General features: G+C 72.1%; 42 protein-coding genes and 2 pseudogenes. 21 read left to right on the top strand and 23 right to left on the bottom strand.

The annotated features are described in order from the left end of the window. Nucleotides 1–35: 35 nt before the first annotated feature. Entirely contained in the window at nucleotides 36–869 is an 834-nt protein-coding gene (locus ACWCO3_RS02625; protein WP_145779149.1) for a patatin-like phospholipase family protein, read from the bottom strand. A 164-nt stretch (nucleotides 870–1,033) separates the two neighbouring features. Here ACWCO3_RS02625 and ACWCO3_RS02620 point away from each other — a divergent pair, with 164 nt between their 5' ends. Continuing rightward, nucleotides 1,034–2,455, top strand: a complete 1,422-nt coding sequence (locus ACWCO3_RS02620; protein ID WP_357930031.1) for a serine/threonine-protein kinase — start codon at nucleotides 1,034–1,036, stop codon at nucleotides 2,453–2,455. A 10-nt stretch (nucleotides 2,456–2,465) separates the two neighbouring features. Here ACWCO3_RS02620 and ACWCO3_RS02615 read toward each other — a convergent pair whose 3' ends face one another. The 9 genes from ACWCO3_RS02615 to ACWCO3_RS02575 all read right to left on the bottom strand — a co-directional run bounded on the left by ACWCO3_RS02615 (nucleotide 2,466) and on the right by ACWCO3_RS02575 (nucleotide 11,893). Beyond that, complete coding sequence (locus ACWCO3_RS02615; RefSeq protein ID WP_450008121.1) at nucleotides 2,466–3,521, bottom strand: glycosyltransferase family 4 protein; 1,056 nt, start codon at nucleotides 3,519–3,521, stop codon at nucleotides 2,466–2,468. A 158-nt stretch (nucleotides 3,522–3,679) separates the two neighbouring features. Next, nucleotides 3,680–4,348, bottom strand: a complete 669-nt coding sequence (locus ACWCO3_RS02610; protein ID WP_423468435.1) for a BON domain-containing protein — start codon at nucleotides 4,346–4,348, stop codon at nucleotides 3,680–3,682. Nucleotides 4,349–4,530: 182 nt separating this feature from the next. Continuing rightward, complete coding sequence (locus tag ACWCO3_RS02605) at nucleotides 4,531–6,117, bottom strand: trypsin-like peptidase domain-containing protein (RefSeq protein ID WP_145779146.1); 1,587 nt, start codon at nucleotides 6,115–6,117, stop codon at nucleotides 4,531–4,533. Nucleotides 6,118–6,179: 62 nt separating this feature from the next. After that, the gene (locus tag ACWCO3_RS02600) at nucleotides 6,180–7,766 is read right to left on the bottom strand and encodes a sensor histidine kinase (RefSeq protein WP_450008116.1); all 1,587 of its coding nucleotides are present in this window, start codon (nucleotides 7,764–7,766) and stop codon (nucleotides 6,180–6,182) included. Further along, entirely contained in the window at nucleotides 7,763–8,464 is a 702-nt protein-coding gene (locus ACWCO3_RS02595) for a response regulator transcription factor (protein ID WP_030336721.1), read from the bottom strand. The genes ACWCO3_RS02600 and ACWCO3_RS02595 overlap by 4 nt, the downstream gene beginning before the upstream one ends. An 85-nt stretch (nucleotides 8,465–8,549) precedes the next feature. Then, entirely contained in the window at nucleotides 8,550–9,161 is a 612-nt protein-coding gene (locus tag ACWCO3_RS02590; RefSeq protein WP_358077291.1) for a PadR family transcriptional regulator, read from the bottom strand. Then, on the bottom strand, nucleotides 9,158–9,985 hold the full coding sequence (locus tag ACWCO3_RS02585) for a DUF4097 family beta strand repeat-containing protein (protein WP_357839940.1): 828 nt from the start codon (nucleotides 9,983–9,985) through the stop codon (nucleotides 9,158–9,160). Before ACWCO3_RS02585 ends, ACWCO3_RS02590 begins: the two co-directional genes overlap by 4 nt. A gap of 196 nt (nucleotides 9,986–10,181) precedes the next feature. Then, the gene (locus tag ACWCO3_RS02580; RefSeq protein WP_450008113.1) at nucleotides 10,182–11,120 is read right to left on the bottom strand and encodes a lysophospholipid acyltransferase family protein; all 939 of its coding nucleotides are present in this window, start codon (nucleotides 11,118–11,120) and stop codon (nucleotides 10,182–10,184) included. Further along, nucleotides 11,117–11,893, bottom strand: a complete 777-nt coding sequence (locus ACWCO3_RS02575) for a GNAT family N-acetyltransferase (protein ID WP_145779141.1) — start codon at nucleotides 11,891–11,893, stop codon at nucleotides 11,117–11,119. Before ACWCO3_RS02575 ends, ACWCO3_RS02580 begins: the two co-directional genes overlap by 4 nt. A 157-nt stretch (nucleotides 11,894–12,050) precedes the next feature. Here ACWCO3_RS02575 and ACWCO3_RS02570 point away from each other — a divergent pair. The 3 genes and pseudogenes from ACWCO3_RS02570 to ACWCO3_RS02560 all read left to right on the top strand — a co-directional run. Then, nucleotides 12,051–12,440, top strand: a pseudogene (locus ACWCO3_RS02570) (hypothetical protein); the annotation flags it as partial. Nucleotide 12,441: 1 nt separating this feature from the next. After that, nucleotides 12,442–13,413 (top strand): annotated as a pseudogene (locus tag ACWCO3_RS02565) (glycoside hydrolase family 15 protein); the annotation flags it as partial. 259 nt (nucleotides 13,414–13,672) lie between these two features. Next, a complete protein-coding gene (locus tag ACWCO3_RS02560; protein ID WP_450008110.1) occupies nucleotides 13,673–15,040 on the top strand; it encodes a pectate lyase in 1,368 nt (455 codons plus the stop codon). A 42-nt stretch (nucleotides 15,041–15,082) separates the two neighbouring features. Here the strand turns inward: ACWCO3_RS02560 and ACWCO3_RS02555 are convergent, their stop codons facing one another. Both ACWCO3_RS02555 and ACWCO3_RS02550 read right to left on the bottom strand, forming a co-directional pair. Beyond that, nucleotides 15,083–16,273: a threonine synthase gene (locus ACWCO3_RS02555; RefSeq protein WP_145785284.1), complete on the bottom strand. Its 1,191-nt coding sequence runs from the start codon at nucleotides 16,271–16,273 to the stop codon at nucleotides 15,083–15,085. 14 nt (nucleotides 16,274–16,287) lie between these two features. Beyond that, complete coding sequence (locus ACWCO3_RS02550) at nucleotides 16,288–17,337, bottom strand: DNA polymerase ligase N-terminal domain-containing protein (protein ID WP_450008108.1); 1,050 nt, start codon at nucleotides 17,335–17,337, stop codon at nucleotides 16,288–16,290. 94 nt (nucleotides 17,338–17,431) lie between these two features. Between ACWCO3_RS02550 and ACWCO3_RS02545 the strand changes: the two genes are divergently transcribed. The 4 genes from ACWCO3_RS02545 to ACWCO3_RS02530 all read left to right on the top strand — a co-directional run bounded on the left by ACWCO3_RS02545 (nucleotide 17,432) and on the right by ACWCO3_RS02530 (nucleotide 20,141). Further along, the gene (locus ACWCO3_RS02545) at nucleotides 17,432–18,220 is read left to right on the top strand and encodes an aldo/keto reductase (RefSeq protein WP_145785282.1); all 789 of its coding nucleotides are present in this window, start codon (nucleotides 17,432–17,434) and stop codon (nucleotides 18,218–18,220) included. A 126-nt stretch (nucleotides 18,221–18,346) separates the two neighbouring features. Then, nucleotides 18,347–18,499 (top strand): hypothetical protein, encoded by a 153-nt coding sequence (locus ACWCO3_RS02540; protein ID WP_167524917.1) that lies wholly within the window; start codon nucleotides 18,347–18,349, stop codon nucleotides 18,497–18,499. Next, entirely contained in the window at nucleotides 18,499–19,464 is a 966-nt protein-coding gene (locus ACWCO3_RS02535) for a golvesin C-terminal-like domain-containing protein (protein WP_145785281.1), read from the top strand. Before ACWCO3_RS02540 ends, ACWCO3_RS02535 begins: the two co-directional genes overlap by 1 nt. A gap of 83 nt (nucleotides 19,465–19,547) precedes the next feature. After that, the gene (locus ACWCO3_RS02530) at nucleotides 19,548–20,141 is read left to right on the top strand and encodes a hypothetical protein (RefSeq protein WP_145785280.1); all 594 of its coding nucleotides are present in this window, start codon (nucleotides 19,548–19,550) and stop codon (nucleotides 20,139–20,141) included. Between the two features lie 74 nt (nucleotides 20,142–20,215). On the opposite strand, the gene ACWCO3_RS02525 is transcribed toward ACWCO3_RS02530, so the two are convergent. After that, nucleotides 20,216–21,340 (bottom strand): GH12 family glycosyl hydrolase domain-containing protein, encoded by a 1,125-nt coding sequence (locus ACWCO3_RS02525; RefSeq protein WP_450008104.1) that lies wholly within the window; start codon nucleotides 21,338–21,340, stop codon nucleotides 20,216–20,218. A gap of 301 nt (nucleotides 21,341–21,641) precedes the next feature. On the opposite strand from ACWCO3_RS02525, the gene ACWCO3_RS02520 reads away from it, so the two are divergent. Together ACWCO3_RS02520 and ctaD are read left to right on the top strand one after the other, a co-directional pair. Beyond that, nucleotides 21,642–22,748, top strand: a complete 1,107-nt coding sequence (locus ACWCO3_RS02520; protein ID WP_145785278.1) for an FAD-dependent monooxygenase — start codon at nucleotides 21,642–21,644, stop codon at nucleotides 22,746–22,748. A 130-nt stretch (nucleotides 22,749–22,878) separates the two neighbouring features. Then, nucleotides 22,879–24,639 (top strand): aa3-type cytochrome oxidase subunit I, encoded by a 1,761-nt coding sequence (gene ctaD / locus ACWCO3_RS02515; RefSeq protein ID WP_145785277.1) that lies wholly within the window; start codon nucleotides 22,879–22,881, stop codon nucleotides 24,637–24,639. A 319-nt stretch (nucleotides 24,640–24,958) separates the two neighbouring features. Here the strand turns inward: ctaD and ACWCO3_RS02510 are convergent, their stop codons facing one another. Genes ACWCO3_RS02510 through ACWCO3_RS02495 form a run of 4 tightly spaced genes read right to left on the bottom strand, consistent with a single transcriptional unit; the run spans nucleotide 24,959 to nucleotide 30,845 of the window. Then, the gene (locus ACWCO3_RS02510) at nucleotides 24,959–26,206 is read right to left on the bottom strand and encodes an MFS transporter (protein ID WP_145785276.1); all 1,248 of its coding nucleotides are present in this window, start codon (nucleotides 26,204–26,206) and stop codon (nucleotides 24,959–24,961) included. Nucleotides 26,207–26,246: 40 nt separating this feature from the next. Further along, on the bottom strand, nucleotides 26,247–26,828 hold the full coding sequence (locus ACWCO3_RS02505) for an isochorismatase family protein (RefSeq protein WP_145785275.1): 582 nt from the start codon (nucleotides 26,826–26,828) through the stop codon (nucleotides 26,247–26,249). A gap of 35 nt (nucleotides 26,829–26,863) precedes the next feature. Further along, nucleotides 26,864–28,150 carry a nicotinate phosphoribosyltransferase gene (locus ACWCO3_RS02500; RefSeq protein ID WP_450008101.1) on the bottom strand — a complete coding sequence of 429 codons (1,287 nt, stop codon included), beginning with the start codon at nucleotides 28,148–28,150 and terminating at the stop codon, nucleotides 26,864–26,866. A gap of 16 nt (nucleotides 28,151–28,166) precedes the next feature. After that, nucleotides 28,167–30,845, bottom strand: a complete 2,679-nt coding sequence (locus ACWCO3_RS02495; RefSeq protein WP_145785273.1) for a LuxR C-terminal-related transcriptional regulator — start codon at nucleotides 30,843–30,845, stop codon at nucleotides 28,167–28,169. 196 nt (nucleotides 30,846–31,041) lie between these two features. On the opposite strand from ACWCO3_RS02495, the gene ACWCO3_RS02490 reads away from it, so the two are divergent. The 11 genes from ACWCO3_RS02490 (at nucleotide 31,042) to rdgB (ending at nucleotide 40,284) form a co-directional block, all read left to right on the top strand. Continuing rightward, nucleotides 31,042–32,592 (top strand): hypothetical protein, encoded by a 1,551-nt coding sequence (locus ACWCO3_RS02490; protein WP_450008098.1) that lies wholly within the window; start codon nucleotides 31,042–31,044, stop codon nucleotides 32,590–32,592. Between the two features lie 148 nt (nucleotides 32,593–32,740). Next, on the top strand, nucleotides 32,741–33,031 hold the full coding sequence (gene clpS, locus ACWCO3_RS02485) for an ATP-dependent Clp protease adapter ClpS (RefSeq protein WP_030487198.1): 291 nt from the start codon (nucleotides 32,741–32,743) through the stop codon (nucleotides 33,029–33,031). Between the two features lie 2 nt (nucleotides 33,032–33,033). Continuing rightward, complete coding sequence (locus ACWCO3_RS02480; protein ID WP_197699390.1) at nucleotides 33,034–33,528, top strand: DUF2017 domain-containing protein; 495 nt, start codon at nucleotides 33,034–33,036, stop codon at nucleotides 33,526–33,528. Between the two features lie 52 nt (nucleotides 33,529–33,580). Further along, complete coding sequence (locus ACWCO3_RS02475) at nucleotides 33,581–34,069, top strand: Mov34/MPN/PAD-1 family protein (RefSeq protein WP_145785271.1); 489 nt, start codon at nucleotides 33,581–33,583, stop codon at nucleotides 34,067–34,069. A 65-nt stretch (nucleotides 34,070–34,134) separates the two neighbouring features. Continuing rightward, a complete protein-coding gene (locus ACWCO3_RS02470) occupies nucleotides 34,135–34,506 on the top strand; it encodes a MoaD family protein (protein ID WP_145785270.1) in 372 nt (123 codons plus the stop codon). An 11-nt stretch (nucleotides 34,507–34,517) separates the two neighbouring features. Further along, nucleotides 34,518–35,483 carry a PLP-dependent cysteine synthase family protein gene (locus ACWCO3_RS02465; RefSeq protein WP_145785269.1) on the top strand — a complete coding sequence of 322 codons (966 nt, stop codon included), beginning with the start codon at nucleotides 34,518–34,520 and terminating at the stop codon, nucleotides 35,481–35,483. Between the two features lie 223 nt (nucleotides 35,484–35,706). Beyond that, entirely contained in the window at nucleotides 35,707–36,450 is a 744-nt protein-coding gene (locus ACWCO3_RS02460; protein WP_088986111.1) for an MBL fold metallo-hydrolase, read from the top strand. Between the two features lie 111 nt (nucleotides 36,451–36,561). Beyond that, a complete protein-coding gene (locus ACWCO3_RS02455) occupies nucleotides 36,562–37,707 on the top strand; it encodes a glycosyltransferase family 4 protein (RefSeq protein WP_358161655.1) in 1,146 nt (381 codons plus the stop codon). Next, the gene (locus ACWCO3_RS02450; RefSeq protein WP_450008093.1) at nucleotides 37,704–38,873 is read left to right on the top strand and encodes a glycosyltransferase; all 1,170 of its coding nucleotides are present in this window, start codon (nucleotides 37,704–37,706) and stop codon (nucleotides 38,871–38,873) included. The genes ACWCO3_RS02455 and ACWCO3_RS02450 overlap by 4 nt, the downstream gene beginning before the upstream one ends. 9 nt (nucleotides 38,874–38,882) lie before the next feature. Next, nucleotides 38,883–39,614, top strand: a complete 732-nt coding sequence (gene rph / locus ACWCO3_RS02445) for a ribonuclease PH (protein ID WP_145785266.1) — start codon at nucleotides 38,883–38,885, stop codon at nucleotides 39,612–39,614. 52 nt (nucleotides 39,615–39,666) lie between these two features. Continuing rightward, on the top strand, nucleotides 39,667–40,284 hold the full coding sequence (gene rdgB / locus ACWCO3_RS02440) for an RdgB/HAM1 family non-canonical purine NTP pyrophosphatase (protein ID WP_357834844.1): 618 nt from the start codon (nucleotides 39,667–39,669) through the stop codon (nucleotides 40,282–40,284). Nucleotides 40,285–40,346: 62 nt separating this feature from the next. Here the strand turns inward: rdgB and hutH are convergent, their stop codons facing one another. The 6 genes from hutH to ACWCO3_RS02410 form a co-directional block, all read right to left on the bottom strand. Next, entirely contained in the window at nucleotides 40,347–41,885 is a 1,539-nt protein-coding gene (gene hutH / locus ACWCO3_RS02435) for a histidine ammonia-lyase (protein ID WP_358161653.1), read from the bottom strand. After that, nucleotides 41,882–43,066, bottom strand: a complete 1,185-nt coding sequence (gene hutI, locus ACWCO3_RS02430; RefSeq protein ID WP_357834847.1) for an imidazolonepropionase — start codon at nucleotides 43,064–43,066, stop codon at nucleotides 41,882–41,884. Before hutI ends, hutH begins: the two co-directional genes overlap by 4 nt. Continuing rightward, nucleotides 43,063–44,424: a formimidoylglutamate deiminase gene (locus ACWCO3_RS02425; RefSeq protein ID WP_450008089.1), complete on the bottom strand. Its 1,362-nt coding sequence runs from the start codon at nucleotides 44,422–44,424 to the stop codon at nucleotides 43,063–43,065. The genes hutI and ACWCO3_RS02425 overlap by 4 nt, the downstream gene beginning before the upstream one ends. Before the next feature lie 217 nt (nucleotides 44,425–44,641). Beyond that, a complete protein-coding gene (locus tag ACWCO3_RS02420; RefSeq protein ID WP_450008087.1) occupies nucleotides 44,642–45,844 on the bottom strand; it encodes an allantoate amidohydrolase in 1,203 nt (400 codons plus the stop codon). Then, nucleotides 45,841–47,499, bottom strand: coding sequence for a urocanate hydratase (gene hutU / locus ACWCO3_RS02415; RefSeq protein ID WP_358161650.1), 1,659 nt, complete (start codon nucleotides 47,497–47,499; stop codon nucleotides 45,841–45,843). The genes ACWCO3_RS02420 and hutU overlap by 4 nt, the downstream gene beginning before the upstream one ends. Before the next feature lie 17 nt (nucleotides 47,500–47,516). Next, complete coding sequence (locus ACWCO3_RS02410) at nucleotides 47,517–48,368, bottom strand: MurR/RpiR family transcriptional regulator (RefSeq protein ID WP_450008085.1); 852 nt, start codon at nucleotides 48,366–48,368, stop codon at nucleotides 47,517–47,519. Nucleotides 48,369–48,531: the final 163 nt, after the last annotated feature.

The raw sequence follows: 48,531 nt of genomic DNA, 5'->3' as shown, positions 1-48,531 counted from the left end.
CAGCAACCGACGCAGCCACCTGGGGGGCAGCGGCATCATCGCTCCTGGTGGGTGGCGAGGTAGCGGCGGGAGGCGGTGTACGCCCGGCTGATCCGCCGCCCCACGGCCGCCATGTCCCGGTACGCCCACGGCGTGTCGTCGCGGGGGTTGAGCCCTCCGGTCGGCAGGACGTGCACCTCGACCCCCTCGGGTAGCGCGGCCAACTCGCGGAAGAACCGGTGTCGGCGGGAGATCTCGAACGCGACCTGGGCGATCTCCCACGGCCGTCGGGGTGGCGTCAGCTCCCGTTCGATGCGGCCCACCTGGAGGACGTAGATCCGGCGCGCGCCGACGGCAACGGCCTCGCCGATCGGGATGGAGTTGACGATGCCCCCGTCCACGTAGTGCGCGCCGTTGATCTCCATGGGCGGGAGCAGGCCGGGCACCGAGGCCGACGCCAGCACCGCCGGCACCACCGGACCGCTGTCGAACCAGTGCTCGGCCGCCCGCTCGATGTGCGCGGCGCAGCAGCGGAACGGCACCCGCAGGTCGGCGAAGGTGGTGTCCACCCCCAGTTCGGTCTCCAGCAACCGGCGCAGTGGGCGAGGTGAGTGCAGATGGGTACGGGCGGCGAAGCGGCGCAACTGCCGGGCGACCGAGTCCCCGTACACCTCGCTCGCCTCCGGCGAGGCCCAGAGCCGGACCAGCCGGTCGGTCACCGCCTCCGTCGGGTCGGCGGCGACCAGCGCGCCGTTCACCGCGCCGATCGAGGTGCCGAGCACCATGTCGGGTTTGATGCCGGCGCGGAACAACGCGCGCAGCATGCCCACCTCGACCGCGCCGAGCACGCCCCCGCCGCCGAGCACGAATGCCACAGGTCCCCCCGCCATGCCCCTCATCCTGGCACGGGCGCGCAGCCGACCGGCCGGCCACCGTCGCCGGGCGGTCGGCGCACACCGGGCGCCGCCCGCCGACCGGGGTGGCGACGGCGTTGACAGGCAGGACACATTCGCGCAACCTGATACCGCTCCCACCCCTGAGGCAGGTGCGATCTGTGAAGGCAGCACTGCATCCGGGCCGGTTGCTGGCTCGCAGATACCGACTTCTCGACCAGATCGGCGCCGGCGGCATGTCGGTCATCTGGCGTGCCCGGGACGAGGTGCTGGACCGGCTGGTCGCACTCAAGGTCCTCGCTCCTTCGCTGGCCGCCGACGCGCGTTTCCGGGGCATGGTGCGCGAGGAGGCCCGGGCCGCCGCCCAGTTGGTGCACCCTCATCTGACCTCGGTGCACGACTACGGCGAGACTGTCGATCCGGACGGCTCGATCACCTCGTTCGTGGTGATGGAGCTGCTCGACGGCGAGGAGTTGGAGCTGCGCCTCACCGAGGGGCCGTTGCCGTGGGCCGAGGCGGTCCAGGTGGGCGCGCAGGTCGCGGAGGCACTGGCCGCGGCGCACCGGCTCGGCATCGTGCACCGGGACATCACCCCGGCCAACGTGATGATGACCGGGACGGGCGTCAAGGTGCTCGACTTCGGCATCGCCACCCGGATCGGCGCACCGGACGAGGACGAGGACGGCGAGACCTTCGGCACCCCCGCGTACGTCGCACCGGAACGCCTCGACGGCGCGCCGGCCCAGCCGTCCACCGACGTGTACTCACTCGGCGTGCTGCTGTACGAGGCGCTCACCGGTCGGGTTCCGTACCCGGCCGACACCTGGGAGCAGCTCAGCGCCGCACTGGTCGACGGCCCGCCACCGACGCTCGCCGAGCTGCCGGAGCTGCCTCCGCCGGTGGCCCGGATCTGCCTGCGCAGCCTCGCCCGAGATCCGGCCGACAGGCCGACCGCCCGGCAGGTCGCCACCGTGTTGCGCGGCCACCTGCTGCCGCCCGATCCCCCGGCCGCGACCGTCCGGGTGCCCACCCGGCCCCTGCCCCCGCAGCCGGTCGACCTCCCGCCGACGTCCGCTGGCGAGGCGGTCGACTCGGGTTGGTCCCGACGCCGGCTGGCGCTGCTGCTCGTCCTGGCCGTGGGTGTGGCACTGGCCGGTGTGGCCCTGCTGCCCGAGCAGCGGCCGACGCCCCGCACGCAGCCCTCGGTGGGCCCGACGACGACCTCGCCGAGCGACCCGCCGGCCCCGGCGTCGTCGGAGCCGACCACGCCCTCGCCGACGACGCCGAGCACCGGCACGCCCACGTCGCGTCCGGGGAGCCTGGTCGAGGCCGCCAGCCGGGTCGACGGGCTGATCACCGCCGGCCTGAGCGCCGGGGAGATCCGTGACGACGTGGGTCTCGACCTGCGCAACGAGCTGCGCAACCTGACCGCCGCGGTCAGCTCCGGCCGAGACGAGCTGGCGCCACCGGTGGCCCGACTGCGGGAGAAGGTCGCGGTGCGCCTCGGCGAGGGTGGCATCAGTCCGGGGTACGCGTCCCAACTCGACGCCGCCATCGCCGACCTGGGGGCCGCCCGGGTCTGATCGGGGCAGGTCAGCGGGCCGACACCCGGGCCGATTCGCGGATGTCGTACCGGTCGGCGGCGAACCGTCGATAGACCTCGACGTAGTCGTTCGCCATCCGCTCGACCGAGAAGTTCTCCGCGACGTGCGCCACGCAGTCCTCCGGGTCGAGCCGCTCGACCGCGAGCACCGCCGCGGGCAGCTCCTCCGGCCGTTCGCACACCAGCCCGGTCAACCCGGGGCGCACCAGCTCCGGCACCGCGCCCCGGTTGAGCGCCACCACAGGTGTGCCGGTCGCCATCGCTTCCAGCATCACCATGCCGAACGGCTCGTCCCACTGGATCGGCATGATCAGACAGCGGGCGTCGACGAGCATCCGTAGCGTCTCCGCGCGGTCGGCGTTGAGCACGACAGTCACGTTCTCGTCCACCAGCGGCGCGACGACCTGCTCGTAGTAGCGACGCTCGGCCGGCTCGTTGCACTTGCCGGCCAGCAGCAGGGGCAACCCGGCCTCCCGGCAGGCGCGGATGGCGACCTCCGGGCCCTTGTCCGGGCTGAACCGGGCCAGCCACAGCACCGGCCCCCGGCCGGGCTCGCTCTTACGCGGGAAGCCACGGATGTCCAGTGCGTTGTGCACGGTGCCGGCCCAGGGCAGGTCGGTGTTCAACCGACGTTGGGCGTGCGAGATCGCCACCAGGGCGACGCCCTGGTCGACGTCGCTCAGCACGTCGCCGTACTCCCCGACGGGGTTGCCGTGCACTGTCGCGACCGTCGGCACCGCCCGGCGGCCGGCGACCAGCGGGCCGATCGTGGTGTGGTCGTGGATCACGTCGAAGTCGGCCGCCGAGATCAGCCGGTTCACCCGGGCCAGGTGGGCCAGTTCCGGCAGTGACTCGCCGAGCCGCTCGTACTGGACCTCGGGAACTGTGGAGACGAAGCCGTCGGCCGCCGTGCCGTGATCGCTACCCGCACCGAACAGCGTGACCGCGTGGCCCTGCACGCTGAGGGCGTCCACCAGGGCGGCGACGACCTGTTCGAGGCCGCCGTAGCCGGGAGGCGGCACTGACAACCATGGCGGGACCACCATCGCGATGCGCAACGACCGCCCTGTCGGCCGGTCCGCGGGCGGGTGGATCAGGGCCACGAGTCCTCCCCGTTGGTCCCCGGTGCAAGCGCCACCGGCGGTCGGAACGGTCGGCGGCGAGTTCCCCGGGATGCCCCCGGTAAACCGGACAAGCCGGACGCTCAGCCGCCGACCAGGAGTTGGTCGTGCACCACCCGTACGCCCGGCGCGGACCAGGCCACCCGCTCGACCTGGTCGCGTTCCCACCAGGACCGGACCACTCCGGCCAGAACGAGCGTGTCGCCGTCCACCTCGACGGTCACCCGCTCGGCCCCGATGGTGCGCGCCAGCGCCCGCTGCACGTCCCGACGCAACAGCTCGGCCGGTGGCGCCGGCGGTCGCACCTCGATCAGGTTGGTGATCCCCCGTACGCCGTCGAGCCGGCGCACCTCCCCCTCGGCGGCACGCCGCTGCCACCCGAACTCGACCTCACCGCGGAGCATCAGCCACCCGTTGGCCACCGTCACGTCCAGCCGCTCGGCGGGCACGAAGCTGTCCCACTCCAGCGCCCGGGCGGCGGCGATGGCGACCTCGCCGTCGGTACGCCCCGGCGTGCCCGGCAGACGCACCTCGATCTCGTCGGCCACCGCCCGGACACCGCGAACCCGCTGCGCGCACCGAACCGCTGCCCAACTGCGGGCGGCACCGTCCACGAATCCGGTCAGCGTGACAACACCCTGGTCGACGCTCACACCGATCTCGTTCGGTTGCAGCTGGGCGTCCCAGGCGAGCTGCGCCAGGACGTCGCGTTGGATCCGCTGGTCGTCGCGGACATCCACCACGTCGGTCACGACACCCACCCCCGGTTCCGGTCGCCGAGACCCGTCGTCCCCGAACGTGCCGGAGAACCGGGTGACGGCGGTTCATCCGATCCGGGTGAACCGCCGTCCGGGCGGAAAAAAGCGGCGGGTGACGGAGCCGACCCCCTCGGCTCCGCCACCCGCCGCCGGAGGGAGGCAGGTTCAGATGTGTGTCACGACGTCTCGGCGAGCGTCACGGTCACCGTCTTCTCGTCGCCGTTGCGCTTGAACTGCACCTCGACCCGGTCGCCGACCTTGCCGGCCTGCACCGCGCCGACCAGGTCGTCGGAGTCGTTGACCGGCTTGTCGCCGAACCGGGTGACGACGTCGCCGCGCTGCAGGCCGGCCTTCTCGGCCGGGCTGCCCGGGGTGACCGACGCGACGAGCGCGCCGCCGCCCTCGGCCTGGTTGACGCCGACCCCGAGCGACGGGTGGCTGACCTTCTCGCCGCGCTGGAGCTTGCCGGCGACGTCCTTGGCCTTGTTGCTGGGGATGGCGAAGCCGACGCCGATGTTGCCGGTGCTCTGGCCGGAGGTCGCGATGGCGGTGTTCACGCCGATCACCTCGCCCCGGGTGTTGACCAGCGCGCCGCCGGAGTTGCCGGGGTTGATCGGCGCGTCGGTCTGGAGCAGGCCGGAGATCGAGCTGACGGTCTGGCTCTGCTGCTGGGTCGGGTCCTGCGGCTGGCCCTCACCGGCCCGAATGGTGCGGTCGCGGGCGCTGAGGATGCCCGAGGTCACCGAACCTTGCAGGCCGAGCGGGCTGCCCAGGGCCAGCACCTGGTCACCGACCTGCATGGCGTCGCTGTCACCGAACTTGGCCGCCTTGAGGTCGCTCACGCCGTTGGCCTTGACCACGGCCAGGTCGGTCTTCGGGTCGGTGCCGATGACCTTCGCCTCGGCCTTCTTGCCGTCGGCGAAGATCACCAGCACGTTGCCACCGGCGGCGGAGGCGACCACGTGGTTGTTGGTCAGCACGTACCCGTCGGCGCTGAGCACCACTCCGGAACCCTCACCGCTGTCGGTGGTGATCGAGACGACGCTGTCCTGCACGGACGCGGCGATCTTCGGCAGGTCCGCGCCGTTGATCACCGGTGCCGCCGAGTAGGTGCGGGTGATGCCGCCGCCGTCACCGTCGAGGGCCAGGGCGAGCGCGCCGCCGGCGACGCCCGACCCGAGCATCAGGGCGAACACCGCGACGCCGGCCCCGGCGAACTTGGCGATCCGACCCGGCCGCGGGCCGCTGCCGGGCGGCGCGACCTGCGGGCCCCACGGCGGAACCGGCTGGCCCGGGTGCTGGGGGTGCTGCCCGGGGTGCTGGGCGTGCTGCTGGTGCTGACCCGGGTACGCCATGCCCGGCTGGCCCCCGCCGGCCCAGCCGGACTGCTGACCCGGGTACCAGGGAGCGCCGGGGTACTGACCGGCGGTCTGCTGCGGGTAGCCGGACTGGCCGTGCGCCGGGTAGCCGGAGACCGGGTACGGCGGCGCGGACGGGGTGGCGGCCGAGGGCTGGTAGGCGGTCGGCGGCTCGTACCCGGTCGGCTGGTGGGTGGGCGCGGAGGGGCCGGCGGGCGCGGGCGACGCGGCCGGGGTCACGGCGCTCGTCGGCGTGTCGTCACCGGTGGTGGAGACGACCTCGATGGGAGTGGTCGGGGAGTCGGACTGCGCGCGCTCGTCGCGCGGCAGCTCGGCGGTGGGGTGCGACGGCTCGGCGTCGGTGGGGGCCGGCCGGCGCTGCGGGTCGGACTCGAACTCGGTCATGGCACTACCTTCTCCCCCAGCACTGCGATCAAGCTGGAACCGTCCTGGAAGTTGGCTGAAAGTCACTCGCCGGCGTCGTCGAGGTGTGGCAGCAGCGGGAGCCGGACCCGGAAGGTCGCCCCGCCACCGGGCGTCTCGGCCACCTCGACCGAACCGTGGTGAGCCGCGACCAACGCCGCCACGATGGCCAGGCCGAGGCCGGTGCCGGTGTTGCCGTCAGCCCGCCTGGTCCGTGCCGCGTCCGCCCGGTAGAACCGCTCGAAGACCCGTTCGGCCTGCTCAGAGGTGAGGCCCGGGCCGGTGTCGGCCACCTCCACCACGGCGAAGCCGCCCGCTTCGCTATGCAACAGCACGCGGATCTCGGCGTCGGTCGGGGTGTGGGTCAACGCGTTGGTGACCAGGTTGCCGATCACCTGGCGCAGCCGCGCGTCGTCGGCGGAGACCACGAGCGGGCCCGCGTCGGGCGCGATCTCCAGCTCGATCCGCCGATCCGGGGCGATCGCCCGGGCCGCGTGCACCGCGTCGGAGGCGAGCACCGGCAGCTCCACCGGAGTCAGCGAGAGCGGCCGTTCCCGGTCCAGCCGGGCGAGCAGCAGGAGGTCCTCCACCAGCAGTCCCATCCGCGCCGCCTCGTCCTCGATCCGGCGCAACAGGCCAGCGGTCTGCTCCGGCGCGCGGGAAGCGCCCTGCCGGTACAGCTCGGCGAAACCACGGATGGTGGTCAGCGGGGTCCTCAGCTCGTGCGAGGCGTCCGCGACGAACTGCCGCATCCGCTCCTCCGAGCGCCGGGCCCGCGCCTCGGACGCCTGAGCGGAGGCCGCCGCGTCCCGGGCGGCGCTCTCCGCCCACCTCGCCGCGGTCTCCGAGGCGGCGCGGGCGGTGAACGCCACCTCGATCTGGGTGAGCATCGCGTTGAGCGCGCGGGAGAGCCGCCCCAGCTCGGAGGTGGGATGCTCCTGCCCCTGCTCCGGATCGGGCACCCGGCGGGTCAGGTCACCCCCGGCGATGGCGGCGGCGGTGCGTTCGATCTCCACCAGCGGTTTGAGGCTGGTGCGGACGATCGCCGCGCCGACCGAGGCCAGCATGATCAGCACTGCGCCGCCGACCAGCAGATCGATCCAGGCGAGTCGTTTGACGGCCTGGTCGACGTCGGTCAGGTGCTGGCCGATCACGGCCATCTGGCCGTTGGGCAGCTCGGTGTAGAGCATCCGCCAGCGCACCGAGCTGTCCCGGGCCCGAACGGTGAACGGATTACCCCCGCGGGCCTCGTCCTGCGCCTGGAAGCCGCTTGCGTCACTCGGCCACGGCGGCAGATCGTCCACCCCGAAGCGGGACGAGTCGTACAGGGGCAGCTGCACCCTGCCGGTCCGCACGTCGGTCAGCACGACCACGTAGTCGCTGGGCAGCGAAACGGTGTTCGTCGACGGCGTGATCGACTGGATTCCCTTGGCCGTGATGGACTGGATGCCCTTGGCGGAGCTACGCAGCTCCAGGTCGATCTGGTCGACCAGGTAGTTGTGCAGGAAGTACGCGGTCGAGACGCTGATCACCAGCAGCGCGACGGCGACCAGCGCCAGCACCGAGGTGACCAGCTTGATCCGCAGTGGAACGCCGCGTACCCGTCCCTTCGCGTGCTGGACCGGGTTCACGCCGCCGGCTTGCGAAGGACGTACCCGACGCCACGGAGGGTGTGGATCAGCCGAGGCTGGGTGGTGTCGACCTTGCGCCGCAGGTACGAGATGTAGGACTCGACGATGTTGTCGTCACCACGGAAGTCGTAGTTCCAGACGTGGTCGAGGATCTGCGCCTTGGACAGCACCCGGTTGGCGTTGAGCATCAGGTACCGCAGCAGCTTGAACTCCGTCGGCGAGAGCTGCACGCGTTGCCCGGCCCGGTGCACCTCGTGGGTCTCCTCGTCCAACTCCAGGTCGGCGAAGGTGAGCCGGGAGGGTGCCTGCTCGCCGGTCGTGGTGCGACGCAGCACGGCGCGGATCCGGGCGGTCAACTCCTCCAGGCTGAACGGCTTGGTGACGTAGTCGTCGCCGCCCAGGGTGAGGCCACGGATCTTGTCGTCGGTGGCGTCCCGGGCGGTCAGGAAGACCACCGGGGTACGCGTGCCGCCCTCGCGGAGCATCCGGATGACCTCGAACCCGTCCAGGTCCGGCAGCATCACGTCGAGCACCACCAGGTCGGGCCGGTGGTCCTTGGCGGCGTTGAGCGCCGCGCTCCCACTGGTCGCGGTGGCCACGTCGAAGCCCGCGAACCGCAGGCTCGCGGAGAGCAGTTCGAGGATGTTGGGGTCGTCCTCGACCACGAGGAGTCGCGCCTCGGTCTGGGTAGCGGGCATGGGCCCATCATCGGTGACGTCACTGCGTCGGCGCTGGACGGTTCCTGGAAAAACCCTGTGAGTCGCGGCCGACTGATTTTCCGACTCAGCGCAACAGGCGGCGCAGCCCGTCCAGGGCGCCGTCGAGCAACCTGATCGCGGTGCGGAGTTGCGTTTCGCTGAACCGTCGGGCGCGCACGAGTTGACCCACCTCGGAAGTGAACGCGGCCAGCCGCGTGTCGAACTCATCGAGCAGCGCGGCGTGCGGCCCGGCGGCCGACGCCGGCCGGGGCGGCGGTGCGGGCGTCTCCCACCGGGTACGCCGAGTTTGCCGGGTGGCCTCGCTCAGCTCCCGTTTGAGGTCGCGCACTGACCCGCGTACCTCGCTGCGGATCTCGCCGGCCAGGCTGGAGAGGTCGGCCACCGAGGCCGCGATGTCCGCTTCCAGCTCGGTCAACTCGCCGGCCCGCTGGTGCAGCTCGGCACGACCGGCGTCGGTGATGTCGTACGTCTTACGGCCGCCGGCTGCGGTGTGGCTGACCAGGCCCTCGACCTCCAACCGTTGGAGGCGGGGATAGATGGTGCCGGCGCTGGGCGCGTAGAGCCCGAGGAACCGGTCTTCCAGCAGGCGGATCAGCTCGTACCCGTGCTTCGGGCCGTCGTCGAGGAGCTTGAGCAGGTAGAGCCGGAGCCGACCGTGGCTGAACACGGCGGTCACGGCAGCTCCTCGGAATCGTCGTCGACGGCTCGGGCGAGCAGGGCGATGCTCCCCGAGGTCGCGGAAGCCCAGAGCTTACCTTCGCCCGCGCCGAGCACTCCCTCGCTGCTGCGCAGCGGGAACGTCGAGGTACGGATCTGCGGGAACCCGCTGGTGATCCGGCCCGAGGCGGTCTGCAGCTGGACGGCGAGGTCGCTGTCCTCGCGGACCCGGACGGTGATGCCGCCCGAGATGGTGGTCAGCCGGATCTCGCTTCGTCGAGGGTTCTCCACGAGGTCGCAGGTGATCGCGCCGGAGACGGTCTGCGCCCGCACCCGGTCGGCGGCGCTGTCGGCGAGGATCACCTCGCCGGAGACCGTCTCCATCGAGAGGTCGCCACGGATGCCGAGCGCCTCCACCGGCCCGGACGTGATCGTCGCGGAGGTGTTGCCCCGCAGGCCCATCAGGGTGATCTGGCCGGAGACGACGTGCACTGTTGTCTGCCGACGCAGGCCGGAGGCGACCAGCGAGCCCGCGACCAGGCCCAGATCGGCGAGGACGTCGGCGGGCACGGCGACGGAGACGTCCACCCGCGGGTAGCGGTGGATCATCCGAAACCACCGCAGGACGTCCGACCAGCTCCGACCGCGCTCCTGGCGGATGCTGAGCCGACCGTCGGCGTGGTCGATCAGGACCGGCCGGCGACCGACCTGGGTGACGTCGATCCGGGTGGGGCCGTCGGTGGCGACCACGTTGAGCCGTCCGCTCACCAGCCGGACGTCCAGCCGGGTGACCGGACCGTCCACGGTGAGCCGCTGCGGGCTCTCGACCGTCCATCCGGTCATTGCGTCCCCCTCTCGACGATGCGGCGCGCCGACACGCGCCGCACACTGAGACACTAACGCGATACATCGCGACACCACAAGATAGGTCGCGAGCTGTCAGGCCACCGCGCCTCAAGATCCGCACAACTTCCCGGATGTTGCTGCCTCAGGCGCGCCGGAGGCAGCAACTTCCCCGATGTTGCGCGGATCTTGGTTCTCAGGCCGCCAGGTCCAGCTCGCGACCTGCTACCGGCGTCGGAACGGGGGCCGCCGGGGTCACTGTGGGAACCGCACGCAGCCGGGTCCGCGTCGCCGCGTCCGAGGCGGGCAACAGGTGTACGGCCGACTCGGCGGCCCGGGCCAGCAACCGCCGGTCGGCGTCACGGGCGGGGTGCAGCGCGGCGGCGATCGTCACCGAGACCACGATCTCCCGGGCCGCGACAACCCGGGCCACCGACCGCAGCAGGGTGTCCGCGCCGAGGAAGGCGGTCGCCGTGGTCCCGGAGCCGGTCGCGTCACAGCGGTAGGCGAGCCGCAGCGGCACCACCGGGCTGCCCGCGTCGATCGCCGCCTGGAACGTCGCGGGTCGGAAACCCCCACCGGGGCGGCAGTCGGCGGCACCGTCACCAGCACACCAGGTCGTACCCTCCGGGAAGACCGCCACCGACCGGCCGGCGCGCAACGCGTCAGCGACCCGGCCGACGGTGTTCGGCAGCGCCATCGGGCGGGACCGGTCCACGAAGACCGTGCCCGCCGCCGCTGCCAGCAGGCCGACCACCGGCCAGGAACGGATCTCGCGTTTGGCGACCATCCGGGTGGGCGCGACGGCCAGCACCGCGAGGATGTCCAGCCACGAGACATGGTTGGCGACCAGCAGCGCCCGCCGTCGGGGCAGCCGGCCCCGGATCACCAGCCGGACGCCGAAGGCGCGAGTGGTGGCCCGGGCCCAGCCGCGTACCGCCGCCTGCCGTTCCCGGGTCGGAAGCACCGGCAGCAGCAGCACCAGGCCGACCCCGGCCACCAGCATGCCGGCCGCCGCGACCAACCGCAGCACCCGACGGGCCACCGGCACCGTGGGCACCTCGCCGGCCGCCGGCAGGCAGGCGTCGTCGCAGCCCGAGGAGGGCCGCCACAGGTCGTGCGCCACGGCGGTCACCGCTGCTCCCCGCCCAGGAAGTGTCGCAGGTACCGCGGGTTCATCCGGTCCAGCGAGAAGAGCACGTAGAAGTCCGCGCACCCGAAGTCGCTGTCGTACGCGGGCTCGCCGCAGATCCACGCGCCGAGCCGGAGGTAGCCCCGCAGCAGCGGCGGCACCACGACGCGCCCGGCCGGCTCGGCGGTGGTCACCGGCGCAGCGGCGGCCGGCTCGGCGAACCAGGGTCGCAGCGGGCGGACCCGCAGCGGCGGCGGCGACAGGTGCCGCGCCTGAGCCTGGGCCCAGACCTCGGTGACCGTCCGCCCACCGTCGTCCACCGGCACCGAGGCGCAGCCGCCGAGCCAGCGGGAACCGCGCAGGTGCAGGTAGCGCGTGAGGCCGGCCCACATCAGGTTGATCACCGCGCCGGAGCGGTGGTCCGGATGCACACAGGACCGGCCCGTCTCCACCAGGTCGTCGCGGAGGGAGTCGAGCGCGGTGAGGTCGAACTCGTCCTCGGCGTACCGGCGGGAGGTCCGGCCGGGCGGCAGCAGCCGGTAGGTGCCGACCACCGCGCCGGTGCTGTCCTCACGGACGATCAGATGGTCGCAGTACGCGTCGAAGGGATCCACGTCCAACCCGGCCTGGCCGGGCAGGAGGGTGGCGCCGAGCTCGGTGGCGAACACCTCGTGGCGCAGGCGTTGCGCGGCCGCGACCTGGGTGGGGTCGTCGGCGATCAGCAGGGTGTATCCGCTGGTCTTCAGGGGTGCGCCAGCGGCATGCAGAACGGCCATGGGATCTGTGTAGGTGCCCGGGTTGCCATTCACGGGGACCACCGGTGTCGATCGGATGAACGCCGGCAGGCGAGACCGCGAGCACCACCAGGTTCCGCCCGTGCGAGGCTGCCGGGACGGCCGGCAAGGACGCTGGTACGCCACCTGGAGGTCGACGATGCGCATCGAGTCCCGCTACAACGGGCCCACCGGCTCCGGTAACGGCGGATGGAGCGCGGGGATGTTCGCCGCCGAGGCGGGCGGCACCGGGCCGGTCGAGGTGACGCTGCGCCGGCCACCGCCACTGGAGACCGAGCTGAGCCTGGTCGACGGCGAGGTCCGGGACCCGGCCGGGGAACTGGTGGCCGAGGTACGCCCGGTCGACGCGGTCGATGCCGTCGTACCCCCGGTCGACCTGGAGACCGCGGTGGCCGCCGCGACCCGCTACCCGGGGCTGGTCGAGCATCCGTTCCCCGGCTGTTACGTCTGCGGACCGCAGCGGGCCGACGGGCTGCGGATCTTCCCCGGCCGGTTGCCGGACGGACGGACCGCCGCGCCGTTCCGGGCCCTCGTGGCTGCGGGACTTCTCGTTGACGATGCGCGCGCTCTGGGTGGCGGCCTGTCCCGACGAGACGACGCGGCTGTTCGCCTGGGCGACCCGCTCGATCGGCCGGTTCGGCGACGAACCCGTGCCGGTGCTCTTCGGGTTGGAGGGTGAGCGGGACATCTCCGAGCACCACTGCGACCACCTGCGCGGATACCGCGACAGTCGGCCGGTCCGGGTCGGCAACGACGCCTGGCGGCAGCGGCAGCTCGACGTGCCCGGGGAGGTGATGTCGGCGGTGTGGCGGCTGCGCGACTACCTCGGCGCGAGGTTCGAGGGCGAGTTGCAGGAGATGGTGCTCGGGTTGGCCGAGCAGGTGGCCGCGACCTGGCGTCTGCCGGACCGGGGCATCTGGGAGACCCGGGACGAGGAGCGGCACTACGTCTCGTCCAAGGTGTCCTGCTGGCTGGCGCTGGACCGGGCGGTGGGGCTCGCCGACCGGCTCGGCGACCGGGCCGACCCGCGCCGCTGGGCAGCGGTACGCGACGAGATCCGGGACACCGTGCTGCGCGAGGGGTGGAACGAGCGGATCGGGGCCTTCACCGGGGCGTTCGGGTCGCCGGAGCTGGACGCCTCGGTGCTCGCCATGCCGGTGGCGCGCTTTCTGCCGGCCACCGACCCGCGGATGCGCTCGACCATCGAGATGGTCGAGCGGGACCTGGGTACCGAGAGCGGGTTGCTGCGTCGGTGGACGACCGACCCGGCCGGCTTCCTGCTGTGCTCGTTCTGGCTGGTGGAGTGCCTGGTGATGGCGGGGGAGCCGAAGCGGGCCGAGGCGCTGTTCGAGCGGGTGATCGGGTTCTCCAACGACGTGGGACTGTTCAGCGAGCAGATCGACCTGACCACCGGGGCGCAGCTCGGCAACACCCCGCAGGCGCTCTCGCACATCGGGCTGATCAACGCGGCCTGGCGGTTGACCGAGCCGGACAGTTTCTGACCGGTCGGGGGACTTCTCCCGGTCGAAATCCTGCAACAGACCTGCAAGCGCCAGGCATTGACGGTGATGCTTGCGCAGTCCTAGCCTCGACACAGCGGGAAAGCCCTTTCCCAAGGTCTTTTCTCCCGCTTCACCCCGCTTCGGATCCGGGCATCCGACCCGGGGCACGCACCGATCCCAGACGAAGGCACCGCCGTGTCGACACGTCCCCAGGCGGGCCGTCGAGGGATCGCCACCACATGCGTCAAGGAGGACAACTGTGCAGAAGAGACGATCCCCCGGCCGACGACCACTCATGCTGGCGGTGGGCGCCGGCGTGACAGTGGCAGCCCTCGCCGCCGGCATGACCTCGGCCTTCGCGGCCACCGTCTTCAACGACGACTTCAACGACGGCAACACGTCCGGCTGGTCCAAGTCCGGCGGCACCTGGACTGTCGACGGCTCTGGCGTGCTCAACCAGTCCAACGCCGGCAGCGAACTGGCCCGGCAGTTCGCCGGCCAGACCAGTTGGACCGACTACTCCGTACAGGCCCGGGTCCGGCCGGCGAGCTTCGGCTCGTCCAGCGCCCTGGTCGGGTTGGCCGCGCGGTCTACCAGCAGCACCAAGATGTACCGGCTGGCCCTGCTCGGCTCCGGTCGCGCCGAGCTGCAGGCGGTCAACGGCAGCTCCGTCACCGCGATCGGGTCCGCGTCGCTGGGCGTCGGCACCGGCACCTGGTACACAGTGCGCATCGAGGCCAGCGGCAGCACCATCCGTGGCTTCGTCAACGGCACGCAGATCGCCTCCGGCAGCAACAGCCTGACCGGCGCGGGCCGGATCGGCCTGGTCACCGCGTACGCCAGTGGCGGCTTCGACGACGTGCTGGTCGACTCCTCCGGTGGTGGCACCCCGACCACGCCGCCGCCCACCACCACGCCACCACCCACCACCACGCCACCGCCGACCACTCCGCCTCCCGCAGGCTGGCCGACGCCCACGGGCAGCCAGAAGGTGGACGCCACGATCCCCGTGTCCGGCAGCTTCGACGGCGGGCTCAAGCGCTACTACGGCATCGGTGACGGCGGGCAGAGCGAGAGCCAGGACCCGATGTTCGAACTGGCCGCCGGCGCCACCCTCCGCAACGTGGTCATCGGTGCGCCGGCCGGCGACGGCGTGCACTGCGAGGGCAACTGCACCCTGATCAACGTCTGGTGGGAGGACGTCGGCGAGGACGCCGCCACCTTCCGGGGCGGCACCACGTACACCGTCGACGGCGGCGGCGCCCGCTCGGCCAGCGACAAGGTCTTCCAGCACAACGGCTCGGGCACCGTCTACATCAAGAACTTCCGGGTGGAGAACGCCGGCAAGCTCTACCGCGCCTGCGGCAACTGTTCGACGTCGTACCAGCGGCACGTGGTGATCGACAACGTGACCGTCCGGAACACCGACGCGATCGCCGGCATCAACACCAACTGGGGCGACACCGCCCGGTTCAGCCGGATCACCATCGTCGGCGACCCGGACCGGGAGACGTCGATCTGCGTCAAGTACAAGGGCGTACCGAAGGGCAGCGAGCCGACCGAGATCGGCGAGGGCGCGGACGGCGTCAACTGCCTCTACTCACCCTCCGACATCACCTACCAGTAGGCACCGCACGCCGGCACCCCGCGGCCCGCGGGGTGCCGGCTCTCACGCCAGCACGGGTACGCCGGACACGTCGACAGTGTCCGGATATTTCAGTCCCGCTCCGGTGTTGAGGACCACCACCCGTTCGCCGGCGCGGATCCACCCGCCGGCGCGCAGTTGCCGCGCCGCCGTCAGACAGGCCGCGCCCTCGGGGCAGAGCAGCAAACCCTCCCGGCCCGCGAACTCCCGAAGGTCGGCCAGCAGGTCCGCGTCGTCGACAGCCACGGCGGTGCCGGACGACTCCCGCAACGCCGCCAGGATCAGCTCGTCGCCCAGCGGGGCCGGCACGGTGATGCCGAACGCCACAGTGTGCGCGTCCTCCCACGGCTCCGCCCGGTCCGCCCCGGCGGCGAATGCCCGCACGATCGGCGCGCAGCCGGTCGACTGCACGGCCACCAGTCGGGGCAGCTTGTCACCGACCCAGCCCAGCTCGCGCAGCTCGTGCATCGCCTTGTGGATGCCGATCAGGCCGACACCGCCCCCCGTCGGGTAGATGATCACGTCGGGGACCTGCCAGCCGAGCTGCTCGACGATCTCGTACCCCATCGTCTTCTTGCCCTCGAGCCGGTAGGGCTCGCGCAGCGTACCGGCGTCGAAGATCGTTCCGTTCGACTCCGCGATCAGCTCGGCCACCCGCCGGCCGGCGTCGCTGATCAGCCCGTCGACCAGGCGCAGATCCGCGCCGGCGGCGACGCACTCGCGTCGGCAGATGCCCGGCGCCTCCAGCGGCATGACGATTGTCGCGCCCATCCCGGCCCGCGCGGCGTACGTGGCCCAGGCCGACCCGGCGTTGCCGTTGGTGGGCATGGCGATCCGCTCGACGCCCAGCTCACGGGCCCGGCTCACCCCGACCGCCGCGCCCCGTGCCTTGAACGAGCCGGTCGGGATCAACCCCTCGTCCTTGATCATCAGGTCCGTGATGCCGATCTCGGCGCCGTACGCGGGGGCGCGCAGCAGCGGCGTCCAGCCCTCACCGAGCGTCGTGACGTGCCGTGGATCGCCGACCGGCAGCAGCTCCCGGTAGCGCCACAGGTCGGCCGGGCGCAGCGGGAAGCGTTCCGGGGTGACCGCCTTCGCCACCGCCGGCAGGTCGTAGCGGGCCAGCAGTGGCGAGCCGCACTCGCAGAGGTTCTGCAACTGGTCGGAGGCGTGCTCGCGCCCGCAGCGCGGGCAGTCCAGGTGGGTCAGGTACACGTCGCTCCTCGCCGTCAGACCGCGTCGACGCTCAGCCAGTGCCGACTGCGCAGCCCCGGCTCGTAGACCGAGTCCAGCCGCTTGGCGACCACGCCCGGCAGGCCTTGCTCCTGCCCGGCGCGCAGGGCCTCGTCGCCCGCGCCGGGGAACCACGGCGGAGTCTGCCAGTGCGTACCCGCCAAGGCCAGCCCATCGAGCAGCTCCCGGCGTTGCGCGTACGGCACGTCGACGCTGCTCACGCCCTCCAGCCAGAGCAGGTCGACGACCAGGTACTGGGCGCCGGCGGGAACCCGGCTGCCGGTGGCCGGGCGGACCGGGCGCACCCGGCCGGCGCTGTCGATGCGCACCAGCACACCGTCGAGCACCGCCTCGGTGGGCGCGAGCGCCTCGGCCATGGCCCGCAGCCACTGATACCCGCCGGTGATCTCCTCGTCGGTCTCGGAGAGCAGCCGCAGCCGCCCACCGGAGACGTACGCCATCGCCCGGACCCCGTCCCACCGCAGCTCGTACCCCCAGGCGGCCCGGTCGCGGGGGAGCCTGGCGGCCGACGTGGCGTGCATCGGGCGGACCAGATCGGGCATCGGCGTCCATCCGGGCGGCGGCGGGTCGGTGCGCCGGACCATCCAGTCCCGGCCGCCGGTGGCGAAGAGGACGTAACGGCCGGCGGTGCGGTCACCGGAGAGCGTCACGATCACCTCGTCGTCACGCCACTTCTCGCACCGGTAGGTGCCCCGGTCGTGGATCAGCATCCGGCCGCCGCCGTACTCGCCCGCGGGGATCTCGCCGGCGAAGTCGAGGTACTCCATCGGGTGGTCCTCGGTGTGCACGGCGAGGTGGTTGCGGCCCGGGTCGCGGGGGAGGCCACGCGGCACCGCCCAGGACGCGAGCACCCCGTCGTGTTCCAGGCGCAGGTCCCAGTGCAGGCTGCGGGCGTGGTGCTGCTGGATGACGAAGCGGGCCGTGTCGCCGTCCGGGCCGGCGGCCGCGGGTCTCCGCTCCGGCACGGGCTCCGGTGTCCGGGCCGCGTCCCGTCGTCGCCGGTACTCCTCCAACCGGTCCGTCACACCCGCATTCTCCGGCAAACCGGACCGTCGCGCTGGACGCCGGAGTGTCCGGTTCGCTCGGCGGCAGAGGGCTCGGCGGGGTAGAACGGACCTCATGGACCTCACCGACCAGCCCGCCGCCCTGCTCCCCGGTGACGTGCGGATGCCCCTGCTCGGCTTCGGCACCTGGCAGGCCACCGGCCAGGCCGGCTACGACGCCGTGCTGGCCGCGCTCGACACCGGCTACCGGCACATCGACACCGCCACCGTGTACGGCAACGAGCGGGAGGTCGGCCGGGCGGTGCAGGAGAGCGGGCTGCGCCGCGAGGACATCTTCATCACCACCAAGCTCCCGCCGAACCGGGTGGGCCAGGAGCGCGCGACGTTGGAGGCCAGCCTGGAGGCGCTCGGTGTCGACCACCTGGACCTCTGGTTGATCCACTGGCCGCCGTCGTCGCCGACGGACAGCATCCCGCTGTGGCGCGAGCTGCTGGCCGCCCGCGACGAGAACCTGACCCGGGCGATCGGCGTCAGCAACTACAGCACCGGGCAGATCGACGAGTTGATCCAGTCGACCGAGGAGAACCCGGCGGTCAACCAGATCGAGTGGAGTCCGGCGCTGTACGACCGGCAGCGGCACGCCGAGCACCGGGACCGGGGAGTGGTGCTGGAGGGGTACAGCCCGTTCAAGACCAGTGACCTCAGCGACCCGGTGCTGACCAGGATCGCGGCGGCGCACGACGTCTCCCCGGCGCAGGTGGTGCTGCGCTGGCACATCGACCACGAGATCGTGGCGATCCCGAAGTCGGTGACGCCGGAGCGGATCACCGCCAACTTCGACGTCTTCCACTTCTCGCTGACGGCGGAGGAGATGCGCGACATCGACGCGCTCGGCGACGCCTGACACGGTGGTTTCCTTCAGTCATCGCCTTGGCGATGAAGGGTATCGACATCGACGTTCGTGACGGTATAGCGTGCCCGTCATCACGATCGTCGATCCGTTCGTGCCCGCCGTCGCTGGAGGATCGCCATGACCCGATCACCATCCATCCGTCTACGCCGCCGCGGGGTGCTCGGCATCCCCGCCCTGGTGGTCGCCGCGTTGACAGTCGCCGCCCGCCCCCGGCCGGCGAACGCCGCACCGCAGGCCGAGTGCCTCGCCGACCTGCTCCAGGACGCCTGATGGCGACCATTCCCTGGCTCGTCGACGTGCTGCGCGGCGCCGGGGTCCAGGTCGTCGTCGAGGGCGACTGGCTCAACCGGATGCGACCCGGCTCCTTCGACCCGATCGGTGTGCTCTGGCACCACACCGCCTCCACCAGTAGCGCCAGCAACCCGCACCCGGCGCTCGGCATCTGCATCAACGGCCGGTCCGACCTGCCCGGGCCGCTGTGTCAGGCGCTCGTCGACTACAACGGTGTCTTCCACGTCATCTCCGCCGGCCGCTGCAACCACGCCGGGGTCAGTGGTGGCAGCGGGCCGATTCCGTCCGGGGACGGCAACACCCTGATGATCGGGTGGGAGATCGACTACAACGGCGTCAACCAGGAGATGACCGCCGCGCAGTACAACGCGTCGATCGCCGCCACCGCCGCCGTGCTCACCCGCCTCGGCCGCGACAGCAGCTACGCCCGCGGGCACCGGGAGACCAGCACCACCGGCAAGATCGACCCCTCCTTCATCGACCTCAACGTGATGAGGGCCGACGTCGCGGCGAAGATGGCCGGCAGCGGCACGGCGTGGTCCTCCACGGTGGACAACACCACCGCCGGCCGGTTCACCGCCAGCGCCAGCTGGGGTGTCTCGACCTACTCCAGCCAGCGGTACGGCGCTGACTACCGGTACGCCGACCCGGTCGCCGCCAGCGACCCCGCCTGGTACCGGTTCAACGTGCCGGCGGCCGGCAACTACCGGGTCGAGGCATGGTGGCCGACGAACAGCGGCTACAACAGCGCCACCCCGTACATCGTCGCCACCAGTTCCGGCAACCGGACCGTCTACGTCGACCAGCGGGCGACCGGCGGGCAGTGGCGGGTCCTCGGCACGTTCGCGCTGCCGGCCGGTGACGCCAACCGGGTGGCGGTGAGCCGGTGGAGCAACGCCACCGGTCTGGTCATCGCCGACGCCGTACGCCTCACCCGGGTCTGACCGCATCCGCCGCCCGACAGAATCGGGCAGCGGATGTCGGATCGTTGATCTAAGGTCATCGCTCCGCCTCAGTAAGGAGCAACGTGATCCGCTTCCGCACCATCCTGGCGACCGGCATGACCGTCGCCGCGACGGTCACTCTGTTTGCCGGCCCGGCGCAGGCCGCCGACAGCGTCAGCCGCCACGCACACGCCCACTTCGACGGCGACGGCAGCATGTTCGTCGACGTGAGCCGGCCTGCGGTCGGCGACACCGTCGTCGACGTCGAGTGGCAGAAGAGCACGTGTGGCGTCACCGACGGCGTGTACGGCTGTGACAGCGTCTCCCGCCGCGCGTACGACGTGCCGGTCACCCGTTTCTCGTTCTCGTTGACGGGCGCGAAGCTCACCGCGACGGTGCCCTACCAGGAGTCTCGGCAGCACTGCGACGTCGTCGACGGCGACGAGATCTGCGGCGAGCGGCAGGAGAGCACGGGCAGCACCACTCTCAAGGTCACCTGGGTGGCCAACGACGAGCCGCTCCAGCGCGAGCGGTGGACGGGGGAGGACGGCACCGTCCACATCACCACGTCCGCCTGGACGACCGTCTCGGGCAGCGGCTTCGGCAGCACGTACGACGATCCGGCGACCAGCTTCGGCAAGCTGTCCCGGACGCGGAGCATCCCGCCGGCCGTCTGAGCAGACCGGGACCGACACCGGGGCCGTGCGGTGGTGACCACCTGATCGCCACCGCACGGCCCCGGCCGTGTCGCTCAGTTGCGTGAGCAGGTCGCCCCGTTGAGCGAGAAGCTGCTCGGCGACGAGTACGACCCGTTCAGGGTCCCCTGGTAGCCGAAGCTGGCCGTGCCACCGGGCGCGATGGACCCGTTGTGACCGACGTTGCGGGCGGTTACCGCGGAGCCGCTCTGGCTGACCGTGGCGTTCCACGCGTTGGTGACGGTCTGCCCGCTGGGCAGCGAGTAGTTCAGCGTCCAGCCGTTGATCGCGCTGGACCCGGTGTTGGTCACCTGCACGTCGGCCGTGAAGCCGTTGTTCCACGAGTTCGCCGTGTACTTCACCGCGCAGCTCGCGCCACCGCTCGGCGGCGGCGTGGTCGGCGGCGGGTTGGTGGGGTTGCCACCGCCGTTGACGTTGGCCGAGAACGAGGTCACCGCGAGGCCGACGCCACCCTGCCACGGCTCGAAGCCGGCCTGGATGCTGGTCAGGTACCAGGAGTTGGTGATCGCGCCACGGTTGCGGGTGTCGTTGATGAAGTCCAGCACGCTGAAGTTCAGGCTGGAGATCGCGGACGACGCGACGTAGGAGATGACGTTGTTGGAGCCGTTGCTGCCCCGCCAGACCTCCCAGGTGCGGCCGGCCAGGTTGACGCTGCCGACCACCGAGCCGATGGGCTGGATCGGGCCCTGCCGGTTGAGCCAGATCATGATCTCCATCTGGTTCACGCCGTCCCGCTTGGGCGACGGGTCCAACCAGATGTCGTACGACGCGTTGTAGGTGGCGCCGCTGACGTACCGGTAGGAGATGCTGCTGGTGGCGCTGCTGATCTGACTCACCTGGATCGGCAGGTTCGTGCCGGGGGAGCAGTTGGTGTAGTGACAACCGAAGAACACCGAGGGGTACGCCGTGGGCGCCCCGTTGGTGGGGCTGCTGCCGTTCAGCGTGGTGATCTCGAAGCCGTTGTTGGTGACGTTGATGCACTGCTGGGCTGTGGTGCCCCAGCGGTTGTTCTGCACCACGTAGCGACCCTGGATGGTGGTCGAGCCGTACTGCTCACAGATCAGGGTGTCGGCGGAGGCGGTGCCGCCGAGGGCCACGGCCACCAGTGAGCTGGTGAGGAGGAGCCCGGCGGCGGCCAGGGCCCGAAGTTGACGTTTCATGACGCTCCTTGACTCGGCGCGTGCCGGGCGCCGGATGTGGTGGGGTGGTGCGGGAGCGCTCCCACGCTCAACGACACATTTACATGCTTGAAACTAAGGCGCAACTGCATGCGTCAAACTGGCGAATTGTGAGGATTGCCACGCCCCCGCTGGACGGCTGTCAGCCGACAGCCAGCTAAGCGACGCGAACCGCCGACGAGCCCTGTCGAGACGGCCGATTGGGGCCTGGTGTGGGGCAATAGCTCCGAGTAGCGTGTTGCCTCCAACGCGTTCCGCTCCCCCTCCGGAGGCGTACACCACCATGGGTGGCTCCCCCCTGCGCATCCTCGTCGTCGGCGCGGGCATCGCTGGCCTCGCCGTGGCCCGGGCGCTGCGCCTGGCGGGCTTCCGGCCGGACGTCACCGACAAGCTGCCGCCGGGAGAGTCCACCGAAACCGGCCTCTACCTGCCCGGCAACGCCGCCCGCGCGCTGCACCGGCTCGACCTGCACGACCCGGTCCGTCCGCTCGGGCAGGTGATCCACCGGCAGCACTTCTTCGACGCCGCCGGCGCGCACCTCTGCGAGGTGGACCTCGACACCCTCTGGGCGGGTGTCGGCGAGTGTCGTGCGTTGCCCCGGGCCGACCTGCACCGGGTGCTGCTCAGCGGCGCCGGCGGGGCCGTCCGGCACGGCGCCGAGGTCCGCACCCTGGAGCTGCTGCCCGGCGCGGTCGGCGTCACCTTCACCGACGGCACCACCACCGAGTACGACCTGGTCATCGGCGCCGACGGACCGCGCTCCTCGGTGCGGGCGCTGGCCGCGCTCGGAGGGCCGCCCCGGCCGGTCGGGCAGGTGGTCTACCGGGCCGTGCTGCGGGACGGCCCACCGGTCACCGAGTGGACCGCCCTGCTCGGCCAGCGCTCCGGCTTCCTGATGGTGCCGATCGGCGCCGGGCGACTGCACCTGTACGCCGACGAGGCCGGCACCGAGGAGCCCGCCGAGCCCCTCGCACGGTTGCGTGAACTCTTCGCCGACTACCGGGGCCCGGTGCCCGAGGTGCTCGCTGCCCTCGACGAGGTGCACGTCGGGATCACCGACGAGGTGGAGCTGGGCCGCTGGCACCGGGGACGGGTGCTGCTGGTCGGCGACGCCGCGCACGCCACCGCGCCGACGCTCTCCCAGGGTGCGGCAATGGCACTGGAGGATGCGGTGGTGCTGGCCGAGTCGCTGCGCGCCGCCAACAGTGTCGACGCGGCCCTGGTCGCGTACGAGAGTCGTCGCCGTCCGCGTACCCGATGGGTGCGGGACCGGACCCGAGACCGCAACCGGACCAGGGACGTGCCGCCGGCGCTGCGCGACCCCCTGCTGCGCGGACGCGGCGGCCGGATCTTCGGGGAGCACTACCGGTTGCTGCTCGGCCCGCTGTAGACCCGTTGTAGATCGTGTCACGCCACCCCACGCGGCGCTGCGACCTGCCGGGGACTATCCTCCTTGCGGATGACGGCCCGCCGATAACCAGCGTGTGCCGAGCGGGACAACCGAGAACCGGAGGCCACTCGTGACCACCGTCGCACCCAAGCCGGTCGTGACCCGGCCCTGGCCGGTCCGGGAGCCGGTCAAGGGGTCGGCCTTCGCGCGGCTGCTGCGAACCACGGACGCGAAGCAAATCGGGATCATGTACATGATCACCGCGTTCGTGTTCTTCATGATCGGTGGCCTGATGGCCCTGATCATGCGGGCTGAGCTGGCCCGACCCGGGCTGCAGTTCCTCTCGCCCGAGCAGTACAACCAGCTCTTCACGATGCACGGCACGATCATGTTGCTGTTCTTCGCGACGCCGATCGTGTTCGCCTTCGCGAACTACATCGTGCCGATCCAGATCGGCGCGCCTGACGTCTCCTTCCCCCGGCTGAACAGCTTCGCCTACTGGCTGTACCTGTTCGGCGGCACGATGGCGACCGCCGGGTTCATCACCCCGGGCGGGGCCGCCGACTTCGGCTGGTTCGCGTACGCGCCGCTGAGCAGCGTCGAGCACTCGCCGGGCGTCGGCGCCAACATGTGGATCATGGGTCTGGCCATCTCCGGTCTGGGCACCATCCTCGGCGCGGTGAACATGATCACCACGGTGCTGACCCTGCGCGCGCCCGGCATGACCATGTTCCGGATGCCGATCTTCACGTGGAACATCCTCGTCACCAGCCTCCTGGTGATCCTGGTCTTCCCGCTGCTGGCCGCCGCGCTGTTCGCGCTGGCCGCGGACCGTATCCTCGGCGCCCACGTGTACGACCCGGCAACCGGCGGGCCGATGCTCTGGCAGCACCTGTTCTGGTTCTTCGGGCACCCCGAGGTGTACATCGTCGCGCTGCCGTTCTTCGGCATCATCAGCGAGGTCATCCCGGTCTTCTCCCGTAAGCCGATCTTCGGTTACAAGGGTCTGGTCGCCGCGACCGTGGCGATCGCCGCGCTCTCGATGAGCGTCTGGGCGCACCACATGTTCGCCACCGGCCAGGTGCTGCTGCCGTTCTTCAGCTTCCTGAGCTACCTGATCGCCGTGCCGACCGGTATGAAGTTCTTCAACTGGATCGGCACCATGTGGCGGGGCCAGATCAGCTTCGAGACGCCCATGCTCTGGGCGGTCGGCTTCCTGGTCACCTTCCTCTTCGGTGGTCTGACCGGTGTGCTGCTGGCCAGCCCGCCGATCGACTTCCACGTGTCGGACTCGTACTTCGTGGTGGCGCACTTCCACTACGTGCTCTTCGGCACGATCGTGTTCGCGGTGTTCGCCGGCATCTACTTCTGGTTCCCGAAGATGTTCGGCCGGATGCTCGACGAGCGGCTGGGCAAGGTGCACTTCTGGCTCACCATGATCGGCTTCCACACCACCTTCCTGGTGCAGCACTGGCTCGGCAACGAGGGCATGCCCCGTCGGTACGCCGACTACCTGCCCGGTGACGGCTTCACCACGCTGAACATGATCTCCACGATCGGCGCGTTCATCACCGGTATCTCCACGCTGCCGTTCATCTACAACTGCTGGAAGTCGTACAAGACCGGCCCGGTGGTCGAGGTGAACGACCCCTGGGGTCACGGCAACTCGCTGGAGTGGGCGACCAGCAGCCCGCCGCCGCTGCGCAACTTCGACAAGATGCCCCGCATCCGCTCGGAGCGGCCGGCGTTCGACGCGAAGTTCCCGGAGTTGGCCGCCGGCGGCCAGAGCCTGGCCGGCCCGCCGGAGGGCGGCTCCAAGCCGCTCACCAGCGAGTCGGACGGCGGCGCAAGCTACCGCGAGGACACCGCCAGCGACATCGACAGGCACTGACGCTCAAACTCGGCAGTACGACGGGCGCCGCCCCCGGGACCACTCCGGGAGCGGCGCCCGTCGCCGTGTGCGGGGTCGGCCTGCTCTCGTTCTACCTCGGGTGCCGTCCAGCCTGGCGGCTGCCGGGGACCATGTCCTGACGAGCGTGATTCCGCTGTGGCATCTTGATTCCGCTGTGGCATCGCGGTCCCCGGGGTGCACGCCCGTCGAACGACGGTAGGGCCACCGAACGGCAACGGTGCGACGATGGGCGATCAGCCCCGCCCCACACGACGGTCGGCGATGTCGTACCGCCGGGGGTTGGTGTGCGGGTGACCTGTCAGTGGGCAGCGGGGGTGAGGTCGGCCTCGACGGGCGAGCCGGCGGTCGCGGCCTTGCGGCGGCGGCGCAGCTCGATCGGGAGCACCACCAGGGTGACCAACGCGCCGAGTGCTCCGGTGACCACGAAACCCCAGAGCGGCGAGCTGGCGTCGATCACCGCGCCGGCGAGCGGCGCGCCGATCGCGATGCCCACGGTGACCGCCGACCCGTGCAGTCCCATCGCCTCACCGCGTACCTGGGCGGGGACCAGGCGGCTCACCGCGTCGGAGCCGGCCGCGATGGTCGGGGCGCAGAGCGCACCGGCCGGGATCAGCGCCAGGCTGAGCAGCCACCAGTGCGCACCACCCAGCCCGACCGGGATGGTGCACAGGGCCAGCGCGGCGGTCAACGCCAGCGGGGAGAACGAGCGGTGCACAGCTCCGTAGGCGAACCCGCCGGCGAGAGAGGCGACCGCCCAGATGGCCAACACCGCGCCGGTCCAGCCCACCTCGCCACTGGCCCGCAGCACCGCGACCACCGCCACGTCGGTGCCGCCGAGCACCAGGGTCGCCGCGGCGCTGAGCGCCAGCACGGCGAGCAGTCGGGGAGTCAGCCACTCCCGGCGACGTACCGGCTGTGGTGGGCCGCTCGGCTCAGCGGTGGCCTCCCGGATCGGCGGGTTGACCACCCACAGGGCGATCCCGGCGGCGACGATGCCTCCGCCGACCAGGTACATGGTGGTCTGCGCGGAGATCGCGGTGACCAGGGCGACGGCCAACGCCGGGCCGATCATGAACGACAGCTCCACCGACATGGAGTCCAGCGCGTACGCCGGACGGCGTTGGTCCTCCGGTACCAGCGCGGCGATCGACTGACGGACCACGGAGAAGATCGGCAGGGCCAGCGAGCCGGCCACGAAGGCAAGCGGCAACAGCAGGGGGTACGACAGCGACGGCGCGATCGACCAGAAGATGGCCTCGGCGACGCCGGTGAGCACCAGCACCGGGCGTAGGCCCCGCCGGTCCACCAGTCGGCCGAGGATCGGCCCGCCGATCGCCGCGCCCACTGTGACGGCCGTGCCCACCAGGCCGGCGGCTCCGTAACCTCGACCGAGGTCGAACACCACGTGGAAGGTCAGCGTCACCCCGGTCGCGGTGAGCGGGATGCGGGCGAGGACAGCCACCACCAACAGCGACCGCAGGCCGGGCAGTGCGAGCGCCTGCCGGTAAGGCTTCATGTTCACGTGGGTCCGTACCTCCGGCGACATCCTCGACGGAGGGCGCCCCGATGGCCAACCATTTACGCCCTCATGCGGCAGTGATCACAGGATCCCCGTGCAGAGTCACCCCGGCGCCCTCCATCGCGCGCAGTGCCACGTCGGTGGTCGCCGGGGCGACGGCGGCGGTCAGCTCCAGCAGCACGGTGGTGGCGAACCCCTCCCGTGCGGCGTCCAGCGCGGTCGCCCGTACGCAGTGGTCGGTGGCAATGCCGACCACGTCGACCCGGTCGACGTCGTGCCGGCGCAGCCAGTCGGCCAGGCACTCGCCGTCGGCGGCGTGCCCCTCGAACCCGGAGTACGCCGCCGCGTGCTCGCCCTTGTGGAAGATCGCCTCGACCCGGGCGGTGTCGAGTTCCGGGTGGAACTCCGAGCCGCTGGTGCCGACCACGCAGTGCCGGGGCCAGGACTCCACGAAGTCCGGCGGATCGCCGAAGTGAGCGCCCGGGTCGACGTGGTAGTCCTTGGTGGCGACGATGTGTGTCCACCGGTCCGGATCGTTGGCGAGCAGCCGGGAGATGCCCGAGGCGACCCCCGCGCCGCCCGGGACGGCCAACGAGCCGCCCTCGCAGAAGTCGTTCTGCACGTCCACGATGATCAGCGCGTTGGCCATCGGGGTTCCCTTTCCAGATCAATCGGTGGGAGGTTTCAGTCAGCGGGCACGACGGTGACCGGCACGGCGGGGTCGCCGGCCGACAGCTTCAACCCCTCCCACGGGATGGAGATCAGGCATTCGCGCAGGTGCTCCCGCGACTGGTCGAGGGTGGGCAGCGACACCGGCTCGCCGCCGACCACGTACGAGTGCTGGAGCATTCGGTCGTTCGGCTTCCGGTCCGGCACGCCCTGCGGGACGATGATCTCCTCGGTGGCGGTGCCGGTCGGCTTGTGCCGGCGGACCGCTACCTTCCGGCCGCCGATGGTGGCCTTGTGCTCGGAGCGCTTCACCACCGGCCGCCCCTCGACCTCGACGAGCTTGTAGACCAGCCCGGCGGTCGGCGCTCCGGAGCCGGTGACCACCGCCGTGCCGGCGCCGTACATGTCCACCGGTTCGGCGGCCAGCGCGGCGATCGCGTACTCGTCGAGGTCACCACTAACGATGATCTTCGTTTCGGTGGCGCCCAGCGAGTCGAGCAGCTCGCGGGACTGCTGGGCGATCACCGCCAGGTCGCCCGAGTCGATCCGTACCGCCCGCAGGTCCGGCCCGGCCACCGCTATCGCGTTGCGGATGCCCTGACTGATGTCGTACGTGTCGACCAGCAGCGTGGTGTCCCTGCCCAGCGTGGCGACCTGCGAGGCGAACGCCGCCCGCTCGTCGTCGTGCAGCAGGGTGAACGCGTGCGCCGCCGTGCCCGCCGTCGGGATGCCGTAGCGCGCACCGGCGGCGAGGTTGGACGTGAACCGGAACCCGGCCAGGTACGCGGCACGCGCCGCGGCCACCGCGGCCTCCTCGTGCGCCCGACGCGATCCCATCTCGATGAGTGTCCGGCCCCGCGCAGCGGTCACCATGCGGGCCGCCGCAGCGGCGACAGCGCTGTCGTGGTTGAGGACGGAGAGCACGAGTGTCTCCAGCACCACGCACTCGGCGAATCCGCCGGAGACGGTGAGGATCGGTGAGCCGGGGAAGAACAGTTCACCCTCGGCGTACCCGTCGATGTCGCCGGTGAAGCGGTAGTCGGTGAGCCACGCCGCGGCTGACTCGTCGACCACCCCGGTCTGGCGGAGGAAATCGACCTCGGTGGGGTCGAACCGGAAGTCACGGATCAGATCGACCAGCCGACCGGTACCGGCGACCACGCCGTACCGGCGACCACTGGGCAGTCGGCGGCTGAACACCTCGAAGACACACCGGCGGTCGGCGGTGCCGTCCCTCAGTGCCGCGCTGACCATGGTCAGCTCGTAGTGGTCGGTCAGCAGCGCGGGTCGGTGGTTGCTCACCGCCCCAGCCTAAGGTTCAGCCCGCGTCGCCGCCTTCGTGGCCCGGGATCGAGCGCAGCGCGGCCCACAGTTCGGCGCGGCCGGTCACGCCGAGCTTGGCGTAGATCCGCTGGAGGTGGTTCTCCACGGTGCGTGCCGACAGGTACAGCCGTTCGGCGATGGCCCGGCTGGGCGCGCCGTGCGCGGCGAGACGGGCCACCTGCCACTCCCGCTCGGTGAGCACCGGCGCGCCCGCGTGCAGCGCCGGCGTCCGGATCGAGTCACAACGCCCGAGCAGCCCGGCCAGGCGCTCCCGGGCGTCGTTGGCCGCCGCCGAGTGCTGCCGGCGCAACCGCTGCACGGCCTGGGAGGTGGCCTCGGCCGCGTACACGGTCAACTCCAGGGCGGCATAGTCGTCGGCGACCGCGAGCAGGTCGGTGGCGGAGTCGGTCACCGCGGCGCGGGCGTGTCGGGCCAGCAGCGGCGGAAGTACCCCGTCGACCCGTTCGGACAGCTCGGCGAGGCGCTGGGCGACCGTCCGGCGGCCACCGTCGGAGCAGGTGGGACCCACCGGCATGCTCGCCTGGTCCAGTCGCACCAGGTCGTGCAGGACGTGCACCTCGTGCCCGGCGAAACCGTCCGCGCGCAGCCGGTCCACCAGGTCCCCGAGGTGCTTGACCGCGCCCGGCAGGTCGCCCGACGCGGCGATGGCGGCCCCCCGAGCCTGCTCCAGCCACGGGTAGAGCACCGCCATGCCCGGCGCGTGGGTGCGGTCCGCCTCGGCCATCGCCGCCGTCGCCTGCGCGGCGTCACCGCGCAGCGCCGCTGCCTGGGCGCGCTCCGCCTGGGCCAGGCCGGCGTAGACCCGGCTGGTGGCCAGCACCGCGCACGCGCCCAGGGCCGTCCGCATCGCCGCGTCGCTCTGCCCACGCATCCGGGCCGCGTACGCCTGGAGGATGGCGAGGTAGCCCGTGCCGAGTCGGAAGTCACCGGCACCGGCGAGGTCGGCGAACTCGTCGGCCACGATCGCGTCGATGCCGGCCAGGTCGCCGGTGAGCATGAGCCTGGTGCCCCGGGCCAGTTCCAGTGCCAACTGGAGGTACGGCATGTCGGTGCGCCAGTTGGCGGCAGCGGAGTGCACCTGGGCGATAGCCGTACCGCTGCGGTTGAGTTGGCCCTGCGCGGCCTGCACGTACGCGATGGTGGAACGCGCCAGCTCGCGGGCGGCGACGCCGGCGGCCGGCCGGTCCAGTACGCGTTGGCTGAGCCGCACGGCGGTTGCCGTGTCCATCCCGTGCAGGCGCATGATCGCCTCGAACGCGTGCACCCGGGACCGGTCCGCGGAGTCGCTGAGTTGCTCGACGCGGCTCGCGATCTCCTCCACCGTGGACTGTCGACTCAACCCCCAGTAACTGACCATCCCGCGCACGGTCAGCCAGCGGCAGAGTCGCCGCTCGTCGCCGGGCTCGGGGGTCACCGTGTCGAGGACCCCGATCGCCTCCTCGGGCCGGTCGGCGAACATCAGGATGGTGGCCAGCAGCTCTGCCGCGTCGGAGCCGCCGTCGGCGTTGAGCGCGGCGCGTGCCAGGCGGGTGGCCAACGGCACGTCGTAGCGGGTGAACGCCTGGACCGCGGCATCGACCAGCAGCGCCGGGTCCTGTGCGGTGCCCGAGTCGAGTCGCCAGACCGCCACCCGCAGCAGGTCGTCGCGGCGGCGCTTGCCGACCTGTTCGAGCAGTTCCGCGAGGTTCGCCTGGAGGCGGCGGGTGCGGCTGACCGGGCAGCGGCGGCGCATCACCTCGCCGTAGAGCGGGTGGGCCAACCGGACGTCGGTCCGCCGGTCGTGCTGGATCACACTGATCAGGCCGCGTTCCTCGGCGGTCTCCACGTCCGCCTGGTCGGCGGCCTGTTTGAGCAGGTGCAGGCCGAGCGGTTCGCCGAAGGCCACCAGCTCGACGACCGCACGGACGCCGTCGGTGAGCTTGCCGACCCGGGTGTCGATCAGATCCGTGAGGTTGGGCGCCAACTCCAGTCGCCCGGTCCACTTCCAGATCCCGTAGGTGCGCTTCAACTCCGCGCTGCCGCTGGCGGCGTGCACCAACTCGCGGAGCAGCAGCGGGTTGCCGGCCGACAGTTCCCCGAGCCGGTCGGCGGAGCCGGAGTCCACCGGGCCACCCAGGATGGCCGCCAGCAGGCCCGCCGTCTCCTCCTGCGGCATCGGGCTCAGTTCGACGTGCTCGACCAGGTCGTCGGTCCAGAGTGCGCGGATCGGCAGCGGGATCTGCTCGCCGTCGCGCAGGGTGCCGAGCACTGTGGCGTTCTCCGCGCGGGCGACCAGGTGCACCAGCGCCGCCGAGGGCGGGTCGAGCAGGTGGGCGTCGTCGATGGCGAGCACGATGCGTCGGCCCGCCGCCTGCTGTTGCAGCACGTTGAGCGCCCAGCGCAGAATGCCGGCGGGGGAGAGGCCCTGAGGCTGCTCGGCGGGGAGGACCTGCACCAGACCGCCGAACGGCAACGCGGCGGTGGTGGCGCTGGCCGCGATGGACCAGATCGCGAACCGGTCGGTGGGCAACGCGTTGACGCCCTCGCGCAGCAGTCGGCTCTTGCCGATGCCCGCGCTGCCGCTGAAGAAGAGCCCTCGGCCGGCCTCGCCGGTCACCGCCGCCAGCAGGCGGTTCAGCTCATCTGTCCGGCCGACGAACTCCCACCGACTCATCCGCGCAGCATATCGACCGGAATCCGTCTGCGCCCGTACCGTCACCGAACGAAGTTGAGTAGTCGCACAATTACCGATGAGTATCCGATGTGTTCCGCCCGGTCGCTGGCCCGCACGTACTGTTCGGACATCCGGGGTGCGCACCGGATCTTCCACGCGACCGGGCAACCGGTCACCTGCCACGGGAGGTCACCTGATGAAGCAGGGCCCTCTCCCCTCGGTCGACTCGCCGGACGACATGGCCGGCCCAGCCGACCTGCCCACCTGCGGCCCGCTGCCCGCCCGGGTCGGCGTGACCGGCCCTGCCCCTGAAGAGCCGCTCGGCGTGGTCGCCGTCGGCCCGGCCGGCGCCGACCGGCGTGCCGTGCTCGCCACCCTGCTCGGGCTCGACCCGGTCATGCTGACCGTGCCGACCGGCAGTTGGCTGGTGGTGCGCAACGCCAAGGTGCCGACCCGGGCCGCGTTCGTGCCCGGTTACCGCCAGCCGCACTCCTACGGCGCCGACCGCAACGCGGCCGGGCCCGCGTTGGCCCGCCCGCCCCGGCGTGTCGAGCTGAGTGTGCCCGAGCCGCTGCTGCGCCACTTCACCCTGATCGACAGTCCGGACACCGCCACGCTCGGCGTGGCCGGCACCCGGGTGCTGCTCGACGCGGTGGGCCGGGCCGGCGCGCTGCTCTTCGTGATCGCCGCCGACCAGGCGTTCACCGCCGCGGAGCTGAACCTGCTCACCGAGGTTGCCCCCACCTCGGTGGAGGTCGTCTTCGCGGTGACCCCCGGTGGGGCGGGTTGGGCACCACTGGCCGACGGCGCGGCGACTACGGAGGGCGCGGGGGCGTCCGTCCCGCCGGCCGAGGGTGCGGCGACGGAGGTCGACTCGGCCTCGGTGACCGTGGCGGCACACCGCGCGGCGCTGCTGGCCGCGGTGCCCGCGCTGGCCGGCGCGCGGTGGTTCCCGGTCGGTGACGCCGACTCCGCCGCCGATCTGCGGCGCGCGCTGGTGGGTTGGTCGTCGCGGGAAGGGCTGCAAAGGGCCAGTGTCGACCCGCCGGTGTTGCCGGGCGGGCAGGGCCGCATCCCGGTGGCCGCCGACCCCGGCGACTGGTCCGAACGACTCGACCGCCACACCCGCTCGTGCGCTCAGCGGATCCGCCAGCACCTCGCTCTGGAGTTGGCGAACATCCACCTGCGGGCGGTCCAGGAGATCGTGTTCGGGGTCGGCTGCGCGGGCCTACCGGATCTACTGGACCGGGAGATGGCGGCGTTGTCGTTGTTGGCCACGGCGCAGTGCGACCAGGCGGTGCGCGGCATCATGACCGACGTCGTGGGCCGGGTGCTCGCCGCGCCTCCCACCGAAGGCGTGCGACGGCGGATCGCCACCGCCGTGCAGTACGGCCTGGTCGACGACCAGCCTGGCCACGAACTGGACAAGGTGCTGCTGATCACCAGCACAGCCGGGGTCGCGACGTTGACCGGCCCGGAGGCGATCGACGCCCTCGCCAGCTACCCGGCGGCAGCCCGCGCCGAAGTGCTCCCGCCGGTGGCGGTGGCGCTCTCCGGCGGGTGCTGGCAGCAGTGGCGTACGCCCGGCAACGACGACCACAGTGCGGCGCGGGCCTGGTCCCAGCGGGCGGTGCGGGAGGTCGAGCTGGGGCTGTCCCGGGAGATCTCCCGGCGGTTCGAGGTGATCCGCCTCTCGCTGGGCGCGGTGCTCTCCGATGCAGTCGACCACGGCATCCTGCTCGCCTGACCGCGCGGTGGCACCTCGGTCCGGGTTGGTCTCGCACCGCGCGTCAGATGGCGGGCGGGGCGACTCAGGGGTGCCCGGGGTGGGCGATCCACGACGGGCCGGCGTTCCGGTTCCTCGGTTCCGGGAAACCGGTGGCACGATGGGGGGCATGGCGGCTCCGCAGGTTGCACCGGTCGAGACGCCGGCCACTGACGAGGTGCCGGCGTCCGACCGGCAGTGGGTGACGATCGTGTGGGACGACCCGGTGAATCTGATGACGTACGTGACCTGGGTCTTCCAGAAGCTTTTCGGCTACAGCCGGGAGAGGGCCGAGCAGCTGATGCTTGACGTGCACCACAAGGGCCGTGCCGTGGTCTCCACCGGTGCCCGGGAACGGATGGAGCACGACGCGTCGCAGTTGCACGCGTACGGGCTGTGGGCGACGGTGGACAAGTCGTGAGCATGTTCCGTCGCCAGGCCGGCTGTTACGTCGCCACCTTCGCCGTGGACGAGGCGCGGGTGTTGCGCAAGGTCGCCTCCGAGGTGGTCGGCCTGCTCACCGATGGCTTCGACCACACCGACCCGGTCGTCGGTCGGCTCTTCCCGGCGGTCTACCCGCAGGACGCTTCGGGCACCGCCGAGTTCCGCCGCTACACCGAGGGCGACCTGAAGACCGCGAAGATCGACCAGGCGGGGGCGATCCTGGCCGCGCTTCCCGACGAAGCGGGCGGCGAGGTCCGGCTGGACGCCGAGGCGGCCGAGGCGTGGCTGCGGGCGCTCAACGACGCCCGGCTCGCGATGGGTGTCCGGCTGGAGATCAAGGACGGCACGGATCTGGGCGAGGAGTTGGACGACGCGGTCGCCGAGGACCCGGCGTCCAGCCGGGTGTTCCAGCTTTCGGTCTACGCGTACCTCGGATATCTGCAGGAGTCGCTGCTCAACGCCTTGATCGACTAGGCGTGACCGGCACCACTTCGGCCCGTGCTCATCAGGCGTTAGGCTGGTGCTCGTGCTGAGCATCGACCGGTCGATCATCGACGCGATCGTCGCCCACGCGCGCCGGGATCACCCCGACGAGGCGTGCGGCGTGGTCGCCGGGCCCGTCGGCAGCGACACCCCTACCCGGCACATCCCGATGGACAACGCCGCGCGCTCGATGACCTTCTACGAGTTCGACTCGATGGAGCACCTGCGGGTGTGGCGGGAGATGGACGACCGGGACGAGGAGCCCGTCGTCATCTACCACTCGCACACCGCCACCGAGGCGTACCCGTCGCGGACGGATGTCTCCTTCGCGGGCGAGCCGGGCGCGCACTACCTGCTCGTCTCGACCCGGGAGCCCGACTCGGAGGAGATCCGGTCGTTCCGGATCGTCGACGGCGTGATCACCGAGGAGCCGGTTCAGGTCGTGGAGGCCGGCGTCGACCCGCATGCCGTCCAGTCCTACATGTTCGGGCAGAGCCCGGCGACGGTCGACTACGAGTGTTCCGGCCGCTGATCCGTCAGCGTCCGACCCGTCTCGTCCCGTCACCGTAGGCACACCCGATCGAGGAGCTCGACATCATGGCCATTGAGGTTCGCATTCCCACCATCCTGCGCAGCTACACCGGCGGCGCCAAGGTCGTCGAAGGCGCCGGCGACACCCTCGCCGATCTGCTCAACGACCTGGACTCCCGGCACGGCGGCCTGCGCGGTCGGCTGATCACCGAGGCGGGCACGTTGCACCGCTTCGTCAACGTCTACGTCAACGACGAGGACGTCCGCTTCCTCGGCGCGCTGGACGCCAAGCTCTCCGACGGCGACAGCGTCACCATCCTGCCGGCCGTGGCCGGCGGCGCGTTCGGCTTCGCGGCGGCAGCGGCGATCAGCTCGCACAGCGTCAGCTCGCAGAGTGCCGTCGCCGCGGTGGCCCGCGACGCCGTCGCGGTTCGCTGAGGTCGGCCGCCATGGCGCGGTACGACAGTCTGCTCGACGCCTGCGGGGGCACGCCGCTGGTCGGCCTGCCCCGGCTCTCCCCGACGGTGCCCGACGGGGCGCCGCCGGTGCGGCTCTGGGCCAAGTTGGAGGACCGGAACCCGACCGGCAGCATCAAGGACCGCGCGGCGCTGTTCATGGTGCGGGCGGCGGAGGAGGCCGGCCGGCTGCGGCCGGGTGACACGATCCTCGAACCGACGAGTGGCAACACCGGCATCTCGTTGGCGATGGTGGCCAAGTTGCGCGGCTACCGGTTGGTCTGCGTGATGCCGGAGAACGTCTCCACCGAGCGGGTCCAGCTGCTCCGGATGTACGGGGCCGAGATCATCTTCTCGCCGGCGGCGGGCGGTTCCAACCAGGCCGTCGCCACGGCCAAGCAGATTGCGGCGGAGCACCCCGACTGGGTGATGCTCTACCAGTACGGCAACGAGGCGAACGCTCGGGCGCACTACGAGACGACCGGGCCGGAGCTGCTGCACGACCTGCCGACGATCACGCACTTCGTGGCGGGGCTGGGCACCACCGGCACGTTGATGGGCACAGGTCGCTACCTGCGGGAGAAGGTCGACGGCATCCAGGTCGTGGCCGCCGAGCCTCGGTACGGCGAGCTGGTCTACGGCCTGCGCAACATCGACGAGGGGTACGTGCCGGAGCTGTACGACGCCTCGGTGCTCTCCCGGCGGTTCTCGGTCGGCACCCGGGACGCGGTGCTGCGTACCCGGCAGCTCGTGGAGGTGGAGGGCATCTTCGCCGGCTTCTCCACCGGTGCCATCCTGCACGCCGCGCTCGCGGTGGCGCACGAGGCGGTCCGCGACGGCCGGCGGGCCGACGTGGCCTTCGTGGTCTGCGACGGCGGTTGGAAATACCTGTCCACCGGCGCGTACGGCGGCACGCTCGCCGACGCCGAGGACGCCCTGGAGGGGCAGCTCTGGGCCTGACCGGGTGGGGCTATTGGTTACGGGCCGTCGACGTGCGTCGGCGGCCCGTGCGCTGCCCGCCGCACCGTGAGCAGGTGTCACGTTCGTGACAAGTTCCGTTGGATCATTCTTGCCGCCGGGCACCCGGGCGTAGGCTGCGCAGCGTGACGCACGCGTCGGTAGAGATCATGGCTGGAGCGACGGCCGACATGAATGCTACTGACAGTGACAGCGAGACCACTCGATGCGACTGACGGTCCTTGGCTGCGCCGGCAGCTTCCCCGGCCCCGAGGCGCCCTGTTCGGCATACCTCGTCGAGGCCGATGGTTTCCGGCTCCTGGTCGACTTCGGTTCAGGGTCGCTGTCCAGCCTCCAGCGGTACGCGGGCCTGCACGCTCCGGACGCGATCCTGCTGACCCATCTGCACTGCGACCACATCCTCGACGCCGTGACCTACGTGGTGGTCCGCCGGTACGCCCCGGAGGGCCCCTACCCGGCGCTGCCCGTGTACGCGCCGTCCGGCGCACCGGACCGGCTCAGCGCCGCGTACGGCGACGACGGCACCGTCGAGGACGTGTACCAGTTCTACGCACTCCAGCCCGGCACTTTTCCGATCGGCCCGTTCACTGTCACCGTCGACCGGGTCAACCACCCGGTCGAGACGTACGGGGTGCGGCTGGAGCACGACGGCCGGTCGTTGTGTTACTCGTCGGACACCGCGCCCTGCGACGCGCTGCTGCGGCTGGCCCAGAATGCCGACGTCTTCCTCTGCGAGGCCAGCTACCTCGACGGGGTGGACAACCCACCGGACCTGCACCTGACCGGCCGGGAGGCCGGCGAGACGGCGACCAAGGCCGTGGTGGGTCGGTTGCTGCTCACCCACCTGGTCGCGGCCTGGGGCAGCGAGGCCCACACGTTGGAGTCGGCGGCCTCCGCGTACACCGGACCCATCGACGTGGTCCGTCCCGGCGCCAGTTACGACGTCTGACCCACGCCGTCCCGGTTGGGGTGGACCGGGCAGCGGTGTTGTGCCGTACTGTTCGCCGGCCGGTCAGCGGACGGTCGTCTGCCGCACCCGTCGCACCCGCACGGTGTGGGCATGCGGATCGCCATCGTGACCGAGTCGTTCCCACCGGACGTGAACGGCGTCGCGCACTCAGTGGTGCGCACGGCGGAGCACCTGCTCGACCGTGGCCACGAGCCGGTCGTCATCGCACCCGCGCCGCCCGGCGCCAGCCGACAGAACATCGACCGACTGCCGTATCCGGTGGTGCGCATCCCCAGCGTGCCGCTGCCCCGCTACCAGGGTTTCCGGTTGGGTGTGCCGACCACCACCCGGCTGACCGGGGCGTTGCTGTCGGCCGAGCCGGACGTGGTCCACCTGGCCAGTCCGTTCGTCCTCGGCGCACGGGCGGCCACCTTGGCCAGCCGACACGGGCTGCCCATGGTGGCGGTCTACCAGACCGATGTGGCCGCGTACGCGCGGGCGTACCGGGTGAGCTGGGGCGAGGCGGCGGCCTGGCGGCGGATCCGGGAGATTCACAACTCGGCGCAGCGCACCCTCGCCCCGTCCACCCGCGCCGCGGCCGACCTGATCGCCAACGGCGTGCAGCGGATCTGGCTGTGGCGTCGTGGCGTGGACGCCGTGCGTTTCGACCCGGCCAAGCGGTGTGCGGCGCTCCGGGAGCGGCTGGCACCCAACGGCGAGCTGCTGATCGGCTACGTCGGCCGGCTCGCCCCGGAGAAGCGGGTGGAGCTGCTGGCGGCGACGTCGCGGCTGCCCGGTGTGCGGGTGGTGGTGGCCGGTGACGGCCCGGCCCGCCGGCAGTTGACCCGGGAGCTGCCCGGGGTGACCTTCCTGGGCGTGCAGCACGGCGAGGACCTGGCCCGGCTCTACGCCAGCCTGGACCTGTTCGTGCACACCGGACCGCACGAGACCTTCGGCCAGACCATCCAGGAGGCGCTGGCCTCCGGGGTGCCGGTGGTGGCCCCGGCCAGCGGCGGCCCGGTCGACCTGGTCGACCAGGGCGTGACCGGGTCGCTGGTGCCGCCGAACGACGGCGACGCGCTCGCCGCTGCAGTGGCCGACCTGGCCGGCGACGCCGACCGGCGGCGGGCCCACGGGCTGGCCGCCCGCGTCGCGGTCAGTCGCCGTAGCTGGTCGGCCGTCGGCGACGAGCTGATCGGGCACTACCACGCGGTACGCGCCGTGGCCGCCACCGTCGGCCTGCCGGCCGCCTCGTGACCGGGGCTGCGGGCGGTCTGCGGATCGTGCGCCTCGCCAACTTCGTGACCGCACGCTCCGGCGGACTGCGTACCGCACTGCGACACCTCGGCGAGGGCTACCGGGCGGCGGGACACGATCCGGTGCTGGTGATCCCGGGCAAGCGTGCCGCCGACGAGTCGTACCCGTGGGGGCGGGTGATCACAGTGCCCGGCCCGGAGATGCCGGGCAGCGGCGGTTACCGGCTGCTCGCCGGCCGGCGTCGGCTGGCCCGGCTCCTCGCCGACCTCGCCCCGGACCGGTTGGAGGTCTCCGACCGGTCGTCGCTGCGCTGGACGGGCAGGTGGGCGCGCGCGCACGGGGTGCCGTCGGTGATGGTCTCGCACGAGTCGCTGACCGGGTTGCTCGGCCAGTGGGGGGTGCCCCACACGGTGCGCAGGCCGATCGCCGACCGGCTCAACCGGGCCACCAGCCAGGCGTACGACCGGATCGTCTGCACGACCCGGTGGGCGGCCGAGGAGTTCGACCGGATCGGTGCCGGCAACGTCGAGCTGGTGCCGCTCGGGGTGGACCTGGACACCTTCTCCCCGGACCGGGCCGACCCACGGCTGCGCGAGCGGTACGCAGACCCGAGCGAGTTGCTGCTGGTGCACTGCGCGCGGCTGTCCCCGGAGAAGCGGCCGGAGTTGGCCGTGCAGGCCCTCGCCGAGCTGCGTCGGGCCGGCGTACCGGCGGTGCTGGTGATGGCCGGCGACGGCCCGCTGCGCGGCGCGCTCGCCCGTCGGGCGGAAGGGCTGCCGGTCACGTTCACCGGCTTCCTGCCGGACCGTGCCGCGGTGGCCGCGTTGCTGGCGAGCGCCGACGTCGTGCTGGCCCCCGGCCCGGTGGAGACGTTCGGTCTCGCCGGGCTGGAGGCGTTGGCCTGCGGCACCCCGGTCGTCGTCAACGCGGCCAGCGCCCTGCCCGAGGTGGTCGGAGCCGCCGGCCTGGCCGCGTACGGCTCGGGGGAGTCGATGGCAGCGGCGGTGACCCGCCTGGCGGACCGGCCGGAGAAGCAGCGGCGAACTGCCGCCCGCGCACGGGCCGAGGAGTTCGGATGGCCGGCCGCCGTCGCCGGGTTCCTCCGGGTGCACGACGCGGACGCGCTCGTGGGCACCCCGAGCGAGGTGGATCCCCGCACCGCATAGGGTGCAGACATGGCGCGACCTGACGGGCGAGGGCCCTCTCAACTCCGACCGGTGACTCTGACCCGAGGCTGGAGCACCCATCCGGAGGGCTCGGTGCTCGTCGAGTTCGGCGGCACCCGGGTGCTCTGCACGGCGAGCGTCACCGAGGGGGTGCCCCGCTGGCGCAAGGGCTCCGGGCTCGGCTGGGTGACCGCCGAGTACGCGATGCTGCCCCGGGCCACCAACACCCGTTCCGACCGGGAGAGCGTCAAGGGTCGCGTCGGTGGTCGCACCCACGAGATCTCCCGGCTGATCGGCCGTAGCCTGCGGGCCAGCATCGACCTCAAGGCGCTCGGCGAGAACTCGATCGTGCTCGACTGCGACGTGCTCCAGGCCGACGGTGGCACCCGCACCGCGGCGATCACCGGCGCGTACGTCGCCCTGCACGACGCCGTGGGCTGGCTCGCCGCCCGCAAGGCGTTGGCCGGCAAGCCGGAGAAGGTGATGCACCGGTCGGTGGCCGCGGTCAGCGTCGGGATCGTCGCCGGTGAGGCCCGTCTGGACCTCTGCTACGAGGAGGACGTCGCCGCCGAGGTCGACATGAACGTGGTGTGCACCGGTGCGGGCGACTTCGTCGAGGTGCAGGGCACCGGTGAGGCGGGCGTGTTCGCCCGGGACCAGCTCGACAGTCTGCTCGACCTGGCCGTCGCGGGTTGCACCGAATTGGCCGAAGCCCAGCGGAAGGCACTTTCCTCCCCGTGAGCGCGAGGAGTGAGCTTGCGAGCCCCGCAGTCGCGAACAAAGGTGATTCAGCATGAACAAGGTCCTGCTCGCCACCCGCAACCGTAAGAAGCTGGTGGAGCTTCAGCGGATCCTGGACGGCGCGCTCGGCGCGCACCGGATCGCCCTGCTCGGCCTGGACGACGTCGAGCAGTACGCGGAGCTGCCGGAGACCGGCCTGACCTTCGGGGAGAACGCGCTGATCAAGGCGCGGGAGGGGTGCCGGCAGACGGGTCTGCCGACCATCGCCGACGACTCCGGGCTCGCTGTGGACGCGCTCAACGGGATGCCGGGGGTGTTCAGCGCCCGCTGGTCCGGTCAGCACGGCGACGACCAGGCCAACCTCCAGTTGGTGCTGGACCAGATCGCCGACGTGCCGGACGAGCAGCGGGCGGCCTCGTTCGTCTGCACTGTGGCGCTGGTGCTGCCCGGCGGCAAGGAGCACCTGGTCGACGGCCGGCAGTCCGGGCAGGTGCTGCGCGCCCCGCGCGGCGACGGCGGGTTCGGCTACGACCCGATCTTCCTGGGCGACGGGCAGGACCGGACCAACGCCGAGCTGACCCCGGCCGAGAAGGACGCGATCAGCCACCGCGGCAAGGCGCTGCGCGAGCTGGCGAAGCTGGTGGCAAAGGTGCTGCCGCCCGCCGCCTGACGGGCGCGAGGTGCTGCCGCCCGCCACCTGACCCGCGGCGGACGACAGCGACCCGGCGGAGGTCAGCCCAGCGGGCCGATCTCCCGTTCGATGGCGGCGCGCAACTCACCCCCGGCGACGACCGCGCGGGCCGCCTCCATCACGGGGGCGAGGAACACGTCCGGGCCGGGCTCGCCGGCCGCCGGACCGAGCGCGGTGACGGCGGCACGTCCGGCCGGTGACGGTTCCAGCGGCGCGCGCAGTTGCAGACCGCGTACGCCGGCCAGCAGCTCCACCGCGAGCAGGCTGGTGAGGTTGTCCAGCACGGTGCGCAGCTTCTTCGCCGCCGCCCAGCCCATCGACACGTGGTCCTCCTGCATGCCGCTGGTGGGCAGGGAGTCCACCGAGGCGGGGGCGGCCAGGCGACGGTTCTCGGCGACGATGCCCGCCGCCGTGTACTGGGCGATCATCAGCCCGGAGTTGACCCCGGCGTCGGGGGAGAGGAACGCCGGCAGTTCCCGGGAGCGGGTGACGTCGAGCAGCCGGTCCACCCGCCGCTCGGCGATCGCGCCCACCTCGGCGGCGGCGATGGCGAGGAAGTCCGCGGCGAAGCCGAGCGGTGCGCCGTGGAAGTTACCCGTCGACTCGACCCGCCCGTCCGGCAGCACCACCGGGTTGTCCACCACCGACACCAGCTCCCGCGCCGCGACGGTACGGACGAAGTCCAGGGTGTCGCGGGCCGCGCCGGCCACCTGCGGGGCGCAGCGCATCGAGTACGCGTCCTGCACGGCGTGCGCCAGATCGTCGCGGTGCGAGTCCATCACCCGGGAGTCCTGCAACAGCCGGTGGATGTTCGCCGCCGACGCGGCCTGACCGGGGTGCGGCCGGATCGCGTGCAGCTCGGGCAGGAACGGCCGCTCGGAGCCGAGCATCGCCTCGATGGCCAGCGCGGCCGTCACGTCGGCCATGGCGAACAGGTGCGCCGCGTCGTCGATCGCCAGCAGCAGCATGCCGAGCATGCCGTCGGTGCCGTTGATCAGCGCCAGCCCTTCCTTGGCGGCCAACTCGATCGGCTTGAGCCCGGCGGCGGTCAGCGCGTCGGCCGCGTCCTGCCGCTCGCCGGCCGGCCCGAGGACCCAGCCCTCACCGAGCAGCGCCAGCGCGCAGTGCGCCAGCGGCGCCAGGTCACCGGAGGCGCCCAGCGAGCCGTGCTCCGGCACCCACGGGGTGATGTCGTTGTTGAGCAGGTCGACCAGGGCCTCGGCGACCAGCGGCCGGACTCCGGAGCGGCCCAGGGCGAGGGACCGGACCCGCAGCAGCATCATGGCCCGGACCACCTCGCGCGGCATCGGGGCGCCCACCCCGGCGGCGTGCGAACGGATCAGCGCGTGTTGCAGCTCGGCCCGCCGCTCCGGGGCGATGAAGGTGTTCGCCAGCGCCCCGAACCCGGTGGACACCCCGTAGACGGGACGGCCGGACGACTCGATGCCGTCCACGATGGCCCGACTGGTCGCCATCGCGTCGATGGTGGCCGGGTCGAGGACGACCGTGGCGGTGCCGCGGGCCACCGCGAGAACGTCGTCGGCGGAGATTCCGGTGGGCTGGATGGTCACGGTCGTCATGGCGTTACTCCGTTGCGCATTACCTGGCGGATCAAGGGGACACCGGGCCGGTAGGCCAGGTGGAGGTACGACGGCGCGTCCAGGACGACGAGGTCGGCCCGCGCGCCTGGGGTCAGGACGCCGATGTCGTCGCGGCGCAGCGCCCGCGCGCCCCCGGCGGTAGCGGCCCAGACCGCCTCCGCCGGGGTCATCCGCATCTCGCGGACCGCCAGCGCCACACAGAACGGCATCGAGGAGGTGTACGACGAGCCGGGGTTGCAGTCGGTGGCGAGCGCCACTGTCACGCCGGCGTCGAGCAGCCGGCGGGCATCCGGGTACGGCGATCGGGTGGAGAACTCCGCTCCCGGCAGCAGCGTCGCCACCGTCCGGGTGCCCGACCCGTCGCCGTGGGCCGTGCCGGCCAGCGCGTCCACGTCGGCGTCGCTGAGGTGGGTGCAGTGGTCGACGCTGGCCGCGTCCAGCTCCACGCCGAGCCGCACCCCCGCTCCGGGGCCGAGCTGGTTGGCGTGGATACGGACGCCCAGCCCGGCGGCCTGACCGCAGGCCAGGATGGCCCGGGCGTGGTCGACGTCGAAGGCGCCCCGCTCGCAGAACACGTCGACCCACTTCGCGTACGGCGTGGCGGCGGCGAGCATCGGGCCGCAGACCAGGCTCACGTAGTCGTCGGGGCGGTCGGCGTACTCGGCGGGCACCACGTGCGCGCCGAGGAAGGTGGTCTCGGTGCTGCTCTCGGCGGCGATCCGCAGCGAGCGGGCCTCGTCGGCGACGGTCAGCCCGTACCCACTCTTGATCTCCATGGTCGTGGTGCCCTGGCGCAGCGCCTCCCCGCGCAGCCGGCGCACCGTGGCCCGGAGCTCGTTGTCGGTGGCGGCGCGGGTGGCGCCGACAGTGGTCCGGATGCCGCCGCCGGTGTAGGGCTGACCGGCCATCCGGGCGGCGAACTCGGCGGCGCGGTCCCCGGCGAAGACCAGGTGGGCGTGGCTGTCCACGAAGCCGGGCAGCACCGCAGCCCCACCGGCGTCGAGGCGCCGGTCGGCGGCCGGCGCGTACGCGGACGGCCCGACCCAGACCACCCGGCCCTCTTCGACCAGCACGGCAGCGTTGCGGCGGATGCCCAGCGGGCCCTCGCCGGCACCGTTGGTGACCAGCTCACCGATGTTGTCGACCAGCAGACTGCTCACGAGGGCGTCACCGCCTCGATGGCCGCCGCCAACTCGGCCGGCACGTCGACGCTCAGGTGCCGGCCCTCGGCCACCACCAGACGACCGTCCACCACGACCTGCTCGACGTCGGCGGCGCTGGCGGCGAAGAACGCGCCCACCGGCGGCACCCCGGCGGTACGGGCGCTGTCCAGCCGTACCGTGACCAGGTCGGCGCGCGCGCCGACGGCGATCCTCCCGGCGTCGGCCCAGCCCAGCGCGGCGTGCCCGGCGGAGCTGGCCGCCGTCAACAGGTCCGCCGGTGTGAAGTGGCCGCGTCGACGGGTACGCAGCCGCTCGTCCAACTCCACCGCCCGGGCCTCCTCGAACAGGTCGATCACGGCGTGACTGTCGCTGCCGAGGCTCAGCCGGATGCCCGCTTCGGCCATCAGCCGGGCCGGGCCGATGCCGTCGGCGAGGTCCCGCTCGGTGGTCGGGCAGAGGCACACCCCGGTCCGACTGTCGGCGAGCAGGGTCAGGTCGGCGCTGGTCGGGTGGGTGGTGTGCACGGCTGTGGTGTTCGGCCCGAGCACGCCGTACTCGGCGAGCAGCGCCGTGGGAGAGCGCCCGTGCACGGCACGGCACTCGTCGTTCTCGGCGGGCTGTTCGGAGAGGTGCACGTGCAGCGGTGCCTGCCGCTCCCCGGCCCATTCGGCGACCGTGGAGAGCTGGTCGGCCGGGACCGCCCGCACCGAGTGCACGGCAGCGCCGACCCGGACGTGGGCGTCCGTCGGCTGGAACGCCCCCGCCCGCTGCGCCCAGCGGGAGGCGTCCCCGTCGCCGAAGCGCCGCTGCGGGCCGGCGAGAGCCTGACCATCCACTGTCGAGGTCAGGTAGCAGGTGTCCAGCAGTGTGAGCCGGATCCCGGCGTGCGCGGCCGCCTCGACCAGCGCAGCGCCCATCTCGTTCGGGTCGTCGTACGCGCCGCCGTCGGGTCGGTGGTGCAGGTAGTGGAACTCGCCCACGCAGGTGACCCCGGCGAGCGCCATCTCCGCGTACACCGCGCGGGCCAGGGCCAGGTACGTGTCCGGGTCCAGGCGGTCCGCGACGCCGTACATCTGGTCCCGCCAGGTCCAGAAGTCACCCCGACCGCCGTGGGTGCGCCCGCGCAGCGCCCTGTGGAAGGCGTGCGAGTGCACGTTGGACAGGCCGGGCAGGGTCAGGCCGGGCAACCGGGCGGCGCCCCGCAGCACCTCGACGCCGGCCTCCGGGCCTCCGGCCCCGACGAGTGGCGTGACCGTGGTGATCCGACCGTCGTCGACCTCGATCAGCACATCGGGGGTGGGCTCGGCGTGCTCGGGCAGCCACGCGTACTCGGCGAGCCAGCGGGTGGTGGTCATGCCACTCGCCTCCTTTGGAGCTGAATCGTCTGTGACATCAGCGTCGAGGCCGGTGCTCGTGTTGGTGTCGGTGCCGGCGTCGGCCTTCGGTGTGATTCGTTTGCGACATCAGCTCCAAAGGACGTCAACACCAGGTGTCGACCCCCGCTGCAGCGGAGCCGCCGCACCCAGGAACGCGGCTGCATCGGGCCACCCAGCGACGGGTCCGTCACCCTGTTCACCGGCATGTCAGCTCCTCCAGTACCCGGGCCAGCGCCCGTACCCCGGCGGCGCAGTCGTCGTCGGTCGCGGTCTCGGCGGGGGAGTGCGACACCCCGGTCGGGTTGCGCACGAAGAGCATCGCGGTGGGCAGGTGCCCGGCGAGCACCCCGGCGTCGTGCCCCGCGCCGGTGGGCAGCACCGGCGCGTCCAGCAGCGTGGCGAGGCGCTTGGCCAGCCCGCCGTCGAAGGCGACCAGCGCGGTGGCCGACTCCTCGGTGACAGTCACCGCCGTACCGTCGCGGCGGGCCCGTTCGGCGAGCTTGCCGCGTACCGCGTCGACGAGGCCGGCGAGCGTCTCCTGGTCGGCGGCCCGGGCGTCCAGCCAACCGGTCACCTTCGACGGGATGGCGTTGGTGGCGTTGGGTTCGACGGCGACGCGACCCACTGTGGCGTGCGCACCGCGCAGCCGGGCCTCCTTGTTGGCCGCCAGCACAGTGAACGCGTAGGTCAGCATCGGGTCGCGGCGATCGGCCATCAGGGTGGTACCCGCGTGGTTGCCCTCCCCGACCACGTCGAAGCGCCACCGGCCGTGCGGCCAGATCGCGCTGGCCACCGCGACCGGGGCGTCGGTGTCGACGAGCGCGCGGCCCTGCTCGACGTGCAACTCGACGAAGGCGCCGAACCGGCCCAGCACCTCCGGGCGGGCGCCCGCCGGCCGGTCGCCGAGCGCCTCGGCGAAGCTCACCCCGGCCGCGTCGCGCAGGCCGGCCGCGCGGTCGGCCGGCAGCGCGCCGGTGAGCAGCCGCGACCCCAGGCAGGGTACGCCGAAGCGCGCCCCCTCCTCCTCGACGAACGCGCCCAGCACCAGCGGTCGGTAGGGGGTGACCCCGGCGGCGCGTAGCTCGTCCACGGCGAGGAAGGCGCTGACGATGCCGAGTGGCCCGTCGTACGCCCCGCCGTGCGGCACCGAGTCGAAGTGGCTGCCGGTCAGCACGGCGTCCTCGCCCTCCGGGTCGCCCCAGTGGGCGAAGAGGTTGCCGTTGCCGTCCTCGGTGACCGGCATGGCGCGACGCTCGGCCTGGGCCCGGAACCAGGTCCGCAGCTCCAGCTCCGGCGCTGTCAGCGCGTACCGCAGGTAGCCGCCACTGTCGGCGTCCCGCCCGATCGGCGCGATCTCGTCCCACAGAGCCCGGAACCGGGCGGAGAGGTCGCCGGTCACGAGTCGGCGCCCTCGGTCATCGGGATGCGGACTCCGGTGCGGTCGGCGACCTCGCGGGCGCTGTCATAGCCGGCGTCGACGTGCCGGATCACGCCCATGGCCGGGTCGTTGGTGAGCACCCGTTCGATCTTCTGACCGGCCAGGGCGGTGCCGTCGGCCACGCAGACCTGCCCGGCGTGGATCGACCGGCCGATGCCGACGCCACCGCCGTGGTGGATGGACACCCAGGACGCGCCGCTGGCCGTGTTGACCAGGGCGTTGAGCAGCGGCCAGTCGGCGATGGCGTCGGAGCCGTCGGCCATCCCCTCGGTCTCCCGGTACGGGCTGGCGACGCTGCCGGTGTCCAGGTGGTCCCGGCCGATCACCACCGGCGCGGAGAGTTCACCGGAGGCGACCATGTCGTTGAACCGCACACCCGCCTTGTCCCGCTCGCCCTGACCCAGCCAGCAGATCCGGGCCGGCAGGCCCTGGAAGGCGACCCGCTCACCGGCCAGCTTGATCCAACGGGCCAGCGACTCGTTCTCCGGGAACAGCTCCAGGATCGCCCGGTCGGTGGCCGCGATGTCGGCCGGGTCGCCGGAGAGCGCCGCCCACCGGAACGGGCCCCTGCCCTCACAGAACAACGGCCGGATGTACGCCGGCACGAAGCCGGGGAAGTCGAAGGCCCGCTGGTAGCCGCCCAGCTGCGCCTCGCCCCGGATCGAGTTGCCGTAGTCGAACACCTCGGCGCCGGCGTCGAGGAAGCCGACCATCGCCTCGACGTGCTTCGCCATCGACGCCCGGGCCCGATCGGTGAACTCGGCCGGCTTCGCCGCGGCGTAGTCCCTGGCGTCGGTCAGCTCGACCCCCACCGGCAGGTACGCCAACGGGTCGTGCGCGCTGGTCTGGTCGGTCACGATGTCGATCTCGACGCCCCGACCGAGCAGCTCCGGGAAGACCTCGGCGGCGTTACCGACCACGCCGACGCTCAGGGCCCGGCGGTCCCGCTTCGCTGCCAGGACCCGGTCGACCGCGTCGTCCACCGAGTCGGCGACCTCGTCCAGGTAGCGGTCGTGCACCCGACGGTCGAGCCGGGTGCGGTCCACGTCGACGATCAGGCAGACGCCGTCGTTCATGGTGACCGCGAGGGGCTGCGCGCCGCCCATGCCGCCGCAGCCGGCGGTCAACGTCAGCGTGCCGGCGAGGGTGCCGCCGAACCTCTTGGCGGCCACCGCGGCGAACGTCTCGTAGGTGCCCTGGAGGATGCCCTGCGTGCCGATGTAGATCCACGAACCGGCGGTCATCTGCCCGTACATGGTGAGGCCGAGCTGTTCGAGGCGGCGGAACTCCGGCCAGGTCGCCCAGTCGCCGACCAGGTTGGAGTTGGCCAGCAGCACCCGGGGCGCCCACTCGTGGGTGCGCATCACCCCGACCGGTCGGCCCGACTGCACCAGCATCGTCTCGTCCTCGCGCAGGTCGGTGAGCGTGCGGACCAACGCGTGGTACGACGGCCAGTCCCGTGCCGCCTTCCCGGTGCCGCCGTAGACCACCAGGTCGTCGGGGCGTTCCGCCACCTCCGGATCGAGGTTGTTCATCAACATCCGCAGGGCGGCCTCCTGCTGCCACCCGCGGGTGGTGAGCTGGCTGCCCCGTGCGGCACGGATGGGCTTGGTCATCTCTGGCTCTCCTCCGGTCATCCGAGGAACAACTGTCGGCGGGCCGCGGAGGCTTCGAACGCCTCCAGTCGGCGCTGGGTGTCGGCCGGCGCGGCGTCGCAGATCGCCTGCAACAGCACCATGGCCAGGGTCATCGGTGCGGTGTGCAGGTCGAACACGAGCTGCGCGCCGACCGCGGCGGGCAGCACCACGTGGGCGTGCTCGGTGGCCGGGCTGACCGGTGAGTCGGTGATCGCCACCACTGTCAGCCCGGCGGCGCGCGCGTCGCGTAGCGCGTCCAGGGTCTCCCGGGGATAGCGGGGCAGGACGAAGGCGAGCAGGGCGGATGCTCCGGCCTCGGCCGCCTGCTCCAGCCGATCGGTGAGCAGACTGCCGCCGTCGTCGAGCACCCGTACGTCCGGGTGCACCTTGGCGGCGAAATAGGCGAAGTACGCGGCCAGCGGCGCGGCGGCGCGCAGACCGAGCACCGGCAGCGGGCGGCTCTCGGCGAGCAGCCGCCCGGTCTCGGCGATCCGGTCCCGGTCGGCGAGCTGACCGGCCAGCCGGTCCAGGTTGCCCATCTCCGCGCGTACCGCCTGCTGGAGTTCGTTGCCGGCGTCCGCCGACCCACCCGGCGTGCCGGCGGTGAGGTCGCGCAGCCGGCGGCGGAGGGCCGGATAACCGTCGTGCCCGAGCGCGACGGCGAACCGGGTGACCGACGGCTGACTCACCCCGGCGAGGTCGGCGACCTCGGCGGCGGACAGGTACGCCACGGCGGGTGCGTGCTGCACGAGGCAGTGCGCGATGCGGCGCTGGGTGGGCGTCAGCCGTACCCCGTCGAACAGGTCCAGCACCTGATCCACTGATACGGCCGTCGCTCCTTCATTCACTCCGCGACTCTATGCATCAAAACTTTCAGTCGGCAAGGGTTGGCGCAACCCCCTGTTCTCCTGAGCTGTCGCACGGCCGACCGGCGGGCCGCTGGGATGGCGTCGGCTCTGTAGGATCCGCTCGGCGGTTGAGCGGAGGAGTGGGATGCAGGCGGAGAGCCCA

Source organism: Micromonospora sp. NPDC002411, assembly GCF_053592955.1.
The sequence above is the reverse complement of the archived record's forward strand: the minus strand, read 5'-3'. Positions and strand labels throughout refer to the sequence as shown.

Bases quoted from the DNA above. Each gene is read 5' to 3' on its own strand.
- ACWCO3_RS02625 (WP_145779149.1), bottom strand. From the start codon at position 869: ATGGCGGGGGGACCTGTGGCATTCGTGCTCGGCGGCGGGGGCGTGCTC.
- ACWCO3_RS02615 (WP_450008121.1), bottom strand. From the start codon at position 3,521: ATGGTGGTCCCGCCATGGTTGTCAGTGCCGCCTCCCGGCTACGGCGGC.
- ACWCO3_RS02605 (WP_145779146.1), bottom strand. From the start codon at position 6,117: ATGACCGAGTTCGAGTCCGACCCGCAGCGCCGGCCGGCCCCCACCGAC.
- ACWCO3_RS02595 (WP_030336721.1), bottom strand. From the start codon at position 8,464: ATGCCCGCTACCCAGACCGAGGCGCGACTCCTCGTGGTCGAGGACGAC.
- ACWCO3_RS02585 (WP_357839940.1), bottom strand. From the start codon at position 9,985: ATGACCGGATGGACGGTCGAGAGCCCGCAGCGGCTCACCGTGGACGGT.
- ACWCO3_RS02575 (WP_145779141.1), bottom strand. From the start codon at position 11,893: ATGGCCGTTCTGCATGCCGCTGGCGCACCCCTGAAGACCAGCGGATAC.
- ACWCO3_RS02545 (WP_145785282.1), top strand. From the start codon at position 17,432: ATGGACCTCACCGACCAGCCCGCCGCCCTGCTCCCCGGTGACGTGCGG.
- ACWCO3_RS02540 (WP_167524917.1), top strand. From the start codon at position 18,347: ATGACCCGATCACCATCCATCCGTCTACGCCGCCGCGGGGTGCTCGGC.
- ACWCO3_RS02535 (WP_145785281.1), top strand. From the start codon at position 18,499: ATGGCGACCATTCCCTGGCTCGTCGACGTGCTGCGCGGCGCCGGGGTC.
- ACWCO3_RS02525 (WP_450008104.1), bottom strand. From the start codon at position 21,340: ATGAAACGTCAACTTCGGGCCCTGGCCGCCGCCGGGCTCCTCCTCACC.
- ACWCO3_RS02520 (WP_145785278.1), top strand. From the start codon at position 21,642: ATGGGTGGCTCCCCCCTGCGCATCCTCGTCGTCGGCGCGGGCATCGCT.
- ACWCO3_RS02510 (WP_145785276.1), bottom strand. From the start codon at position 26,206: ATGTCGCCGGAGGTACGGACCCACGTGAACATGAAGCCTTACCGGCAG.
- ACWCO3_RS02505 (WP_145785275.1), bottom strand. From the start codon at position 26,828: ATGGCCAACGCGCTGATCATCGTGGACGTGCAGAACGACTTCTGCGAG.
- ACWCO3_RS02495 (WP_145785273.1), bottom strand. From the start codon at position 30,845: ATGAGTCGGTGGGAGTTCGTCGGCCGGACAGATGAGCTGAACCGCCTG.
- ACWCO3_RS02490 (WP_450008098.1), top strand. From the start codon at position 31,042: ATGAAGCAGGGCCCTCTCCCCTCGGTCGACTCGCCGGACGACATGGCC.
- clpS (WP_030487198.1), top strand. From the start codon at position 32,741: ATGGCGGCTCCGCAGGTTGCACCGGTCGAGACGCCGGCCACTGACGAG.
- ACWCO3_RS02480 (WP_197699390.1), top strand. From the start codon at position 33,034: ATGTTCCGTCGCCAGGCCGGCTGTTACGTCGCCACCTTCGCCGTGGAC.
- ACWCO3_RS02470 (WP_145785270.1), top strand. From the start codon at position 34,135: ATGGCCATTGAGGTTCGCATTCCCACCATCCTGCGCAGCTACACCGGC.
- ACWCO3_RS02465 (WP_145785269.1), top strand. From the start codon at position 34,518: ATGGCGCGGTACGACAGTCTGCTCGACGCCTGCGGGGGCACGCCGCTG.
- ACWCO3_RS02460 (WP_088986111.1), top strand. From the start codon at position 35,707: ATGCGACTGACGGTCCTTGGCTGCGCCGGCAGCTTCCCCGGCCCCGAG.
- ACWCO3_RS02455 (WP_358161655.1), top strand. From the start codon at position 36,562: ATGCGGATCGCCATCGTGACCGAGTCGTTCCCACCGGACGTGAACGGC.
- rph (WP_145785266.1), top strand. From the start codon at position 38,883: ATGGCGCGACCTGACGGGCGAGGGCCCTCTCAACTCCGACCGGTGACT.
- rdgB (WP_357834844.1), top strand. From the start codon at position 39,667: ATGAACAAGGTCCTGCTCGCCACCCGCAACCGTAAGAAGCTGGTGGAG.
- hutH (WP_358161653.1), bottom strand. From the start codon at position 41,885: ATGACGACCGTGACCATCCAGCCCACCGGAATCTCCGCCGACGACGTT.
- ACWCO3_RS02425 (WP_450008089.1), bottom strand. From the start codon at position 44,424: ATGACCACCACCCGCTGGCTCGCCGAGTACGCGTGGCTGCCCGAGCAC.
- hutU (WP_358161650.1), bottom strand. From the start codon at position 47,499: ATGACCAAGCCCATCCGTGCCGCACGGGGCAGCCAGCTCACCACCCGC.